Source organism: Bacillus sp. BHET2 (genome assembly GCF_005938125.1).
GTDB lineage: Bacteria > Bacillota > Bacilli > Bacillales > Bacillaceae_B > Rossellomorea.
The window spans coordinates 403,323-460,993 of the sequence record NZ_VCQN01000001.1; the positions used below are offsets into that span (position 1 = coordinate 403,323).

General features: G+C 41.4%; 57 protein-coding genes (2 of these 57 cut by a window edge). 35 read left to right on the forward strand and 22 right to left on the reverse strand.

Translation table 11 applies throughout. The features are described 5' to 3' along the window. The 3 genes from FGG79_RS02110 to FGG79_RS22245 all read left to right on the forward strand — a co-directional run. On the forward strand, window positions 1-1,276 hold the 3' portion of the coding sequence (locus tag FGG79_RS02110) for a 2-oxoglutarate dehydrogenase E1 component (RefSeq protein WP_138776102.1). 1,571 nt of this gene lie to the left of the window's left edge; only the last 1,276 of its 2,847 coding nucleotides appear in the window; its start codon lies beyond the left edge, outside the window; its stop codon occupies window positions 1,274-1,276. A 19-nt stretch (window positions 1,277-1,295) separates the two neighbouring features. Next, window positions 1,296-2,540, forward strand: a complete 1,245-nt coding sequence (odhB, locus tag FGG79_RS02115; protein ID WP_138776103.1) for a 2-oxoglutarate dehydrogenase complex dihydrolipoyllysine-residue succinyltransferase — start codon at window positions 1,296-1,298, stop codon at window positions 2,538-2,540. 173 nt (window positions 2,541-2,713) lie between these two features. After that, window positions 2,714-2,842: a hypothetical protein gene (locus FGG79_RS22245; RefSeq protein ID WP_276607949.1), complete on the forward strand. Its 129-nt coding sequence runs from the start codon at window positions 2,714-2,716 to the stop codon at window positions 2,840-2,842. A gap of 209 nt (window positions 2,843-3,051) precedes the next feature. Here FGG79_RS22245 and sda read toward each other — a convergent pair whose 3' ends face one another. Further along, window positions 3,052-3,186 (reverse strand): sporulation histidine kinase inhibitor Sda, encoded by a 135-nt coding sequence (sda, locus tag FGG79_RS02120; RefSeq protein WP_138776104.1) that lies wholly within the window; start codon window positions 3,184-3,186, stop codon window positions 3,052-3,054. A gap of 421 nt (window positions 3,187-3,607) precedes the next feature. Here sda and FGG79_RS02125 point away from each other — a divergent pair, with 421 nt between their 5' ends. From FGG79_RS02125 to FGG79_RS02135, 3 genes are all read left to right on the forward strand, one after another. Continuing rightward, window positions 3,608-5,245, forward strand: coding sequence for an AMP-binding protein (locus FGG79_RS02125; RefSeq protein WP_138777538.1), 1,638 nt, complete (start codon window positions 3,608-3,610; stop codon window positions 5,243-5,245). A 191-nt stretch (window positions 5,246-5,436) separates the two neighbouring features. Then, entirely contained in the window at window positions 5,437-6,318 is an 882-nt protein-coding gene (locus FGG79_RS02130; RefSeq protein ID WP_138776105.1) for a gamma-glutamylcyclotransferase family protein, read from the forward strand. Between the two features lie 109 nt (window positions 6,319-6,427). Beyond that, a complete protein-coding gene (locus FGG79_RS02135) occupies window positions 6,428-7,054 on the forward strand; it encodes a DedA family protein (protein ID WP_171050752.1) in 627 nt (208 codons plus the stop codon). 35 nt (window positions 7,055-7,089) lie between these two features. On the opposite strand, the gene FGG79_RS02140 is transcribed toward FGG79_RS02135, so the two are convergent. Continuing rightward, entirely contained in the window at window positions 7,090-7,422 is a 333-nt protein-coding gene (locus FGG79_RS02140) for a hypothetical protein (protein WP_171050753.1), read from the reverse strand. Between the two features lie 109 nt (window positions 7,423-7,531). Beyond that, entirely contained in the window at window positions 7,532-7,738 is a 207-nt protein-coding gene (locus FGG79_RS02145) for a zinc ribbon domain-containing protein (protein ID WP_138776108.1), read from the reverse strand. Between the two features lie 152 nt (window positions 7,739-7,890). Here FGG79_RS02145 and FGG79_RS02150 point away from each other — a divergent pair, with 152 nt between their 5' ends. The 5 genes from FGG79_RS02150 to FGG79_RS02170 all read left to right on the forward strand — a co-directional run bounded on the left by FGG79_RS02150 (window position 7,891) and on the right by FGG79_RS02170 (window position 14,187). Beyond that, window positions 7,891-8,094, forward strand: a complete 204-nt coding sequence (locus FGG79_RS02150) for a DUF6501 family protein (protein WP_138776109.1) — start codon at window positions 7,891-7,893, stop codon at window positions 8,092-8,094. 115 nt (window positions 8,095-8,209) lie between these two features. Beyond that, a complete protein-coding gene (locus tag FGG79_RS02155; RefSeq protein WP_138776110.1) occupies window positions 8,210-9,115 on the forward strand; it encodes a GNAT family N-acetyltransferase in 906 nt (301 codons plus the stop codon). A gap of 125 nt (window positions 9,116-9,240) precedes the next feature. Next, window positions 9,241-10,122, forward strand: a complete 882-nt coding sequence (locus tag FGG79_RS02160) for an ATP-binding protein (protein WP_138776111.1) — start codon at window positions 9,241-9,243, stop codon at window positions 10,120-10,122. A gap of 10 nt (window positions 10,123-10,132) precedes the next feature. Beyond that, window positions 10,133-12,052 carry a vWA domain-containing protein gene (locus tag FGG79_RS02165; RefSeq protein WP_138776112.1) on the forward strand — a complete coding sequence of 640 codons (1,920 nt, stop codon included), beginning with the start codon at window positions 10,133-10,135 and terminating at the stop codon, window positions 12,050-12,052. A 560-nt stretch (window positions 12,053-12,612) separates the two neighbouring features. Next, window positions 12,613-14,187, forward strand: coding sequence for a cation:proton antiporter (locus FGG79_RS02170; RefSeq protein ID WP_138776113.1), 1,575 nt, complete (start codon window positions 12,613-12,615; stop codon window positions 14,185-14,187). Between the two features lie 159 nt (window positions 14,188-14,346). Here FGG79_RS02170 and FGG79_RS02175 read toward each other — a convergent pair whose 3' ends face one another. From FGG79_RS02175 to FGG79_RS02185, 3 genes are all read right to left on the reverse strand, one after another. Continuing rightward, window positions 14,347-15,651, reverse strand: coding sequence for an aldehyde dehydrogenase (locus tag FGG79_RS02175; protein WP_138776114.1), 1,305 nt, complete (start codon window positions 15,649-15,651; stop codon window positions 14,347-14,349). Between the two features lie 301 nt (window positions 15,652-15,952). Then, window positions 15,953-17,092, reverse strand: a complete 1,140-nt coding sequence (locus FGG79_RS02180; protein ID WP_138776115.1) for a toxic anion resistance protein — start codon at window positions 17,090-17,092, stop codon at window positions 15,953-15,955. 17 nt (window positions 17,093-17,109) lie between these two features. Next, window positions 17,110-17,739, reverse strand: a complete 630-nt coding sequence (locus tag FGG79_RS02185) for a 5-bromo-4-chloroindolyl phosphate hydrolysis family protein (protein ID WP_138776116.1) — start codon at window positions 17,737-17,739, stop codon at window positions 17,110-17,112. A gap of 251 nt (window positions 17,740-17,990) precedes the next feature. On the opposite strand from FGG79_RS02185, the gene FGG79_RS02190 reads away from it, so the two are divergent. Next, window positions 17,991-19,169, forward strand: a complete 1,179-nt coding sequence (locus tag FGG79_RS02190) for a D-alanyl-D-alanine carboxypeptidase family protein (RefSeq protein ID WP_138776117.1) — start codon at window positions 17,991-17,993, stop codon at window positions 19,167-19,169. Window positions 19,170-19,221: 52 nt separating this feature from the next. On the opposite strand, the gene yidC is transcribed toward FGG79_RS02190, so the two are convergent. From yidC to FGG79_RS02205, 3 genes are all read right to left on the reverse strand, one after another. Next, a complete protein-coding gene (yidC, locus tag FGG79_RS02195) occupies window positions 19,222-19,983 on the reverse strand; it encodes a membrane protein insertase YidC (protein ID WP_481747250.1) in 762 nt (253 codons plus the stop codon). A gap of 33 nt (window positions 19,984-20,016) precedes the next feature. After that, on the reverse strand, window positions 20,017-20,298 hold the full coding sequence (locus tag FGG79_RS02200) for a hypothetical protein (RefSeq protein WP_138776118.1): 282 nt from the start codon (window positions 20,296-20,298) through the stop codon (window positions 20,017-20,019). A gap of 219 nt (window positions 20,299-20,517) precedes the next feature. After that, entirely contained in the window at window positions 20,518-20,973 is a 456-nt protein-coding gene (locus FGG79_RS02205) for a cupredoxin domain-containing protein (RefSeq protein ID WP_138776119.1), read from the reverse strand. Window positions 20,974-21,130: 157 nt separating this feature from the next. Here FGG79_RS02205 and FGG79_RS02210 point away from each other — a divergent pair, with 157 nt between their 5' ends. Then, on the forward strand, window positions 21,131-21,481 hold the full coding sequence (locus tag FGG79_RS02210; RefSeq protein ID WP_138776120.1) for a DUF1033 family protein: 351 nt from the start codon (window positions 21,131-21,133) through the stop codon (window positions 21,479-21,481). A 41-nt stretch (window positions 21,482-21,522) separates the two neighbouring features. Here the strand turns inward: FGG79_RS02210 and FGG79_RS02215 are convergent, their stop codons facing one another. Genes FGG79_RS02215 through FGG79_RS02225 form a run of 3 tightly spaced genes read right to left on the reverse strand, consistent with a single transcriptional unit; the run spans window position 21,523 to window position 25,297 of the window. Next, window positions 21,523-22,662, reverse strand: coding sequence for a Ger(x)C family spore germination protein (locus tag FGG79_RS02215; protein ID WP_138776121.1), 1,140 nt, complete (start codon window positions 22,660-22,662; stop codon window positions 21,523-21,525). Continuing rightward, window positions 22,659-23,771 (reverse strand): GerAB/ArcD/ProY family transporter, encoded by a 1,113-nt coding sequence (locus FGG79_RS02220; RefSeq protein ID WP_138776122.1) that lies wholly within the window; start codon window positions 23,769-23,771, stop codon window positions 22,659-22,661. The genes FGG79_RS02215 and FGG79_RS02220 overlap by 4 nt, the downstream gene beginning before the upstream one ends. Window positions 23,772-23,782: 11 nt before the next feature. Next, window positions 23,783-25,297 carry a spore germination protein gene (locus tag FGG79_RS02225; protein WP_240794179.1) on the reverse strand — a complete coding sequence of 505 codons (1,515 nt, stop codon included), beginning with the start codon at window positions 25,295-25,297 and terminating at the stop codon, window positions 23,783-23,785. A gap of 177 nt (window positions 25,298-25,474) precedes the next feature. Here FGG79_RS02225 and FGG79_RS02230 point away from each other — a divergent pair, with 177 nt between their 5' ends. From FGG79_RS02230 to recQ, 4 genes are all read left to right on the forward strand, one after another. Then, window positions 25,475-25,606, forward strand: a complete 132-nt coding sequence (locus tag FGG79_RS02230) for a YuzL family protein (RefSeq protein ID WP_138776124.1) — start codon at window positions 25,475-25,477, stop codon at window positions 25,604-25,606. A 216-nt stretch (window positions 25,607-25,822) separates the two neighbouring features. Continuing rightward, a complete protein-coding gene (locus FGG79_RS02235; protein ID WP_138776125.1) occupies window positions 25,823-26,038 on the forward strand; it encodes a cold-shock protein in 216 nt (71 codons plus the stop codon). Between the two features lie 139 nt (window positions 26,039-26,177). Beyond that, complete coding sequence (locus FGG79_RS22250; protein WP_276607950.1) at window positions 26,178-26,309, forward strand: hypothetical protein; 132 nt, start codon at window positions 26,178-26,180, stop codon at window positions 26,307-26,309. Window positions 26,310-26,502: 193 nt separating this feature from the next. Continuing rightward, on the forward strand, window positions 26,503-28,629 hold the full coding sequence (gene recQ, locus FGG79_RS02240) for a DNA helicase RecQ (RefSeq protein ID WP_138776126.1): 2,127 nt from the start codon (window positions 26,503-26,505) through the stop codon (window positions 28,627-28,629). Between the two features lie 76 nt (window positions 28,630-28,705). Here recQ and FGG79_RS02245 read toward each other — a convergent pair whose 3' ends face one another. After that, window positions 28,706-30,307, reverse strand: coding sequence for an ABC-F family ATP-binding cassette domain-containing protein (locus FGG79_RS02245; RefSeq protein WP_138776127.1), 1,602 nt, complete (start codon window positions 30,305-30,307; stop codon window positions 28,706-28,708). 449 nt (window positions 30,308-30,756) lie between these two features. Between FGG79_RS02245 and FGG79_RS02250 the strand changes: the two genes are divergently transcribed. The 4 genes from FGG79_RS02250 to FGG79_RS02265 all read left to right on the forward strand — a co-directional run bounded on the left by FGG79_RS02250 (window position 30,757) and on the right by FGG79_RS02265 (window position 34,457). Next, the gene (locus FGG79_RS02250; protein ID WP_138776128.1) at window positions 30,757-31,035 is read left to right on the forward strand and encodes a YkvA family protein; all 279 of its coding nucleotides are present in this window, start codon (window positions 30,757-30,759) and stop codon (window positions 31,033-31,035) included. A 67-nt stretch (window positions 31,036-31,102) separates the two neighbouring features. Next, a complete protein-coding gene (locus FGG79_RS02255) occupies window positions 31,103-31,543 on the forward strand; it encodes a ferritin family protein (protein WP_138776129.1) in 441 nt (146 codons plus the stop codon). 123 nt (window positions 31,544-31,666) lie between these two features. Then, window positions 31,667-32,095, forward strand: a complete 429-nt coding sequence (locus tag FGG79_RS02260) for a DUF4395 domain-containing protein (protein ID WP_138776130.1) — start codon at window positions 31,667-31,669, stop codon at window positions 32,093-32,095. Between the two features lie 424 nt (window positions 32,096-32,519). Continuing rightward, complete coding sequence (locus FGG79_RS02265) at window positions 32,520-34,457, forward strand: endonuclease MutS2 (protein ID WP_138776131.1); 1,938 nt, start codon at window positions 32,520-32,522, stop codon at window positions 34,455-34,457. 53 nt (window positions 34,458-34,510) lie between these two features. Here the strand turns inward: FGG79_RS02265 and FGG79_RS02270 are convergent, their stop codons facing one another. After that, a complete protein-coding gene (locus FGG79_RS02270) occupies window positions 34,511-35,239 on the reverse strand; it encodes a ZIP family metal transporter (protein WP_138776132.1) in 729 nt (242 codons plus the stop codon). A gap of 136 nt (window positions 35,240-35,375) precedes the next feature. On the opposite strand from FGG79_RS02270, the gene FGG79_RS02275 reads away from it, so the two are divergent. The 4 genes from FGG79_RS02275 (at window position 35,376) to FGG79_RS02290 (ending at window position 39,528) form a co-directional block, all read left to right on the forward strand. Further along, entirely contained in the window at window positions 35,376-35,891 is a 516-nt protein-coding gene (locus FGG79_RS02275; RefSeq protein WP_138776133.1) for a YhcN/YlaJ family sporulation lipoprotein, read from the forward strand. 329 nt (window positions 35,892-36,220) lie between these two features. Then, on the forward strand, window positions 36,221-37,864 hold the full coding sequence (gene abc-f, locus FGG79_RS02280) for a ribosomal protection-like ABC-F family protein (RefSeq protein ID WP_138776134.1): 1,644 nt from the start codon (window positions 36,221-36,223) through the stop codon (window positions 37,862-37,864). 211 nt (window positions 37,865-38,075) lie between these two features. Beyond that, the gene (locus FGG79_RS02285; RefSeq protein ID WP_138776135.1) at window positions 38,076-38,534 is read left to right on the forward strand and encodes a DUF4362 domain-containing protein; all 459 of its coding nucleotides are present in this window, start codon (window positions 38,076-38,078) and stop codon (window positions 38,532-38,534) included. A gap of 85 nt (window positions 38,535-38,619) precedes the next feature. Continuing rightward, window positions 38,620-39,528, forward strand: coding sequence for a helix-turn-helix domain-containing protein (locus tag FGG79_RS02290; RefSeq protein WP_138776136.1), 909 nt, complete (start codon window positions 38,620-38,622; stop codon window positions 39,526-39,528). Window positions 39,529-39,730: 202 nt separating this feature from the next. On the opposite strand, the gene FGG79_RS02295 is transcribed toward FGG79_RS02290, so the two are convergent. Next, the gene (locus FGG79_RS02295; RefSeq protein ID WP_138776137.1) at window positions 39,731-39,922 is read right to left on the reverse strand and encodes a hypothetical protein; all 192 of its coding nucleotides are present in this window, start codon (window positions 39,920-39,922) and stop codon (window positions 39,731-39,733) included. A gap of 243 nt (window positions 39,923-40,165) precedes the next feature. Here FGG79_RS02295 and FGG79_RS02300 point away from each other — a divergent pair, with 243 nt between their 5' ends. Genes FGG79_RS02300 through FGG79_RS02310 form a run of 3 tightly spaced genes read left to right on the forward strand, consistent with a single transcriptional unit; the run spans window position 40,166 to window position 42,669 of the window. Continuing rightward, complete coding sequence (locus tag FGG79_RS02300; RefSeq protein ID WP_138776138.1) at window positions 40,166-40,594, forward strand: DUF6526 family protein; 429 nt, start codon at window positions 40,166-40,168, stop codon at window positions 40,592-40,594. A gap of 60 nt (window positions 40,595-40,654) precedes the next feature. Continuing rightward, the gene (locus tag FGG79_RS02305) at window positions 40,655-41,581 is read left to right on the forward strand and encodes an ABC transporter ATP-binding protein (protein ID WP_138776139.1); all 927 of its coding nucleotides are present in this window, start codon (window positions 40,655-40,657) and stop codon (window positions 41,579-41,581) included. After that, window positions 41,578-42,669 carry an ABC transporter permease gene (locus FGG79_RS02310; protein ID WP_138776140.1) on the forward strand — a complete coding sequence of 364 codons (1,092 nt, stop codon included), beginning with the start codon at window positions 41,578-41,580 and terminating at the stop codon, window positions 42,667-42,669. Before FGG79_RS02305 ends, FGG79_RS02310 begins: the two co-directional genes overlap by 4 nt. A gap of 46 nt (window positions 42,670-42,715) precedes the next feature. Here FGG79_RS02310 and FGG79_RS02315 read toward each other — a convergent pair whose 3' ends face one another. Both FGG79_RS02315 and FGG79_RS02320 read right to left on the reverse strand, forming a co-directional pair. Beyond that, window positions 42,716-43,333: a sterol desaturase family protein gene (locus FGG79_RS02315; protein ID WP_138776141.1), complete on the reverse strand. Its 618-nt coding sequence runs from the start codon at window positions 43,331-43,333 to the stop codon at window positions 42,716-42,718. Continuing rightward, window positions 43,333-44,022 (reverse strand): GntR family transcriptional regulator, encoded by a 690-nt coding sequence (locus FGG79_RS02320; RefSeq protein ID WP_138776142.1) that lies wholly within the window; start codon window positions 44,020-44,022, stop codon window positions 43,333-43,335. The genes FGG79_RS02315 and FGG79_RS02320 overlap by 1 nt, the downstream gene beginning before the upstream one ends. 200 nt (window positions 44,023-44,222) lie before the next feature. On the opposite strand from FGG79_RS02320, the gene FGG79_RS02325 reads away from it, so the two are divergent. The 5 genes from FGG79_RS02325 (at window position 44,223) to FGG79_RS02345 (ending at window position 51,465) form a co-directional block, all read left to right on the forward strand. Then, window positions 44,223-44,675 (forward strand): MarR family winged helix-turn-helix transcriptional regulator, encoded by a 453-nt coding sequence (locus FGG79_RS02325; protein ID WP_138776143.1) that lies wholly within the window; start codon window positions 44,223-44,225, stop codon window positions 44,673-44,675. Beyond that, a complete protein-coding gene (locus FGG79_RS02330) occupies window positions 44,672-47,080 on the forward strand; it encodes an MMPL family transporter (RefSeq protein ID WP_138776144.1) in 2,409 nt (802 codons plus the stop codon). Before FGG79_RS02325 ends, FGG79_RS02330 begins: the two co-directional genes overlap by 4 nt. Window positions 47,081-47,833: 753 nt before the next feature. Continuing rightward, window positions 47,834-49,333 (forward strand): malate:quinone oxidoreductase, encoded by a 1,500-nt coding sequence (locus FGG79_RS02335; RefSeq protein ID WP_138776145.1) that lies wholly within the window; start codon window positions 47,834-47,836, stop codon window positions 49,331-49,333. A 252-nt stretch (window positions 49,334-49,585) separates the two neighbouring features. After that, a complete protein-coding gene (locus FGG79_RS02340; protein WP_240794180.1) occupies window positions 49,586-50,194 on the forward strand; it encodes a TetR/AcrR family transcriptional regulator in 609 nt (202 codons plus the stop codon). Further along, complete coding sequence (locus FGG79_RS02345; RefSeq protein WP_138776147.1) at window positions 50,191-51,465, forward strand: MFS transporter; 1,275 nt, start codon at window positions 50,191-50,193, stop codon at window positions 51,463-51,465. The genes FGG79_RS02340 and FGG79_RS02345 overlap by 4 nt, the downstream gene beginning before the upstream one ends. A 91-nt stretch (window positions 51,466-51,556) precedes the next feature. Here FGG79_RS02345 and FGG79_RS02350 read toward each other — a convergent pair whose 3' ends face one another. From FGG79_RS02350 to FGG79_RS02370, 5 genes are all read right to left on the reverse strand, one after another. Beyond that, on the reverse strand, window positions 51,557-52,021 hold the full coding sequence (locus FGG79_RS02350; protein ID WP_138776148.1) for a FixH family protein: 465 nt from the start codon (window positions 52,019-52,021) through the stop codon (window positions 51,557-51,559). 16 nt (window positions 52,022-52,037) lie between these two features. Continuing rightward, window positions 52,038-53,381: a PepSY-associated TM helix domain-containing protein gene (locus FGG79_RS02355; protein WP_138776149.1), complete on the reverse strand. Its 1,344-nt coding sequence runs from the start codon at window positions 53,379-53,381 to the stop codon at window positions 52,038-52,040. A gap of 17 nt (window positions 53,382-53,398) precedes the next feature. After that, a complete protein-coding gene (locus tag FGG79_RS02360) occupies window positions 53,399-53,968 on the reverse strand; it encodes a DeoR family transcriptional regulator (RefSeq protein ID WP_138776150.1) in 570 nt (189 codons plus the stop codon). 452 nt (window positions 53,969-54,420) lie between these two features. Then, a complete protein-coding gene (nagZ, locus tag FGG79_RS02365) occupies window positions 54,421-55,677 on the reverse strand; it encodes a beta-N-acetylhexosaminidase (protein ID WP_346764013.1) in 1,257 nt (418 codons plus the stop codon). A 204-nt stretch (window positions 55,678-55,881) separates the two neighbouring features. Beyond that, a complete protein-coding gene (locus FGG79_RS02370) occupies window positions 55,882-56,643 on the reverse strand; it encodes a DUF3891 family protein (RefSeq protein ID WP_240794181.1) in 762 nt (253 codons plus the stop codon). A gap of 240 nt (window positions 56,644-56,883) precedes the next feature. Between FGG79_RS02370 and FGG79_RS02375 the strand changes: the two genes are divergently transcribed. Both FGG79_RS02375 and FGG79_RS02380 read left to right on the forward strand, forming a co-directional pair. After that, window positions 56,884-57,117 (forward strand): hypothetical protein, encoded by a 234-nt coding sequence (locus FGG79_RS02375; protein ID WP_138776153.1) that lies wholly within the window; start codon window positions 56,884-56,886, stop codon window positions 57,115-57,117. A gap of 28 nt (window positions 57,118-57,145) precedes the next feature. Next, window positions 57,146-57,671, forward strand: partial view of a class I SAM-dependent methyltransferase gene (locus FGG79_RS02380; protein ID WP_171050754.1) — the 5' portion only. It continues 128 nt past the right edge of the window; the window shows 526 of its 654 coding nt (coding positions 1-526); its start codon is at window positions 57,146-57,148; its stop codon lies off the right edge, out of view.

Sequence of the window (57,671 nt, forward strand, 5' to 3'; positions counted from 1 at the left end):
ACTAAAAGCAGCTTACGACAAAGTCCCATCCAAGGATGAAGATCCTGATACTGTTCTTGCTCCACCTGAATATGTTGCAAACGGTTTGCCTGAAATTAATACAAGTGTAGATATTAATAAGCTTGAAGGGTTAAACAATGAACTTCTTCAATGGCCAGAAAGCTTTAATGTTTTCAAGAAATTAGAACGAATCCTTCAGAGAAGAAGCCAGGTATTTGAAGGTAAAGGGAAAATTGACTGGGCACATGCCGAGACGTTGGCGTTTGCTTCGATCTTGAAAGATGGTACGCCGATTCGCTTGGCAGGGCAGGATTCAGAACGAGGAACATTTGCTCAGCGCCACCTTGTTCTCCATGATGAGAAATCCGGAGAAGAATATATACCTTTACACAATCTGAATGATAGTCATGCTTCCTTTGTAGTCCTTAACAGTCCTCTAACAGAAACAGCTGTTGTTGGTTATGAGTATGGATATAATGTCTTCGCACCGGAAACACTGGTTCTCTGGGAAGCCCAATTTGGAGATTTCTCCAATATGGCACAGGTGATGTTTGATCAGTTCATCTCAGCTGGTCGTGCGAAATGGGGACAAAAGACTGGACTGGTTATGCTATTACCTCACGGATATGAAGGTCAAGGACCAGAACACTCAAGTGCCCGCTTAGAACGATTCCTGCAACTGGGTGGAGAGTATAACTGGACAGTTGCCAATTGTTCTACAGCCGGTCAATACTTTCATGTTTTAAGACGTCAGGCAGCAATTTTACAAAAAGAAGAAGTAAGGCCACTGGTCATCATGACGCCGAAAAGCTTGCTTCGAAATCAATTTGCAGCCGTCACAGCCGAGGAACTGGCTCATGGAGAATTCCATTCCGTTCTTGAGCAAAAAGGTCTTGGAGAAAATCCAGACACAGTTGAACGAGTTGTATTATGTAGCGGGAAGATTGCGATTGATTTAGAAGAGAAGATTCAAGGTATGGACGATAAGGATTGGTTACACATTCTTAGAGTGGAAGAAATCTACCCATTCCCTAAAGGGGACATCACAGCCATCCTGGAAAGGTACAAGAACTTGAAAGAAATGGTCTGGATTCAAGAAGAACCTAAGAATATGGGAGCGTGGACGTTTGCCGAGTCGCGCCTGCGTGATATTGCACCAGAGGGTGTCGAGGTACATTATGTAGGAAGACGGAGACGTTCAAGCCCATCAGAAGGTGATCCAACCGTACACAAAAAAGAACAATCAAGAATCATAAATGAAGCGTTAACTCGATAAGAAAGAGGAGGACATCACAGTGGCAGAAATTAAAGTTCCAGAATTAGCAGAATCAATTACAGAAGGCACGATTGCCCAGTGGCTGAAACAGCCAGGGGATTATGTGGAAAAGGGCGAATACATCGTCGAGCTTGAAACGGATAAAGTGAATGTAGAAGTCATTTCAGAAGAAGCAGGTACAATCCAGGAACTAAAAGCTGATGAAGGCGATACGGTAGAAGTTGGTCAAGTCATTGCCATCGTTGGAGCAGGGGGAGAAGCACCAGCCACTCCTGAGTCAAAGGAAGAAACAAAGGAAGAGGCAGCTCCAACACAAGAAGTGAAAGAAGAAAAGGCAGCGGAGGAAAAACCAGCGAAAGAAGACAAGAAAAATCGTCCAATCGCCTCACCTGCAGCACGGAAGTTGGCCCGTGAAAAAGGAATCGACCTTTCGGAAGTGCCAACAGATCCACTAGGCCGTGTACGTAAGCAGGATATTGAAGCTTATGGTAACAAACCAGCTGAAGCTCCTTCAAAGCCTGCTTCACAAGAGAAGAAAGCACCTGCTAAGAAAGATAATGGAAAGCCAGTGGTTCGTGAGAAAATGTCCCGCCGTCGTCAAACGATTGCGAAACGCTTAGTCGAGGTTCAACAAACGGCAGCTATGTTAACAACTTTCAATGAAATCGATATGAGTAAAGTAATGGAACTGCGAAAACGTAAAAAGGATAAATTCTTCGATGACCACGATGTAAGACTTGGGTTCATGAGCTTCTTTACGAAAGCAGTTGTAGCAGCGCTTAAGAAATTCCCGTATGTGAACGCAGAAATTGACGGAGATGAAGTTGTTCTTAAGCAGTTCTATGATGTAGGCGTAGCGGTATCGACTGAAGATGGGTTGGTTGTTCCAGTTGTACGAGATTGCGAACGCAAAAACTTCGCAGAAATTGAAGGGGAGATCATGGAACTTGCCACTAAAGCAAGAAACAACAAATTATCCCTTGGAGATCTGCAAGGAGGATCATTCACCATTACAAACGGTGGTGTGTTCGGTTCATTATTATCTACACCAATCTTAAACGGACCACAAGTCGGGATCTTAGGAATGCACAAGATTCAACTTCGTCCTGTTGCGATTGATAAGGATACAATGGAAAATCGCCCGATGATGTACATTGCATTATCATATGATCATCGGATTATTGATGGGAAAGAAGCGGTTGGATTCCTTGCAATGATCAAAGATTTACTTGAAAACCCTGAAGACCTACTACTTGAAGGTTAAGTAGTCCTGATTGAAAAGAATAGATGAATGTTTGGCTGATTCATATATCCATTAATGGAATATGAATCAGCTTTTTTTTTCACGATTCTTTACCATCAGCATAAAATATGGATAACTAAAATAAAGTTTACTACAGGAAACTTATGGACAGTAGAAGGAAAGAAGGTATAGACATGAAATCATTCAACTCAAAAAAAGTGATTCAGTATTCCTACCTATTTCATAAAATAGGAATACTTGACAGTGATCAATACAAACAAATTGAAGAATACCATGGATCTAAAGGGAAGAAAAACAGTTAATGAAGGAACACCTTCTTGGGCAGTGCCTCCTTAGCCCGAGAAGACTCCATTTACACTCTACGTTTACGGGTAACACTAGCTTTAAAATAGCAACATGTATAGAGGTAAGAGCCTAACGAAAAAAAAACAGACTCAAACATTCGAGTCTGTCAGAAAAAACGTATCTCAGGGGGTGAGATATAAGCCAAAATTCTATTTTAAAGTCATTGTCAAGATTTCCTAAAAGCTTTCAGTCCTCGGCTACGAATTTCTTTCTTAAGAAGCAAAATCCAGTCTTGATCATTCCCTTGTTTCTCAGCATCTCGATAAGCTGCCACCAACTGTTCATTACTTAAGATTTTCATAACCAACCTCCCAGGAAATGTGTAAAATATAGAATTTTCTATATTTTCTATTTATTCTACATAGAAAACCATCATTTGAAAAGAGGGTTTTTATAAAATCCTTCAAAAGTTGTATTTTTAGTTATTTTGGTGAAAATGGTTTGGTCGGCATGGATTTTGTCTATAAAAAGAAGTTATGCTCAACTGTACTCTGATGAAATTTGTCATGTTTTTACCAAGAAGGCAGGATGATGACGATTTCCCAACAGGCTTAAAATGAGAAATTTAGTTGAAGACATTTCCGATTAATTAGTTTGAATATTTTCATTTTTGTGATAATATACACGCATAAGGAACTGTGAAAATCACTTAATGGATTACGTTACAGAGAGGTTCCAGGTACAAGATGGTTCAGATTAAGGGGGAATTTCATTTGTCAGAGATCTTACACACTACAGTAGGGGAGCTTCTTGAAGAAAAAGCACGGATTCAGCCTCAGGTCGAAGCGGTAGTCTATGCAGACAGAGGTCTAAGATGGTCTTATCATGAGTTTAATCAATTGTGCAGACAAGCTGCAAAAGGATTGATCGAACTGGATATTAAAAAAGGAGATCATATCGCCATATGGGCGTCTAACACTCCTGAGTGGTTAGTTAGCCAGTTTTCAACTGGAAAAATGGGAGCCGTACTGGTGACCGTTAATACAAATTATCGAACGTCAGAATTAGAATATCTACTCAAGCAATCTGACAGTCAGACAATTATTCTCATGGAAGAATTTCGGGGAGCTTCCTATATAGACATGCTATATGAGATTTGCCCGGAATTGAAATCCTGTAAACCAGGGGAATTAAAGAGTTCAAAGCTTCCATGTTTGAAAAATGTCATTGTGCTGGGTGAGAATTCATATCCAGGTACATATAGTTGGGGAAATATCGTGGAGATGGGAAAGAATGTAGAGGACGTTAAACTGGAAGAAAGACTCTCAAGCCTGTCTCCCCATGATGTGATCAACATGCAATACACCTCCGGGACAACCGGGTTCCCGAAAGGCGTCATGCTTACTCACTCAAATATCGTAAACAATGGATACAATATTGCCGGATGTATGCGACTTACAAGTGAAGATCGTTTATGTATACCCGTTCCGTTCTTTCATTGCTTTGGTTGTGTATTGGGAGTTCTTGCGTGTGTTTCTGTAGGGGCGACGATGGTTCCATTGCAGGATTTCGACCCCAGGAAGGTCCTGCAAACGGTCCAGGATGAAAAATGCACAGGGCTTCATGGAGTACCAACCATGTTCATTTCCGAGTTGAATCTACCTGACTTTGATCAATACGACCTGTCCACATTACGCACTGGGATCATGGCGGGGAGTAATTGTCCGATCGAAGTGATGAAGGGCGTAATGGAAAAAATGGGGGCAGATGAGATTACGATTGCTTATGGTCAGACCGAATCTTCTCCTGTCATCACTCAAACACGTACACATGATCCGATCGAATTAAAGGTAGAAACAGTTGGTAAAGCCTTGCCAAATGTGGAAGTGAAGATTGTAGAGCCTGGATCAGATAGAGAAGTTCCAAGTGGCGTTCAGGGAGAATTGTGCACCAGAGGATATCATGTAATGAAAGGGTATTACAAGAATGAAGAAGCTACGAAGCTCTCCATTGACCATGAAAGCTGGCTTCACACCGGAGATCTGGCAGTCATGGATGAACACGGCTATTGCCGAATCACAGGTAGGTTAAAAGATATGATCATTCGAGGCGGTGAGAATATTTATCCTAGAGAAATTGAAGAATTTCTGTACTCCCATCCAAAGGTATTAGATGTTCAAGTCATTGGGATTCCGGATGAGGTTTATGGCGAAGAGGTAATGGCGTGGATTATTTTGAAAGAAGGGCAAACCGCTACTTCAGAAGAAATAAGGGAATACTGTACCGGGAAGATCTCCCGCCACAAAATTCCAAGGTATATTGAATTTACCGATTCATACCCTATGACGGCCTCAGGTAAAATACAAAAGTTCCGGTTACGGGAGCAGGCGAAAGAGACAGCTATTCCAAAAATGAAGTGAAAAAATTGAAAGCGTTTCCTCTAAAAAGGACGATCCCATTGCACGGGGAAAGTCCTTTTTGTGTTCATTTAATCGTATAATGGGAGGAGAGTATAACTGAAATTTCAGAGATCTTTTGATAAAATGAAAGAGAGCTACTAACTTAATTTAACAGTAATATAGTTATGTAAACAATAGGAAGGGGTTATCGTGTGTACGTATTTGTCTATGGCACGTTAAGAAGGAACGAGAATAATCATGACTTATTAAAAGAAGCAACACTGGTTCGGGAACAAGCTTGGGTAGAGGGAGTGCTGTACGATACAGGAAAGGGCTATCCGGCACTGAAAGAAGGTAATGGAATAATTTATGGAGAAGTGTATAAGATCAATTCCACGATCCTTTCGGCTTTAGACGAGCTTGAAGATTTTCTTGAGGGGCGTGAAGAGAATCAGTATATCCGTAATCTCAAAAAGATAAACACGGATTCAGGAGTCATGGATGCATTTGTGTATTATTCTGAAACCGAAGACTTCTTTCAAGCGGAAATTACTTCTGGAGACTGGAAGGTCCATCAGTTTATAAACAATCAACCGGAGAGAACCCTCTATTTCGCATATGGGTCCTGCATGGATGATGATCGCTTTAGAAGAGCTCAGGTAGACCATCATTTTAAGAGCTGTCTCGGCGCAGGTGTATTGAAAGGTTATACAATGAGGTATCTCTTTAAAGTCCATGATGGGGGTAGGGGAGATATCATTGAAGATGGAGGGAATATGGAAGGGGTCGTCTATGATATTCCGCAGCAGGCAGTAGAATACTTGTTTACGAGAGAAGGAGTGACACCTGGTTGGTATAGAGCTTCTTTCGTAGACATTTTCATTGGTGATAAGCTTTACCCGGATGTATTAACCTTTATCGTGAAGGCAAAGTATGAAGAGACCTGCCCGCCTGATCATTATGCTAAGGAAATACTCCGTGGAAGCAAGCCACATGTAAGCAAGTGCTATCATGAAAAATTGCAAAAGCAATTAGTGGATATTGGTATGACAGAAGTTCAGGTTCAGAACCTACTTTCCGAAAACAAGGTCTAGGGGATACCGTCTTGCTAACGTTGGTTTTCATTCAAATCCATATGGGTATTTTAGTATAAAATGACTTGGAGGGGCACTCGGAGTCCCTTGGTTTGAAATGGGGTGTAAGATGGATTTTCTACTGAATTTGGTCGATCAATACGGCTATATAGCCATGTTCCTTTTTAGCTGGTTGGTGTTCTTTGGATTACCGTTACCAAATGAATTGGCGGCAGCGTTAGCCGGGTATCTTTCTGAATGGAGACATTTTGACACGTATACTTCCTTTTTCTTTATGTATAGTGGATTGCTTTCATATGGGATTTTCGCGTTTTTAAATGGGAGATACCTAGGTACAAAGCTCAATTCCCGTCTGATAAAAGGGGGAAAATCAAGGAAACTCATTGAAAATGGAGAAAGGTGGATCAACAAATACGGTCCATTTGCGATTTCGTTCAGTTATTTTATACCTGGTATTCGATTATTCATGCCCTATATTGCAGGGTCATTAAAAGGGATTTCTTTCACGAAGTTTGTCCTCTATGCTTCTCCTTCTGCGTTTGTATGGGGGCTTGTTTACTTTCAAATTGGGAGATACTTCCCAAAAAGCTTCCAGCGGGTGGTGGAGGAGATAAGTGTGAAAGCAGGAATTGTCTTTGTCCTGTTATTGATAGGGGTAATCATCTACGGTCTAGTGTTCACAATGAAAAAAAATAGGTATGAAACAAAATGGAAAAAAGTGAAAGCCCCTAAATAGAAATAGACTGAAGGAAGCGTACCGCTCTCATCAGTCTATCTGTCTTGCTCATCCACAATGATTGTAAAGAATTTTCCGAACATCCCTATGGCTTTAACTGTAGTTCGGGTGCCCGTTTCATCCTCGTAGATCTTACCGATTGTGTTGAAAAGCAAATACCCATTCTTAATATTGGAACCAGTCTCAATTAAGGTCTTGTAAGAATGCCCATCCATTTCCCTCGTGCAGGTAATGGTTTCATGACATTCGATATGATATTCATCCATTAACCATGAATAAAACTGATCTTCATTTGGTCGATGAGAACTCATATAAAAGATCAATATAATTGAGCCCCACATACCGATCTTGCGTAAGCCTTTTTTCACTTGAATCGAACCTTTCCACCAATAATCTCCTATAATATACCATATAATTGAGGTGGTGTGACAAAATTCTCAATAAAAAGACATTAATTTTGTCCCGAAATACTAGTCTTTAACCTAAAAACAGGTCCAGAATATTCGAAGCAGACGAACTCTTCTTGTTGTACAATTCACAATAGCCGCAATTCTTACAGTAGACCACTGTGAATTGATTATGCTGAACGTCGAACATCTTTGATAGGCCAGTGCCCGAGGTTGAAATATCCTTTGTTCCTGCTTCAGTTCCCCCGCATTTCATACATCCTTTTTCATGATTCATGATTATTTCCACTCCTTTTCAATATCTACCTATATTTACGGCTTAAGGCGAAAAAAAGTTTCAACTATTCCCAACTCACAATAGTAGTTGAACTAATGGCTCTGTAAGAATATACTAGTAGCATAGTTTTATTCATTAAGGAGGTTATTGAGTTGATCCATCAGACTTGGACGGAAAGTAATACAGGAAAAAAAATAAAGTGTGTACATACAGATGCAAAGAAATACACCGTGGGAAATGTACTGACAATCGGTAAAGAATACGAAGTGAAGAATGAATCAGAAGATTATTACTTCGTGATTGATGAAAGTGGAAAAATGGGTGGCTTCTACAAAGAGTATTTTGAAGAAGTGTAAACCATAGACCATCCTTCCAGCTGATTTCTTCTCCGTAAGGGAAGAGATCAGCTTTTTTATTCATCCCTTTTCGCAAGGGTTGTTGCTATTGTATTGAAGAATGGGGGAGAAGTGAATGGAGCAAGTCTTCAGGATGCGAACCATTACCTTAGAGGATCTTTCTTCTATGGTTGAGCTGTTCAATCATTATGAAACAAATGTATTTGGTGAGGTACAAACCAGTGAAGAAGAAATACACGTAATGTTAACCTCCCTTTCTGAAGTAGATCGTATTGGTCTCTTTCTTGAAGGAGATCTTGTAGCCATTTCTATCCTGACTGAAAAGGATCATCGACTGCCTGCATTGATCTTGGCTGAACCAAATGAACAAATGGAACGTTATATAACTGTGCTTGCAAAAGAGTTAATTGATTCAGCTAAAAAGAAGAAAGACCAACTGGACGACCGGAAAACCATCATCTTATCAGCAAACCTTGGTGCAGAGAAGCGGGCATTTGAGAAGTGTGGATTCACTCCCACCCGTTTCTGGTATCAAATGAAAAAAAATCTTGAAAACATTTCGGATTTACCTCTTCCCTCAACTTATAAGCTTACAAGCTTTGATCCAGAATCTGAAGTAAACATCCTTCATGAGGTATTTGAGGAGGTTTTCGCTGACCACTTTGACTATCATCCTTCAAGCATAGAGGAATTCCAGAAGCGGTTTCACAAGCCATCATTTGATCCAAGCCTATGGTATTTGTTAAGGCAAGAGGACCGTGTAGTGGGGTTTGTCTTTTGTTCTGTTAATGATGAAACCAAACTGGGGGAAATCACTCACTTGGGGATTCGCAGAAACTGGCGGCGTAAAGGTCTTGCTCATTATTTGCTTAACCATGCATGTGCGGTGCTGAAAGAACATGGAATGGATACAGCAGCTCTATCAGTAGACAGTGAGAGCCATACGGATGCCGCCATCGTATACCAGAAAGCAGGGATGTATGTTTATAGAGGATTTACTCGTTATGATTTGCCCATATAGATGATGAAAACACCCAGATAAGGGTGTTTTTTTCTGAAAGGATGGATGAATCAGACAGACCCTTTGCAGTGTAAGCGCTATTACATGTAGAATGACTAGTATGTGAAATGAAAGGATGTCAAAACATGAATATTGAAAGACAATTACCACAATCGGTAACTCATATTATAAATGAAAGAAAGCAGGAATTCTCTGATACTCTTCACACTTCTTTAGTTGGCGAAGGTGGATATACAGCCAGCGAGGATTATATCATTGAAGACAGTATTATCGCTCTGTCCATCGGGAAAAACCTTCTCCTTAAGGGGCCAACAGGTTCTGGGAAAACGAAGCTATCAGATACGTTGTCATCGATTTTTTCCCAACCGATGCATAGCATCAACTGTTCAGTGGACCTGGATGCAGAAGCGTTGTTAGGGTATAAAACAATTAGCGAAAAGGACGGGAAAAATACGATCGAATTCATCGAAGGACCTGTTATTCAGGCGATGAAAAAGGGTCATTTATTATACATTGATGAAATCAACATGGCGAAGCCTGAAACATTACCGATCTTAAACGGTGTGTTGGATTACCGGAGAAGCATCACGAATCCGTTTACTGGTGAAGTGGTAAAAGCTGCGCCATCATTTGGTGTTGTAGCTGCCATAAACGAAGGATATGTAGGGACTGTACCCCTGAATGAAGCCTTGAAAAATCGTTTTGTCGTCATTGATGTCCCTTATATAGAGGGAGAGACGTTAATGAGTGTCATTGAAAGTCAGAGTAAGCTCTCTGATTCTAAGCTGATCAGTCAGTTTGTCGCCCTTTCCTCCGACTTGCTCGTCCAAGTGAAAAATGGTCAGATCTCAGAAGAAGCGGCATCCATCCGTGCCCTTCTTGATGCCTGTGATCTGACGGTTTATCTGCCTGCCAAGCGTGCAATTCAGCGTGGTATTGTCGATAAGCTCGAAGATGAACGTGAAAAAGCAGCTATTCTCAATATAGCAGAAACCTTATTTGAATGAGGGATTTGTAATGCATCGATTTATTCAATTTAATGATGAAACCATAGATTCTTTTTTAGTGATGGAAATGGCCGATTTAACGAAAACACTTTCTAAAAATGGGGACATGAATTTGAAATACGGACCATTCTCTTATCTTGATTATAAAGAGGAAGCGGTCTATGTCAGTCATTTTTGGGATCATCGAAAAAAGGAAGAAGAAGTACACGGGCTCAAAAGTGATATCTATTTAAGGACAATCGGCAATTACCACGAAACTGCGAATGAAATGGTAGTCGATTATATTAATAAAGTGAAAGGGACCACTGTTTCCAAATTCGCCAAGCAGCTATTTGTCATAGGAGAAGAAACACGTTTGGAGGAAATTTGTAAATCCAAGCGACCTGGAACGAAAAAGTCATTTGAAGTGAGAAGGAAATTATACCGACAGCACTTCGAAGCACAGCTCAAAGTAAACTTAACAAAGAGTGTGTTCACCGACTCCCTCTTCAATTCGATATTCCTTCTTCTTCATGCTCAATCGCCTTTAGAGGAACCGGTGAATATTAATGAAGAGATCGATTTAGCCATGCCGTTTATTCATAGACAAATCACCCGTCTCTTTGAGACCCGGACCACGAATGATGTTGTGGGGATTTGTTTAGAAATCGTTGAGGTGGTAGATGAAATCGTTCGCAAAGATATGTTGAATGAGTACTTTCATTTACCAGAAGACGTATATGTCACGGAGGAATTGTTCAGTGAAACATTTGATGATCTAAAAAGAAAAGATCCACTTGCCAATCAGGATGTCCTTGAAGATGAGAGTACAGGAGAAGAAGAAGTGTTCGATGAAGAATTTCGCACCTGGCATCGGGAAACGAGTGACAAAGGGGAATCCTTTCTACAGTTTGATTTAGATCAAGGGTCTCAGTCCGATCTGATGGGAGAAGGGGTCCGTGAAGGGGATGACGGGGACCAGGCAATGGCCATGGTTCAAGGCTCAGCCAAGGAAACAGATCAAGATCAATACCAAAATGTGAAGGCCGCGGAGCAAGAAAGGGAAGAACTCGGTGGAGGGGATGGGCAGTTTGGCAAGGACAATCGCTTTGCAGTTCCTCACTTTCTCACACCTTCCATCCCTACCTCTGAAGAAAAGAGTTCCTATAACCTGAACAAAGGATTGATTGCTCCCTATCAAAAAAAGCTCCAAAAGATGATCGAAAAAACATTGGAACATAAGCGAATTCAGCCTCGGAGCGATCTGCATTTCGGTAGGTTAAACAAAAAGCTGCTGCGGTTTATCACTGACGATAATCCGAGACTTTTCTATAAAAAGCAGAATCCTTCCTCAGAAATTGATGCAGTATTTTCGCTATTGGTGGATTGCTCTGGTTCCATGTTTGACAAAATGGATCAAACGAAACTCGGGATTACATTGTTTCATGAATCACTCAAATCCGTTCGAGTCCCACATGAAGTCGTCGGTTTTTGGGAAGATACCAATCGTGCGACTAAGACCAGTCAACCTAATTATATGAATCCTGTCCTTGATTTCTATTCTTCCTTGAAGCCAAACAGCGGTTCTGAAATCATGCAGTTGCAGCCTGAAGAAGATAATAGGGATGGATTTGCCATTCGTTTAATGACAGAACGAATCCTGAAGCGGAATGAAAAGCAGAAATTTCTGCTTGTTTTCTCTGATGGTGAGCCTGCAGCGATGGAATATGAGCAAAATGGGATTGTCGATACCCATGAAGCAGTATTAGACGCAAGAAAGCAGGGGATTGAAGTCATAAACGTCTTTTTAGCGAACGGCGAGATTGATGAAGGACAAAGAAAGACGATACAAAACATTTACGGGAACTACAGCATCCTCGTTTCAGATGTAGAAGAACTCCCGGATGTACTGTTTCCATTACTCAGAAAATTACTGTACAAAAGTATTTAGACGGAACCTAAGAAGCCGACTGCATCGTGACGATGCAGTCGGCTTTTTTTGACCCTTTAAATGATCATTCACTTATGGTGAATGCATGCCCTTTAGCGATAAAAAAAGTTTAAATAGTTCCAGGATGAGAATATATCAGCCTTTAGAACGAGATGAAATCATTCATCCACCTCATTCAGAGAGTCGAGTACTCGCGTAGACTAGACGTAACAAGAATAAAAGGGGATGGAGAACATGACGAATTTATCAGATTTACAAGCAGGTATACAAGAATTTCACAGAATAAATCACTTCTTAAATCAAGAAGGATGGAAGCAAACGAGTTCGTCGAAAAAACGCTATTTTTCTATTGGTTTCAAAAGACACAATAAATGATGTTATGGTTTTGTTCAGAGAGGGAAAAATTGTATACTTAAGAAGGATGACTATTTTGTAGTAAAGTAATAGTCATTCTTTTTTTTGTTGCTGGGTATAGGCGAGTCATTTTCATACAAAGGGGAAGATTAGTAAATAGAACATGAGGGAATAGAAACTAGGGTACAAGGGAGGATTCGATACATATGCATGAATTAGATATGCATCATATTTTTGAACTGGGTCTTTTTTTAGTTATGATAGCAGCTGGGATCACGGCTATCGCCAAGAAATTCAAGCAACCTTATCCGATTGCTCTCGTGATCGTTGGTGCTTTGATTGGATTATTTAACATACCTGTATTAGAACCACTTAAAGACTTCATTACAGAAGGGGAAATCTTTAATTTCGTCATTATTACATTATTTTTACCGGCACTTTTAGGAGAAGCCGCTTTGAAGCTTCCTTATTCCCATCTTCGTGCGAATAAGGAGCCAATCATCGCTTTAGCATTTGGAGGAACCTTGATATCATTCCTAATCATCGGTTTTTCAGCTTATTATTTCTTTGATTTCTCGATTCCAGCAGCGTTTGTGTTCGGAGCACTAATGAGTGCAACGGACCCTGTAAGCGTCTTAAGCATATTCAAGAGTGTCGGTGTCAAGAAACGGTTGGCGGTTGTCATAGAAGGTGAAAGCTTATTTAATGATGGGCTAGCTGTCGTCCTATTCAATATTTCAGCGTTCTACCTCGTATCATACATAGATGCTGGATGGGCGGGCCTTGGAAGTGGAATATGGGAGTTCATCCGGGTCGTATCATTAGGGGTGATCATTGGTGGTGCATTAGGCTATGCCTTTTCCATTTTAACGAAGTATTACGATGATTACCCACTTGAAATCATCTTTAGTGTCATATTATTTTACGGATCATTTCTCCTGGCAGAAAGCGTCCATGCATCAGGAGTGATTGCCGTCGTCATTGCAGCCTTGATCTTCGGGAATTTTGGCGGGAAAATCGGTATGAGCCCCACTACGAAATTGAATATTAATAGTTTTTGGGATGTGGCCGCCTTACTTGCGAATTCCCTTGTATTCTTAATGGTTGGTCTTGAAATAACGAGGATTGATTTGCTTGAGAAGTGGCCTTATATATTTGCAGCGATACTCGTAGTATTAGTAGCCAGGAGCATTGCCGTCTATACAAGCTTGTCATTGATCGGTAATTTTCCTCATTTGTGGAAGCATATCTTGAATTGGGGAGGATTGAAAGGGTCCCTGTCAATTGCCCTGGTGCTCAGTCTGCCACATGATTTCCCAGGAAGAGAAGATGTGCTGATACTGGGCTTTAGCGTTGTACTATTCAGCCTTGTGGTACAAGGACTGACCATTAAACCATTAATCAAAGTGCTGGGCATTAATCCAAAAGAGGAAGGGCACGAAGAATTTGAGAAATTGCTCAGTCAGCTTCACAGGTATGAGACAGCCATTTCGGAAATTCATCGTGTGAAACAAAAGCTCTATATCACAGACCCGGTCTCCAATGAACTCATTGATACGTACAAGAAGCGAATCGACATGCTTAAAGCGCAATTGGATGAATTATTTGAGCGCAATCCTGTACTGAAAGCAGATCAGCTTTCTACTCTGAAAAAACATGCTTTATACGCTGAGTATGACGCTATCACCAAGCTTGAAAAAGAAGAGATCATCAGTAGCTCCATTGCGGAGAAGGAATACGATGCGATTACCAATAGCATCGTTCATAATGAGGACAAATAGGAGAAGTATATTGGCTCATTTTTCTCATAAAAAAAAGAACCCTTACGCTCAATTGAATTTGAGCATAGGGTTCTTTTTCAACTGCAGACTTTTCAGTAATGCTTAAGAAGCAATGAACTATACATTAGGAATTCATTCGATAAATTAGCAGTCCATGTCTTATTTATTCGAGAGCTTCAGAATGCTCTTGGAGTGTGAGAATGTATCGAAGCTTGCTTTCCCGTGATACGCTCCCATGCCGCTATCGCCGACCCCACCGAATGGAAGGTAGTGAGAGGTCATGTGGTTTATCGTATCGTTGATGGCTCCGCCTCCGAATGAAACATTGGTTAGTACGTCTTCCTGAAGGACTTGATCGTCAGTGAACAGATAAAGTGCCAAGGGCTTAGGACGTTTCACAATTTCGTTGATTATTTCGGATGGTTCATCATACTCGATGATTGGAAGGATTGGTCCGAAAATTTCATCCTGCATGACGGGATCATCCCAGAAAATAGAATCAAGAATCGTCGGTTCTATGACCAGATTGGTACGGTCTGAATCGCCACCTGCTACCACGCGTCCATTATCAAGGAAGCTGTTCAAACGGTCAAAGTGTCTTTCGCTCACAATGTGACCAAAGTTGGGATTGTGGATAATATCCTCTCCGTAGCTTGCTTTGATGACGTCCTTCATCTTCGTTAGAAGTTCGTCCTTCACATTGCGATGGACGAGTACATAATCGGGAGCAACACACGTTTGACCAGCATTTGCGAATTTTCCCCGTGCGATGCGCTTAGCCGCTTCATCCAGGTCGGCGTCCGAGTGTACGATCGTCGGACTTTTCCCACCGAGTTCAAGTGTAACCGGTGTTAAATGCTTGGCAGCCGCTTCCGCCACGATTTTCCCAACGCCTGTACTACCTGTGAAGAAGATATAATCAAAATTTTCTTTAAGCAGTGCAGTGCTTGTATCTACTTCACCTTCTACGACATGCAAATACTCTTCAGGGAAGTGATGATTGATGAGTCCTGCAAGCAGACTTGAAGTACTTGGAGTCAATTCAGATGGTTTCAGCACAGCGGTATTACCAGCTGCAATCGTGCCTACAAGAGGGGCAACTGCAAGTTGGAAGGGATAATTCCAAGGTGCGATGACCAGTACCGAGCCATAAGGATCCTGATGAATGAAGCTGGTTGCGCCTTCGTGGGTAGCGGGTGTTTTCACCTCTGTTGGAGCTGCCCATTCAGCGAGGTTCTCCAGGGTAAAGTCGATCTCACCGAGCACAAGTCCGATCTCTGCGCGCTTCGCTTCTATTTCCGATTTATTCAAATCTTTCTTTACCGCTTTGATGATATCCTGCTCATGTAATTGAACCAGGTTTTTTAGTTGTGTCAACATTTCGATCCGGAAGGCAATATCTTTTGTTTTGCCGGAACGGAAGAATGATTGTTGTTTATTTAGAAGGTCTTGATAGTTTTCCATCGTAAAAACTCCTTTATCATTCTGATTGGTAGGTGGTTGTTTTGCTTTTCCCTGGATATAGTGGAAGTAATCATGGTATATATTTTTGCTCTGACTATTTAATTGTGTGCAATTTATTGAGGTGTCAATTATTTGCATGTAAAGACTATAATATACTCAAATCATATTTGCAAAACATCTGATTATGGGGTTTTCATTTAAGGACATTGATATACGCTATTTATTCCCGTTCACACTTCTGCAGGTAGGGGAAGGGAATAAAAAAAACTAACGACTGTTAAGGAGCCGCTAGCTTCTATTTTTATTTTCTAATTTCAATCAGTTTATGTTTCAAGTCATTTTCCATCGTGACCATTTCTTGTTCGGCCTGCTGTCGCTTTTGTCGACCTTCAGCTTGGATGGCCAACGTTTCTTCAATAGTGGAAATGAGGTTTTCCTGTGTTTTCTTCAGCGTATCAATATCAATGATTCCTCGTTCATTTTCTTTTGCCGTCTCGATGCTGTTGGTTTTAAGCATCTCTGAATTCTTAAGTAGAAGTTCATTGGTCGTACGGGAAACTTGTTTCTGAGCAGCTACTGCCTTCTGTTGATTGAGAAGGGTGAGGGCGATGGCGATTTGATTCTTCCAGAGTGGAATCGCTGTCAGGACAGAAGCCTGAATTTTCTCAGCCAGTGCCTGGTTTGTATTTTGGATCAATCGGATCTGCGGTGCCGATTGAATGGTCATTTGTCTGCTTAGCTTTAAATCATGAATCCGCTTATCCAACCGATCGAGGAACTGCATGGTGTCATTAACTTCCTGATAAATCAGTTCATCATCGGTTTCTTCTGCTTTTTTACGTAATGATGGCAGCAAGGTATGTTGAATTTCTTCCCTTTTCACTTCAGCCGCCGCAATGTACATATTAAGGGCTTGAAAATAGTCTTTGTTTTTTTCATAAAGGGTTTCCAGTAGACGATTGTCATCTAGAAGTGTCTTTTGAGAATGCTCCAGCCTGACTGAAATGCGATCGATTTGTGATCCGATCTTCTGGTATTTTGACAGGACCTCCTGAAGAGAGGAAGAGACTTTCCGGAATAGCCTTTTGAAAACACCTTTTTGCTTAGTGCTCAGCTCATCAGGATTCATTTGCTCAAGCTTTTTCATTAAATCACTTAACACATCTCCAATGGGACCGATATCCCTTTTTTGAACATGATCGAGCATGGAATGAGAGAAGGTAGAAAGCTGGGTTTGTGCAGCAGTTCCATATTTTAAAATGGCTTCATAGTCTTTATAGTCGATTTGAGCCGCTAATTGCTTTGCCTTTTCCTGCTGTTCTTTAGGTAATCGGTCGATTAGCAAAGGAGACGTTTTCTGCCCACTGACTGCAGATGTGTCATCTCCAAACGGGTTCGAAAGCAGCATATCCAATTCTGTTTGTTCATTTCGTTGCTCCATGATAAAACCTCCGAAATCTATTTTAAGTCTTTTTTATGCGAAAGGTGTTGATTAGCGAAATTCAGTTCAAATTGTAACGTATCCATATCATCGGCCAAAACCTTGTGCAGATCTTTTTCCAGAGAGTCGGTTAGATCATCAAGGGTCGTGCGGGTTTGTTGAAGAGATAAAAAGGCTTGTTTGTTCTTACCGGGTTGTGAAGCAAGGAACGTGTACTTCTCAGTGATTTCAACAACCGAATCCAAATGGTAGAAGAAGAATGATTCAGCTGAAAAAAATCGTTTCGGCTCCTTTTTGACGAGTTGATAAATCCGTCTGCTTAACCGGTTGATTTCAAGGATTTGTTTAAAGGCCCCAAGCGACCTTACCTTCAACTGTTGTCTTTGTAGTCTTTTTACCTTTTCCTTCGCTTCTTTTAAATTTACATTTATATATCGAAATTCCTGTGAGGAGAGTCCGTTTTTATTTAGCCACCATCTCTTTTGGATGGCTTTCACGATAATGAAAATGAGTAGTCCCGTTCCGACTCCTGATAAAAGTGTAAGAGGGAATCCCAGGTCCAGAAGGAGTAAGTAAGCGATAAAACTGCTCGTTCCTATACTGAATGAGATGATCGACCGTAATAAAAATTGCAGAAATGTATTCATTTCATCTACCCCTTAATAAAGATGCTTACAATACATACGATTCACTATGCAAAAGGTTTCATATCCATACTTATATTCTAGTGTATATGAGGGAGAAATGGAAACATTGTCAAACGTATTAGACCAATTATGTTAGAAACTGACATCATTCTTTCAATTTCATAACAATTGTCAAACGGATGATTAAGAGAAATGATTTTTTGGTAGAATGGGTTAGTAAGTTGACATTGACAAGACAGGTGTGTGGATAAATGAAAAAAGTACTCATCGTGCTGATATTATTATGCGTTCCGACTTCTATCGTATCAGCTCAAGAAACGTATACACAAAAGCCTAAGAATATTTATAGCGATTCAGCTATCATCATAGATTCGAAAACAGGGAGTGTTCTGTACTCTAAAAATGCTGAGGAGAGAATGAACCCTGCTAGCATCACGAAAATTGCAACGGCGATTTATGCGATTGAGCATAGTGACTTAAATGATCAGGTGACAATCAGTGAGAAGGCAAGTAATACCGAAGGATCTACTGTTTACCTGACTGCCGGTGAGACGTTACCGCTAGAGCAACTTCTTGAGGGATTGATGGTGAACTCCGGAAACGACGCTGCTGTGGCTATTGCTGAACATACAGAGGGATCGGTGAAACAGTTTGTCGACAAGCTAAACGTCTTTCTTGAAGAGGAAGTGGGAGTAAAGGATACCCACTTCGAGAATCCTCATGGGCTTTATGGGGAAAACCATTATACAACTGCCTATGATATGGGTAAGATTACAAGCTACGCCTTAAAGAATAAACAATTTCAGAAGTTATTCGACATTGAATCAATGAATTGGAAGACGGAAGGATGGGATACAACCCTTTATAATCACCATAAAATGGTGAAAGGAGAAATTCCCTATCCTGAGGTGACAGGTGGTAAGAATGGATTTATAAACGAATCCAGACATACGCTGGTGACTTCCGCTGAAAATGATCAATTATCCCTTGTGGTTGTGACGATGAAAGCTCAATCGAAGCAAGCCATCTATTCTGATACAACGAAACTGCTTGATTTTGGTTTGAATGGTTTTAAACGGAGTATGATTTCGAAGGGAACGGTTTTCCAAAAGGATGGAAATTCCTATGAACTTCACGAAGACTTGCCATATACACAACCAATTAATGGACAGATTCTTGAAGATATAGGTGATGACGGAGTATTAACTTTGTCGAGTGAAGACCATGAGAAGCTGATTTCAACTACCCTTATCCCAGAGAAGGTATCACCAGCAGATCATACAGAAGCGGTTGCTTCCAGTAAGCATTCAAGGTTATTATTTGGGAATGACTTGCATCAGCAAATACTCTTATATCCCTTCATAATTTACATGGTTCTGTTAGGTATTGCAGGAATGTCGATATTTCGGAGGGGATCATTCAATAGGTAGTGGGGGGAATTTGTCACCCATGTAGAAAAGGGAGCCCGCGGGCTCCCTTTTCTTATTGACTTTCCTGTTTGCCCAAAGCGGGCTGCTGCTGATAAAGTGTCTTACCGATCAAGGTTTGTAGGATGAGAAACGCTCCTCCCACTGTCCAGTATAGGGGTAAGGCCGCAGGTGCATTTAATGAAAAGATGAAGATCATAACCGGCGAAAGAAGACTCATGATTTTCATCTGGGCCTGCTGTTCTGCAGGGATATTCAATAATGATACACGTGCTTGAGCTAGATACACGATTCCAGCAATGATTGCCATGATTTGGTCAGGCTGTCCAAGGTTGAACCAAAGGAATGAATGACTGGCGATTTCAGAAGATGATCTAATCGCATAGTACAACCCGATCAGGATGGGCGTTTGGATCAGTAATGGCAAACATCCCATGTTTAAAGGGTTCACTCCATGCTTTTGGTACAGCATCATCATTTCTTGCTGAAGCTTCTTTTGCTCTTCTTTGTCTTTCGTTTCTTTAATCTTTTTCTGAATCACTGTCATTTCGGGTTTGACCATAGCCATTTTCCCTTTCATATCCTGCTGGTTTTTATACGTTTTCAGCATAAAAGGAAGCAGAACGAGACGGATAAGGAGTGTGATAATGATAATGGCCACACCAAAGTTTCCGCCAAGGAATGTACCGATTTCATGGATCAGAAATGAAAAGGGATTTACGAGATAATCATGAAAGAATGCGCCTTCTGTGGTTGCACTCTGGCATCCAGTCATGGTGAACAATATGAACAAAATAATGAACGAAATTTTTTTCAATGTTTTTTCCTCCTCTGTATCAATGCTTCTTTGTTAGAAACGTACAGAAGAGGATTCTTCATCGTTATCCGTATGATAATATTGGAATTTCATACACGTTGTAAACCAGACCCTGATTGGAGGAATCTGGTTACCTGATACGCGCTTAACCAAGAGAGTGGTTCCTTCAATTCTCTTATCATAGGATTGTGTATAAAGACGAAATGGGGCAGGAAACTGGTCCCAAATCAATGCCAGTATAAATAATAGGACAATGCTGAAATGCAATGGACTTAAGTAAAGATCCAATAAGTCTTGTACAATCATGAATGACAATGGAGATAACTCCTTTTATAATTCTAGTTGCATCTATGAAGATGATTATTCATTTTATCACATTTAAAGTATACTGCTAAACGAAAATAGAATCTATGGTAATTGTTTATACGAATTTGTGAACAAAAGGTTTCAAATCTTTTTCCTGTGGAGTTGTTTAAATTTGTCCAACAAAATGGCCTCTATGTGGGGAAAAGACCACTTAGAGACCAAAATTTCCTAATCTACAACGATATACGCAATCATAGGACCGTTATTCTCAATAGTTTCATGCATTTCACAGATGAGTCTATAGGTTCCCTCTTTTGGAAATGTTACATTGACAACCGTTTCTTTGCCCTTTTTCACGATTCCTTTTACATCCGTTCCTTCAATGTAGAAAGGGTGCTCATTCCCATTCACTCCATAGATACGGAGTTCAACCTCTTTCCCTTTCTCCACAACGATTGTCCCGGGATCCCATCGATAGGCTTCAATTTCTCTCCCTGAGGGGGTTTTCGACTTAATCTCCCCGGTTACAAGCTGAATCACTTGCTTCTTAGCCGGTTTATCCGATAAGGAAACAGTAGGGTAGGAGTTCTTTGTTGAGTAGGACCAAACCGTACCGATGCTAATAATCAAAACAGCAACCAATATGGCGATGATGGAACCTTTCCTTAAAACAATGAAATTCATGAGTATTACCTCCTAAATAATAATTCAAACTTTTTATTATGCCTATGCTTGTACGAGCGGGAACTTGTCAATCATTTAGATAGAGGAGAATTTAAATATTTTTCTTTCGTTCGGTTTTTATGTACAATTTGGTCATGGAAGTTAGGAGGGTGAAGCATTGAAACAAACATGGAGAGTACTAACGACAAAAAGTGATGCAGAGCCATGGTGGTTTTTTGAAGGATGGGAGAGGGAAATCGTTGAGGATTGGGCTTTTGAGAGCAGGGAAGCAGCCGTTGACGCTTTTCTAGTAGAAATGAGACGACTACGTAGTCAATATCCGAACTCCAAGAGTAAGAAGTTTCATTCCATTGCTTTTTGGGACCCGGATGAAATCGTCTTTTGCGAGGCGTGTGATGATGATCTTCAACTCTATTACGGACTGGTTATTTTTGAAAATGACAAGCCGATGGAAATCAGGGATGAAGCGGTCATCCAAGAGATGAAAGAGACTATTGGGCAGATATAAGGCAACAGGTCTGTCCCGACGGGACAGACCTGTTGCCTTCATTAATCGATTACTCCGGTACGAATGATCTTATTATTCACCTTAACGTGAAAGGTAGCCTCTTTGTAAAGTTTATCCCATTCTTTTCTGGTCAAATTCTGGTGACCTCTGATGCTTTTATATTTCATTCCGAAACCGATTGGATCCGTTCCTTCTTCTTTAAGCATAAGAACCATCTCCTTGATGTTCTTTTCAATAAATGTGCCAATTTCTTTCTGAAGAAAGTGTAACGTATTGGGCTCAGATAACTTCATTTCCTCTGACATTTCAAGCAATCGTGACTCTATGTTCAATTCTATCCAGAATTCTGGTGTTTCCTGTTTTTTTGCAGTAATTGTATGGGATGATTTAATGCTATCGACCATTAGATAGACTTTATCATTTTCCTCCCTTAGATGAGAACTTGATAAGTTAGATTTGAATTTATCTAATGGTAATTCAACCTCGACGCTTCCAGCGTTGTAATCTTCGATAAGTGATCGAATGAAGAAAATCTTGTCCTTTCGGATTTCTTTAATGAATTTATCCCTTTTAAAAAGAGCGAAGCCATTGACTCCAACTTTTCCGTCTGATGCTTTTAACATTGGGAGGATCGGGTCTTTCCCGACACTCCCATAATCAGTTATGAATTCCTGTAAAGTTGGCGAAACCAGCATTTCAGATTCTACATTTTGTCGTACTAAATTGTATAAATAGGTCCCCCTGTTTGAAGGAGTCTCGGCCATTTGATACGAGAGGACTTCGTGTGCGGTCGTATCAGCTATGCATAAGTACACCATATTTCCTATGGAAGAATCCCGTTCTAGCGTATCAACTAAATGAGAAATCCCTTCCATAGCCAATTCCCTTCCATAAATCGCTATCCTAAGCTGACCGGATACAAGTTTATGATCTGTTTCTAAATTTTGGGATAATCGTATGCCTTTGCTTGTCTTTGATTCACTTGTCAGAATCTGTTCCACATCTTCCATGGCAGGGTTAAACTGATAAAGTACCATGGTACCCTTGATTTTTTTTTCTTCACCTTGATCATATCCAACCGCTGTAATGAGTCCGAGTTTTTCCATGTATTTTGTCTCGACACAGCTGCTTAAAAGAAAAGCGGAGAAACATACCAAAAAGAGCATAGAGATTCTTTTCATAGGTCTACTCCTTTTTTCTTAAAGATAAGGTATTTTAATTTAACAAGGGCAAATAAAAAGCAGGGATAAATGAAAGAAAGAATAAAACTGATCGATCCAACCTTATCTGTAATGGTGTTCATAGTAAGGCGATCTTTTACCAATAAAGATAAGGTCCACAGTACGACTGCGAAGAAGTAAATGGCTTTTTTCTGAGAAAATTGAAAGACCCTTTTCATTCCCCGAGTAGCTACCCAGAAATACATACATATATTCGGAAGGATGACTAGCATCCAAAAAGAAACGGCTATAAATTCAAATCTCTCAAGGTTAGGGATCCTAATGATTTTAAACATGGATAGGACCGGCCAGATTGTCTTAATCAGAGCATCCTCCGAGAAGAACCCGATACATACAACCGTCACAAGCATAAAGAGGAACGTGGAATAACCTGAACCGATAATAGCGTATTTCAATGCTTTCTTTTTTTCTTTAACGTAAGGGTAGATAAATAACAAGAGCTCGAATCCTACAATTGTAAAGCTCGATTTATACACACCCATCATGAGTTCTTTCGGTGAGGCGGTCAAGACCGGTAGAAGGTGATTAAAGTTCATAAATTTAATAGGCGTATAGATCATGAATAATAACCAGAATGCAAGAATCAGACCGAGAAACGCGATTCCGACCACTACCCGGATCCCACCCAATACACAATAGATTATCAAGAACAACAGCAACCCCATCAAAAGCCATGAGGGCAGCTTTGGGAATATCCAGGCTTGAACCATCTCGATGTAGTTCATCAGTATCACGTAGGTCACACTTAAGTAATAGATGATATAAAGTAGGTTAAAAACTTTACTGATCCATTTCCCATATATATCCATATGGATTCCATATAAGTCGGCACTAGAGTATGTTTCAAGCATCTTAATCATGAGCACAAGGACAAACGAAACCAGAACTCCAGATAATATGACTGAAATCCATGCGTCCCGATTCGCTTCCAAGTAAATGATGCGGGGAAGGCCAGCAATTCCAACTCCTACTTGTGCTGTATGAACGATAAACATGATCAAAAAAGCGTTAAACATTAATCGTTCCTGTGGATTCACATTAATATTCATACACTCACCCTTTACTCATCTACGTCTTTTTTCGTTCGTGCTTTCTTCTCTGGAATACGGCCCTGGTCAATAGGGTGATTACTTACGGGACGCTTGTCTAAATATTGATACGGTAAACGGAATATGCTGTATTTCAAATCTGAAAATCGAAATGGGTATAAAGGGGACAAATAAGGTCTCCCCAATGTGGTGATTTTTAATAAATGAATCAATAAGAAGCAGAAGCAAAACATAATCCCGATGCCACCATATAATCCTGCCATAATAATAATCGGAAAACGCAAAATCCTAACGGCAGTACCCATAGCATAACTCGGTGCTGTGAACGACCCAAGAGCAGAAATGGCAATAATAATGATTAGGATGTTACTTGTAAACCCTGCTTGAACAGATGCTTGGCCGATGACGATACCACCAACGATCCCCATTGTCTGCCCAACCTTGGTGGGTAATCTCGCTCCTGCTTCACGTAACAATTCAATAATGAATTCTAATAGAAGTGCCTCAAATACAGGCGGGAATGGAACATTGGATCGGGACTGTCCCAGGGAAACAAGGAGTGCTGATGGAATGACTTCATAATGGTACGTTAACACCGCCACGTATGCAGGGGTTAACAGAATGGAAAAGAAGATCGCCACAAATCGTACCAACCGAAGAAATGTTCCCATGTTCCATCGCATATAGATATCTTCTGTTGATTCGAAGAAATTCATAAATGTCGATGGACCGATGATGGCTGTTGGACTTCTGTCGACCAATAACGCAATCTTCCCGTGAAGGAGAGATATGGTGCAACGGTCAGGGAGTTCTGTCGTAATGAATTGCGGGAAAATGGTAAATGAATTATCTTCAATCATTTGTGCCAATACAGTAGAATCTACAATGCTATCCACTTCTATTTCTGTGATGCGCTGCCTGAACGTATTTACGTTCTCTTCTTCTGCAATATCTTTTATGTAAATCATCTGTACTTTTTTCTTGGTTCTCGACCCGATCATAAAGGTTTCAACGCAAAGTTTCGGATCATTGATATTAGAGCGGATTAAATTCAAGTTTTTCGTGATGGATTCAGTAAATGAAATTTTCGGACCAAACACAAGAGATTCCGTTTCTGCTTTTTCCAAGGCACGTGTGCCCTTGTCCGCAACATCGGCAAGTATCCCGTGTGTATCGTCTTCTTTAAAGATATAAGCAGTTCCGTTAACCAAATTATTCACAACATCAGTAATGGAATCCGTTGTCGTCAATTTTGCAATATTAATGGTATTCTTGATGACGATATAGTCTATTTCACCGGTGCATTCTTCAAGTGGCCTTACAATACTATCTTGCATGGACGATGGATTGACCATGTCTTCAAAATAAGCAATGGCCAAGTTTTGTTCATTGACCGTAATGGTACGGAACACCAAATCCTCACTATTGCTCACGAGAGAAAGCAGTTCTTTATGGAACGACTCGATGTTAAAGCTGTGAGGGGACTCCTGGTCAACATCTTTTTCTACTTTTCTCCGTTTAAACACAGTATTCAACACCCTAAACCTCAATTTATTGATTAGACTCCCCATGAAATCGTTTCTTAATCATAGCTGTGGTGATTTTTTTAACCACTTTTCTAAGAGAGCCATGTGAAATGATCCAATAGGAAAGATACATAAAATTATATTAAATTGGGAAAGGTAGGCAAGGAGGTGATTTAGATGAACAAAAAGAAGAAAGATCCGTCAAAGGCTGTGTTAGGTTCCTCAGAGGTGGAAGGACAAGGGACGGCAAATCATGAATTATCAGGTGGTTTGAAAACCCCATCTTCAAGAAAGCAAATGAAAAAATAAAAAAACAAGTCTTCACGTACATATTGACCATTACTTTGGTGTTCATATATTAAAATGGAGTAAAGTGTGGTATAATGGAAATAATCGAAGCAATTGATCCGATTTTATTAGCGAAATTTTGACCACATACTATCTGCAGCATACATTACCACAACATTATTTTCCTGTTAGAAAGCATAGCAAGGAAATCCTACTTACCTTAAAGGAGGACGTTCAATGGCTTTTGGTCGTAGAAATCAAGTTGAGGAAGAAATTAAAACAGAGGATACTAAGATTTGGGCTTGTTCCGCTGAAGATTGCAAAGGCTGGATGAGAGACAATTTCAAAAGTGAAGAGGCACCTAAGTGTCCGCTCTGTAAAGAAGAGATGGTGACTTCCACTAAAGTATTACAAGTGGTAGATAACCCGCACCCTACAATGAAATCATCCTAATGGATTGTAAAGAACCAATCATCTGATTGGTTCTTTTTTCATTTTCAAGATATTTAGGTATGTTTTCAAAAAATAATTAAACTCTTTTTTTATAATTGAATAGTATGTAGTGTATGAATGTATTAAAGGAGGGAGCACCATGTCCAACAAGAAAGAGAAAGAAGTAAAAAGTCCGACTTCCGATGAAAAAGAAACTGTATGGGATAGCTTTTGGAAGCTGTCAAAGCCCGATGAAGTGAATACAGAAGAAAAAACGGTTAAATGGTTTTAGTGAAGTGGCTGTGCATGCTGGGTGTGAATCCACATGCACAGCCTTTTTCGTTTATTTCTTATTTATAGAGATAATAAAGAAACGAAAGATGAGGGGACTCTTTTCTTATGGAAAATCGGTCATGCCTATTGGCACGTTCTTCATTCTGGAATACAATAAAGGAATACAAATAATTATATATGGAGGGAAGACTGTGATTCAAGAAGCGCAACAGGCTTTAAAGCAATACTTCGGGTATGACGAATTCAGAGAAGGACAAGCAAACATTATTGAATACATATTGGATGGTAAAAACACTGTCGGGATCATGCCGACAGGAGGCGGGAAGTCGATCTGCTACCAAATTCCTGCCCTCATGCTGGATGGTGTGACACTCGTGATTTCCCCACTTATCTCTCTGATGAAGGACCAGGTGGATTCATTGATTCATCAGGGGATTAAAGCTACCTATATCAATAGCACTCTATCGAACAGTGAGGTAGAGACAAGAATGGAAGAGATTTCATTAGGCGAGTACAAGCTCGTTTATATCGCTCCGGAAAGATTAGAGTCATATGGATTCCTCCGTTTCCTCAATACTTTGCCCATCCCCCTTGTAGCTGTTGATGAAGCACACTGTTTATCCCAGTGGGGTCATGATTTCAGACCGAGCTATCTAGGGATCTCTAAAGCAGTGGATCAACTTCAATCCAAACCGACCATACTTGCTCTAACAGCAACCGCTACTCCCGAAGTCCAAGCGGATATTCTTCATCACTTACATATTCCAGAACAATATAAAGTATTAACTGGGTTTCAACGAACGAATTTATTTTTCCAAGTGGTAAAGGGTGAAGACCGTAAACGGTGGGTAGCAAAGTATGTACAAAAAAATGAGCAGCATTCCGGCATCATTTATTGCGCTACACGTAAAGAAGTGGAAAATCTGTATGTATATCTCGAGAAAAAGGGATATTCGGTCGGGAAATATCATGGGGGACTGTCTGACACATTAAGGCAAGAGCAACAAGAGGAATTCTTGAATGATTCGATCACCATCATGATTGCGACTAATGCATTTGGTATGGGGATCAATAAATCGAACGTCCGATATGTGATTCATTATCAAATCCCTAAGAATATGGAAGGGTATTATCAGGAAGCAGGAAGAGCAGGTCGTGACGGTGTAGACAGTGAATGTATCTTGTTGTTTTCACCTCAGGATATCCAAACGCAGCGGTACATCATTGACCAAAATATTGTGAATCAGGAATTGCATGAGAATGAAATGCAAAAGCTCCGGGACATGATTGACTTTGTGCATACAGAAGCATGTTTACAAAACTATATTTTAGCGTATTTTGGGGAACATGTAGATGCGGCATGTGGTCACTGCAGCAATTGCCTGGATGAGCGGGAATCTGAAGATGTAACGAAAGAAGCACAAATGGTATTATCCTGCATGATGAGGATGAATGAACGATTCGGTACCTCACTCATAAGCGGCGTGCTCACCGGTTCAAAAGGGAAAAAAATTCTCGAATGGGGATTTGACCGTCTTACTACTTACGGGTTAATGAAGGACCAGTCTCAAAAAGAAGTTGGTTTATTCATCGACTACCTGATTTCGGAAGGGGTTATACAAGTGGAAGGGGGAAGCTTTCCGGTTCTTAAGGTTTCAAGCAAAGGGAAAGAGGTGTTAATGGGGGACCGAACCGTGGCCAGAAAAGTACAGCCGACGGTTTCTGCCATTATCCCTCAGGAAGATGAGTTGTTCCAGGCTCTTCGTACCCTGCGGAAATCGATCGCAGATTCAGAAGGGGTCCCACCCTTTGTTATTTTCTCCGATAAGGCGTTGCAGGATATGTGTGTGAAGAGACCGAAAACATCCCAGGAATTTCTTCATGTCAGCGGAGTGGGGGAAAGTAAGTTGAATCGATACGGAGAAATTTTCATTAAAGAAATCTCAGCTTTTTTAAATGAGTTTCCAGATCACCAAGTAGAGATTCAAAAGCCTGCTTCAATCCAGAAAGCAAATCACTCAGACACACCTTCTTATTTGATCAGCTACGCACTATTCAAGGATCAAAAAGGGATTAAAGAGATTTCGAAAGAGCGGGGCATGAGCACGGCAACGATTGAAAATCATATCATCCGTACCTATCAGGAAGGAATCTTGGATGATTGGAGCATTTTGTTTACAGAAGCAGAAGAAACCCTGATTGAAGAAGCCGTTTCGAAAGTAGGACCAGCCCCTTTGAAACCGATTAAAGAAGAATTACCGAAAGAAATAAGTTATTTCCAAATAAAAGGGTACCTGGTTAAAAACGGACAAGGGTAAGTTGTCCAGGTTTACTGACCCTATATCAAAAAAAGCAGATGCCAACGGGGGCATCTGCTTTTTTACTAGTATTCAATTACGCTTTCATTGCAGCTTTCATTTCCAAAAATTCATCATACGTTGTTTCCTTATCGATTAAACCGTCTTCTGTGAGCTCGATTATGCGATTGGAGATGGTGTGAATGAACTGATGGTCATGGGAAGCGAAGATCATCGCACCTTTGAAGTTAATCAATCCATTATTCAATGCCGTGATGGACTCCAAATCTAAGTGATTCGTAGGTTCATCGAGTAGCAAAACATTTGATCCGCTAAGCATCATCTTCGATAACATGCAGCGAACCTTTTCTCCTCCGGAAAGGACACTTGGCTTTTTCAGTACTTCTTCACCGGAGAATAACATACGACCAAGGAATCCGCGAAGGAATGTTTCGCTTTCATCAGCTGGTGAGTATTGACGTAGCCAATCCACAAGTGACGGTTCGTTTCCTTCAAAATACTTGGAGTTATCATTCGGGAAGTACGCTTGAGTCGTTGTCACTCCCCATCTGACTGAACCGCTGTCAGGCTCCATTTCTCCAGCCAAGATCTTGAATAGAGTCGTTTTCGCAATTTCATTGGCACCGACCAATGCGATTTTATCATCTTTGTTCAGGATGAAGCTTACATCGTTTAGTACTTTGACGCCATCGATTGTCTTTGTCAGACCTTCTACACGGAGTACATCATTTCCGATTTCCCGTTCAGGTTTGAATTGAACATATGGGTAACGACGAGAGCTAGGCTTGATATCGTCCAATGAGATTTTCTCAAGCGATTTTTTACGAGAAGTAGCTTGTTTGGATTTAGATGCGTTGGCACTAAATCGGGCAACGAATGCCTGAAGCTCTTTGATTTTTTCTTCTTTTTTCTTGTTTTGGTCCTGAGCCATTTTAAGTGCTAACTGACTGGACTCATACCAGAAATCGTAGTTCCCTACATACACTTGAATTTTACCGAAATCAAGATCAGCAATGTGCGTACATACTTTGTTTAAGAAGTGACGGTCATGTGATACGACGATTACGGTATTTTCAAAATTGATTAGAAAATCTTCTAACCATTGGATCGCTTGGATGTCCAAGTGGTTGGTAGGCTCATCCAGTAAAAGAACATCTGGTTTGCCGAATAGTGCTTGTGCCAATAAGATCTTCACTTTGTCTCCACCGGTTAGTTCGGACATTTGTTTCGTGTGAAGGTCCTCGTTGATGCCTAAGCCTTTTAGTAGGATTGCAGCTTCTGATTCAGCTTCCCAACCGTTTAGCTCAGCGAATTCGCCTTCTAATTCTGCCGCTCTCATGCCGTCTTCATCTGAGAAGTCTTCCTTCATGTAGATGGCGTCTTTTTCTTGCATTACTTCATATAAACGGGTATGCCCCATAATGACCACTTTTAGTGCTTCATACTCTTCATATTCGAAGTGATCCTGCTTTAAGACCGCAAGACGCTCTCCTGAACCCATTGCTACGTGTCCAGTTTGCGCTTCGATTTCTCCAGAGAGAATTTTTAGAAATGTTGATTTACCTGCCCCGTTTGCTCCGATAAGGCCATAGCAATTCCCTGGATTAAACTTTATATTCACGTCTTCGAATAGTTTTCTATCACCAAAACGTAGACTTACATCTGAAACTTGAATCATGTGTGATATACCTCCTAATACTCAATCTAAAAGATTATAACATGCAAGTATGTGAAAAAGATAGAGTGTTAGCAGGAAGTGTGTTAAATTTACCGGCTGGTTACATCAGTGGATAGCGGAAATTTGGTGGGATGGAGGGGACCTTTGAGGAGGGGGATTGATCGCACTTTTAATAGGAAAGAGGGAGGGTGGTTCTGGATGGGGTGATTTTTGGCTCATTTCTGCCATGTGTTAAAGAAGCTAGGGGAAAATGCATTTTCCCCTAGCTTCTTTAACACATGGCGACCTTTCAGCTTTGCTGAAAGGCGAGTGAAACCTTGGTTTCACTCGAATGAGCCAAAAATCGATGCTTGGATATGCACAGATTCTATTATTCGGATGAAGGCCTTCTTATTATTTGGTGTGCTATGATAAATAAATAAAAAAAACAGACAGGTGTTGAGTATCGGATGATGAGGTTTGTGAAGCGTGTGAGGTTTGTTTTGAATGTTCGTCGGTCGGTTCCGTTTTTGGTTCATTTTTTCCGTTCTCGTGATGTTGCGGTGTGGAAGAAGGTATTGTCAGTTGGGCTGGTTGGGTTTTATTTCTGGCTTCCGTTGGATTTGATTCCTGATGTGTTTCTTATATTCGGAATTGTGGATGATCTCGCCGTGTATGCATTTATGCTGCAGCTTATTGTGAAGATGGCTCCCTTGGAGTTGCAGAATCGATACGAATTAAAGAAGTAAGTACAGCACCAACATTGGGCTCCTGTCATAGCTTATAAGAAGGCTATTGCTTAGGAGGAGATACTTGATGCAAGACCAGCACCCGTATTATTTCGATAATGGTGATGACCGTGAAATCGATCAACAGCTGAGAAGGAATATACAAAAAGCCATTAATTATCAGTTCAAAGCTATATCCTATTACACACAATTGGCTGAACTTGCCCCGAATGAGACAGCGAAACAAGCCATCCTCGGAATACGCCAGGATGAAATTCGTCACTTTAATGCCTTTAGCCAGACCTATCTTCAGCTGAACAACCTATATCCATCCCTTCAGTTAGTGAGTTCTCTTGACCTCCCATCCAATTATCGTCAAGCGATTCGGGAAAGCATAAAAGATGAAAGTGAATCAGTTACTTTCTATGTATCGATTTCCAATCAATTGACTGAACCAAGATCACAGCGAAGATTTATGAGAGCCGCATATGATGAACAGCGACATGCCGACATCCTACGAAACCTATAAAGGAAGAAAACCGAAATCCGCCAAAAAAATGGGAAGCTGATTCCGGTTTTTTCTTTTGATTTTATCCAAGTAATTCGATACACTATAAATACATAAATTCCAATAAGAAAGGTATGAATTAAAATGAGTGCCATTTCACCCAATTCGATACCGAAACCGTTAGTTCAAGTAAATCAGTGGTTCATAGTTATAAGCGTAGTCATTTCTTGGCTGTTTCAAATAGAATTCTTCTTATTGCTTCCATTCATCGCTGGATTGTCTGCATTGATCTTTAAATTCAATCCTGTCATAAAGATAGGGAAGCGTTTCTTAAAGAAAGACCCATCCCAGTATACACCTGAGGACGCCGATCAGCAGCAGTTTAATAACATCATTGCTGTAAGCTGTTTAGGTGCAGCAATGATTAGTGCTCTTATTGGATGGAGCACAGGATTCTACATCTTCTCAGGTATGGTATTTCTAGCGGCATCCATTGCACTTGCCGGATTCTGTATTGGTTGCTTTATCCGTTTTCAGTGGAAGAGATTACAGTATAAGCGATCTCTGCAGTAGTCTATTGACTTGGAATGAGATTCATCGTACACTAGTCATGAAATCCAATATTGTATACAAAGGGAGTATGTTTTATGTTAGGTGTCGTTCTTAACTAACCGTGAAATGAATACGGACATTTTGCAATCAATCGTCTTTAATTAGCCGATTGTATAAGCTTATTTAGTTGTGCTTGCAAAATGTAGTTAAGAACAATGGTCATAGCATACTCATTTCCTTTATCAGGAGAGCTGTGTCTTTGTGCACAGCTCTTTTTTTGTGCACAATTCCGCAAATCGCTAAAGTGAGCTCATCCCACTTTGAATGAACGATTGATTTGCGTCACACGTCCTTGATGATGAAGGTTGGATGGAATATGAGTAAAGGAAGACCACAATGGACATTGTTCGTTGTGGTCTATTTTTGTCTAAATGGAGGAGATAACATGAACGAAAAGACGTTTCAAACACTAGAATTTCATTCGGTTAAAGATGAATTGACCCGCTTTGCCCTCACAGAAGAAGGCAAGAAGGAACTGTTAAGTTTAATTCCATCAACAAACAAACGGCAAATAGACATGCGTCTTGAAGAGGTAACGGAAGCAGTAAGAATCATTGAGAAAAGTGCCAGTGTCCCGATTCATGCGTTAGACGGGGTACAAAGCATGATGGGGAATCTGACGAAAGGGGTCCCCTTGCGCCCGGACCAGCTTACGGGTCTTTATTATTTTCTTGATGCATGTAAGAAACTCAAGAAATTCATGGACGATAAACAGTGGGTGGCACCGAGGGTTTCATCGTATGTATATTCAATAGAAGAGATTCCAGACCTGGGAGAGGAAATCAATCGATGCATCCGAAATGGAAGAGTGGATGACTATGCGAGTAAAGAACTGTTACGGATCAGAAAACAAGTTAGCATTCAAGAAGATCGCTTAAAGGATAAAATTCAGTCGATCGTAAAATCGGCAAAATATAAATCTTTTCTTCAAGAAGCAATTGTGAGTCAGAGGAATGGCCGGTATGTTCTCCCAATTAAGAAAGAATTCAGGGGGAAATTGAAAGGAGCCGTCTTGGATTCGTCTGCTTCCGGATCGACCTTGTATATTGAACCGGAGGAATTAAGTACTCAGCAAGACCAGCTCCTGTTGTATAAACTAGAGGAAGATCGTGAAGTAGAGAATATTCTTTGGACGCTGACCGGGTTGGTTCAGGCATTCGAACCACAATTAAATCTCGCAATCGAAACTATGATTCATTATGATGTATTGTTCGCCAAAGCGAAATATAGTCGTTCTTATGGTGGCGTTAGCGCAGTTGTAAATGAAGATCATCGAATTCATTTGAAAAATGCCGTCCATCCATTGCTTGGAACACAGGCGGTTCCACTATCTATACAAATGGGGGAAGAGTTTCATGCTTTGGTCATAACCGGTCCGAATACAGGGGGGAAAACCGTTACCATCAAGACAGTTGGTCTTCTTACCCTCATGACGCAATGCGGGTTGCATATCCCAGCAGATGAGGGCAGTGAAATTAGCATTTATCAGCAGATTCTATTAGACATCGGGGATGGACAAAGTCTTCAACAAAATTTAAGCACCTTCAGCTCTCACGTCAAAAATATTATTGATATCTTGAAGGATACGAATGACCGTACTCTCATCTTATTGGATGAGCTTGGTTCCGGTACAGATCCCATGGAAGGTATGGGACTCGCAACAGCGATCCTCGATCAATTATTTGAGAAGGGGGCGACAATCCTTGCCACTACCCATTATAGTGAAATCAAAAATTTCGCGAAAGAACACGAAGGCTTTACCAATGGCAGCATGGAATTTAACATCGACACCTTGCAGCCAACGTATAAGCTCATCGTAGGGAAAGGGGGAGAAAGCCAAGCGTTTTCCATTGCGTTGAAGCTTGGGATGCACCCTGATATCATCGAACGAGCACACGAAATTACCTATAAGGAAAAAAGAACCTACAGCCTCGGGGACGTCGATTTTCATATGAAGAAGGAAATGGAGAAGCAGGTGATTGTAAATAAGCACAAGAAAAGATCTCATAGTAAACCAGCCTTACGACCAGGAAACAGTGCAGTTGAATATTATGGAAAAGGCGATAATGTGAAGGTTTCTCCTGAAGGGGAATTTGCTATTGTATATGAAGGACCCAATGATAAAGGGGACTATATAATCCAAATCAAAGGGGAAAAGAAAACGGTAAATCACAAAAGGTTAAGTCTCTATGTCTCTGCCAAGGAATTATATCCAGACGAATATGACTTTGATATTATCTTTAATAGTAAAGGTAATCGGAAGAAAGATAAGATCATGGGGAAGCGTTTTGTAGAAGGACTGACGATCGATCACGAAGAGTAAAAAAACGTACGGGAGCAACTGCTCTCGTGCGTTTTTTTATATCACTCCCAAAACTATTGAATGCTGGTGAAAATGAAAGACAGGATGATTCCTAAGGAACAAAGGAATCCGACGATGGGTCCGCCGTCCTCAAAGGCCTCGGGCATCATAGTGGACGAAACCATAGCGAGTAATCCGCCTGCTCCGAAAGCTCCGATTAAGTAAGAAGTGCTTTCAGGTGCATTTTCCAAAAACACATAGCCCAGCAATGAGCTGACGGAAGAAAGAATGACCACACTTCCCCATAGAAATAGAATTTTTCTCGTACTATATTGATCCATCTTTAACCCGATACTGCTGGATAATGATTCGGGTAAATTACTAATGAAGATCGCGGTAATAAATACCCATCCCATGGATTCGCTTTCTAGAAAGCTTACCCCGATAATGATGGATTCAGGGATCGCGTCCATGAGTGTCCCTACATAAATCGCTAATCCTGAATGACCTTGGGGATTTTGCTTTGAACGTTTCCGGTCACTTCCGCCTTTTTTAGAAATAAAGAGTTCAAATAATGTAAAGATAAGAGCACCCAGCAGAAACATGGATATAAGATAGTACAGATTTGCTTTTCCTTCTGCTTCACTTAAGAGATCGAAGGTGGCGGATCCAATGATCAATCCTGTACCTAATGCCATGATATATGCGACTACACGCTTAGGGATATGGAGAAAAATACCCATAAATGCCCCAATCAAGAGAGATAAACTGGCAATCCCTCCCCATAAAGCTGCCTGAAACATCCTTCCACCTCCCGAAATCAGTCTACCATTCGAGTTTTCCCTTTTTATGTAATGAATTAAACACGTTTAAAGCTATTGAATAATTTTATTTCTCTCCGGGGATAGTAAGGGTGAATAAAATTCAGGAGGTATTCTAATGAAAAAATATTTATTGATTTCAGTTACAGGCTTTATGTTGATGTTCATCGCAGCTGGTTGCGGTACAAACAAAAACATGAATGAAGAAGGACAACAAATGAACAACCGGAATCTCGAAAAGGTGAACTACAAAAATGATCAAGCAAATCGGGATTACGTAAATGACGGTATGATGAAAGAGAATTACTCACTAGCGAAGCAAGAAGCCGATAGGGTAGCTGATCTTAAAGAAGTGAAAAGTGCGTATGTTTTGACGACAGATCAAAATGCATATGTTGCAGCGTCCCTAGAAGGGAACATGAATGGAAAGGTAACGAAGGATCTCGAGAAAAAAATCTCCGATCAGGTGAAAAAACAAAACGGAAGCATCAATCACGTATATGTGTCTACAAATCCTGAGTTCGTAGGCAGTATGAAAGATTACGCCAATAAAGCGGAAAATGGTAAACCGATCGAAGGATTTGGTGAGGAAATAGCAGATATGGTAAAGCGGGTATTCCCAAACAAAGGATGATATATCCATGAAAAGTCGAACATGTTTCGGCTTTTTTTCTTTATCCTGATCCCATTTTCCTTTTGCACTACTTTCGTTCTTCATGGTATAGTTAATTTACTAAATATGACAGGAGTGATGGGTGGACAATGAAGAACTAATCTTATTTTCGACGATTGAAATTCCATATTTCAAATCAACCTAAATAGGATTAGTCTGCCCATTTTTATAAACTGCTTAGCTATTAAGTGTATATAGCTTTCTTTGCGTACGTTACAGGTCCGGCTAATCCTTCCAGAAATATTGGGAGGATTTTTTTGTTCTCCCTTTTTAAGAAAGGGGAAAATGTTTTGAGAGAAATATTGAAATTATCAAATGTGAGTTATGAAGTTATGAATGGAATGATAGTTGAACAAATGAATGCCGGTGTGCAGGAAGGGGAAATCATCGGCATCATCGGAAATAATGGGGCCGGGAAGTCCACGCTCCTGCAATTGATAAGTGGTGACAGAATACCGTCTGAAGGTCAGGTCCAATGGTTGCAACCGGATATAACGATCACCATGGTGGAACAGGAAACCGAAACCCATTCCTCCGAAGGAATGACCCCATCTGAAGTCAAGTTACTGAATAAATGGCACGTTCCAGCACATGGATTCCAGCAGTTAAGCGGTGGAGAAAAGCTGAAGGCGAGACTCGCAAAAGGATTTTCGGGAAATGCCGACCTGCTTCTATTGGATGAGCCGACCAATCACCTTGATCAGTATAGCCTCAAGCTTCTGACCAAACAAATTAAGGAGTATAAAGGCACCATCCTTCTCGTGTCCCACGATCGATATTTTCTCGATGAGGCCGTGACGAAAATCTGGTCGATAGAAGGGAAGAAGCTGATCGAGCATAAAGGGAATTATTCTAGCTATATAGAGGCGCGCAAGCAGCGAAGGCTCACCCAGCAACGTGAGTACGAGAAACAGCAGAAAATGGTGGAACGAATTGAAAAGCAGATGCGGGAGCTCTCTTCCTGGTCTGAAAAGGCCCATGCCCAGTCCACAAAGCAGGAAGGATATAAAGAGTACTACCGTGTAAAGGCGAAACGTACCGACAGTCAAGTGAAGTCCAAGCAAAAACGTCTGCAAAAACAGCTGGAAACAGCAAAGGTGGAAGAGGTCGAGGAGGAGCAAATAGTGCGATTCTCCGTCCAATCGGCTCACAAAAAAGGAAGACGTTTCCTAGAAGTGAAAGGTCTCAAGAAATCCTTTGAGGGACGGACCTTATTCGAAAACGTCCATTTCACGATCCAACACGGTGAAAAGGTATCGATCCTTGGACCGAATGGAAGCGGCAAGACGACACTTCTGAAGATCATCATGGGTATGGAATCGTCAGAAGGAGAAGTGTGGCTTTCACCATCTGCCCACGTCGGCTACCTGACCCAGGAAGTGTTTGATCTTCCATTTGATAAGACTCCGGAAGAGCTTTTTCATAAAGAAACATACGAAGAGAGGGGGAAGGTCCAGACGTTAATGGATCAAATGGGTTTCCAGACGTCCCATTGGCGTGAGCCCATCCGAAATTTGAGCATGGGGGAACGGGTGAAGTGCAAGTTGATGAAGTATATGTTAGAAGAAAGAGACGTCTTAATCTTGGATGAACCCACGAACCATCTCGACTTACCATCCAGGGAACAACTGGAAGAAACGCTCTCAGAGTACAATGGAACATTGATCGTCGTGTCCCACGACCGATATTTTCTGGAAAAGACGACGGAGATCAAGCTCGTGATTGAGAAAAGCACCATCCAAAAGCAGTTGGATGGACCCACAGTAGAACGGGATGACAAAAAGGAACTCCTGTTAAAATTGGAAACAGAGAGACAGGAAGTGTTGGGAAGGTTGAGTTTTATTTCTCCGCTTGATCCGGAATATGAAGATCTCGATCGGAAGTTCAGGGAGCTGACCGTGAGAATCAACAAATTGAACTGGTGTGAATCTTAAGGAGATAAACATGTGCAATCACCTGTTCTTCTGTCAGGTGATTGCACTTATTACTATCTTCATAATTTGGAATGAAAAAGAAGGGAAGTAGGTCTTTATTCTTGAATATAAAACGATAGCCAGAGAATATGAATCATTCGCATTCTACTTCAATGAATTATACTCGTATTAAACGTATGGAACTAACGGTTACTAAAAAAGGGGGCTAATAATGAAAATATTATCTGCGTGTATGATGATAGGGATACTGTTCATGGCAGGGTGTTCTATTCAAGAAAAGGTAGACCAATACACGATGAAGGAATCAGCTGAAAACGGAGACACATTGGTGAATGAAGAAGGGAAGGTTGAAAATCTCGAAAAACTTCTGCGTTTTATTAACCAGGTAGAGGAGAAGGAGAAGTCAGATTTGGTCGTTTCTAACTTTTCGAACGATCAAATAAGTATGAATGAATTGACCTATGATGGCCAGTCGATATTTTATGTATTAAAGAGTGGATCAGGAGAAGAAAAAAGTAAGTCTACATGCGGTGCCATAGAAGAAAAAAGTGGCTTTATTTCTTTACAGGCATGTGAAGGCGAAGAATCTGCAATCGGTCTGGTTCAAGTTTCGGAATATGAAATCAACAAAGTCAAGGCTTCCATGAAGAATGAAAAGCATCCTGAATAATAGGTGCTTTTTATTTTGTCATTTAGAAGGAATTTCTTCAATTTTAACGAATGATGTTATGTAGTCATAGGTCTAGGAGGTTTTTATGGATGCAAAGGAAGGAAGGATAGGAGAGCAAATCAAGGAACTTAGAAAGCATTTCGGAATCTCACAACAGGAGCTCTGCAGGGATATCTGCAGTCAATCATTTATAAGCAGGATTGAAAGTGGTGACCTTTCTCCGTCGGCACACCTTCTGTATCGAATATCCATGAGACTGGGAATCGACATGAATTTCTTTCTTGAAAGTGTCTATGTAACCAGAATGGATTATGTTCAGGAGGTTTTGTTGCAATTAAGCGAGGCCTTAAAGAAGAAAAAGTTTCTGCAGATTAAAGAGTTAGTTGATTATGAGAGAGATAATCCCCTTTTTAAACACGGTCGACATAAGCAGACTCTGTTGTGGTACGAAGCAATCTATTTATATAAAGTCCAAGAGGATTTTGATCAAGCCCTTATGCACTTGGATGAGGCTCTCTCTATGAAACAAACCACGTTGAAAAGCTATTCTGAGAGAGACATCGAAATATGCTTGACCAAGGCCAATATTTATACTGAATTAAGAGATTTTGATTATGCCATTCCCTTATTTAAAGATATCTTGACGTGTTTAAATCAGTTGCCTGTTATGCGCGATAAAGTGCTATTAATCAAGCTGTATTACAATTATTCCCGTGCATTGTACTTAAATGGAAATCTTGGGGAATCTATACGCTATGCGAAAAAGGGGATCCAACAGTGTAATGAGTATAGAATTCTTTATGGCATGGGGGAGTTATATTTTCAAATCGGGATGGTGCATCGAGATCGATCAGAACACGATCTTTCACTTAACGCTTATGAAAAAGTGAAGATGGTTTCGCAACTGGTGGAGGATGAATCGCTCATAATGATGACAGCAGCACAAATGGAAACCGTGGAACAAAGCCTTAAAGCTAAATGTTCAAATAATTAAGCTTGACACTCTTTATTGTAGTTAGTGGGTGATGATCAAGAAAAAGAGCAGGGAGTGGTGAAGAAATTAAATGCGACCTATAAAAGGTGCTATTTCTAACAAAGTGGTGTTTCTACTCATATTCGGCACCGTTCAGAAAGTATTCAAACAGGTGGATAGAAAAAGGCATTGCGCTCAGCAATGCCTTTAAAAAACAATTCTTTCACCTTCCACCTGTCCAGAACTTCAATTGATTGGATTGACCTCGACAGTATGCGTCATACCCCTCGCTCTTATGGGTGTCGTAGCAATCTCCCTTGAGAAACCCTTGGGAGAAATACGTCTCTTTAATGCTCCCCACAATGACAACGCCCAGCATAAACGAGAAGGGAATCAGAACGAATAACCAAACCAATGACAAAACCTCCTTTATGGCTTTATGAAACAAAAGTAGGTGTAGATTCAGCTGCAGAAGCTTCTCTAACCATTTTACCACCTTTAAATGGAAAAATATACATATATTGTATAGGGAGGGGTCGGTCATACCGTCCCCTGCATAACCCTGAGAACTCAAGAATATAATCTTAAAGTGTGTTCATAAAACACTATCCAGTGCTTATCTGGTATATAATGAATCTATTAACCTATGGAGGTACATATGAAACAACAAAACTATGAAAATCACAGTAAGATCGATCCGGCATTTCATGTTGGGATTGCCCTATTATCACTCATCACACTCATTTTAACGATTACGTTTTTTGTGAAAAATGTGGGTGAGGAGACGTTAATCAGCTTTTTGGTGTTATTCATTGTGTTAACGATGATTCTGATAGGGGTGAAGCTTAGAACGTATGCCCTTCAGGTTCAGGACCGGGTCATCCGGACGGAGGAAAATTTCCGTTATTATCGTTTAACAGGTGATTCATTGGCTTCTGCATTATCCCTAAAGCAAATCATCGCATTACGATTTGCTCCGGATGAAGAATTTCCGGCGTTGGTGGAACGCACATTATCAGAGAACTTAAGCCCGACTGATATTAAAAAAGCAGTGCAAAATTGGCGTGCAGATCATCATCGCGTATAAACATCAGAGAACGGACCGCTCGCTCATGGGCGGTCACATTTTTGTTAAAGGAGGCTCTTTATGCCAAACGAAGTCATGGTCGATGTTAAGGATCTTGTGAAAAAATACGGTTCCTTTACGGCAGTGAAGGGTGTCCGCTTCCAGGTGGAGAAGGGTGAGATCTTCGGGCTACTTGGTCCGAACGGTGCAGGTAAAACGACGACGATCGAAATGCTTGTCGGTCTCAGAAAGCCAGATGAAGGGACGGCAAGTCTAGCAGGCTTTGATGTCCGGAAACAAGTGAATAAGGTGAAAGAGGTGATTGGAGTTCAGCTTCAGTCGACCTCGTTATTTGAACTTTTGAAAGTGGAGGAGATTCTCCATTTGTATGCGAGTTTTTATCCGAGTCATGTGAATATTGATCAATTGATCGAGGATATGCTCCTCACCGAGAAGCGTAAGGACCGGGTCAAGGGACTGTCTGGTGGTCAAAAGCAGAGGTTAGCGATTGCCCTTGCACTGATCCATGATCCGAATATTGTGTTTCTCGATGAACCAACAACGGGTTTGGATCCACAGGCAAGACGAACGCTTTGGGATATTGTCCTTCGATTGAAGGAGCGGGGGAAGACAGTGATTCTTTCCACCCACTACATGGATGAAGCTCATGTACTCTGTGACCGCATCGGCATCATGGACCAAGGGGAGCTGATCGCACTCGATACCCCGGCGAATCTCGTGAAAACCCTCCAGTCGACGAGCACGATCGAATTTCATCTCACCAATCCTCCAGAGCAGGATTGGTTTATGAGAATGGAAGGAGTCGAGGAAGTGGCCATCAAGGATACATTTGTCCAACTGTATACGGATGAGCTTCAGCTGGCTCTTACTTCCTTGATCCAGTTGTCGACGGAGCACAATTTAAAAATAGAGGATTTACAGACCCGTCAAGCAACACTAGAGGATGTGTTCATTCATATGACAGGAAGGAGGCTCCGGGAATCATGAGAGCTTATTGGCAGTTAACACTGGCACAATTACGGATTTTTGGACGGAACAAGCAAGTCCTTTTCTTCACATTACTATTTCCGGTTATTCTGATGGTGGCGCTGGGGTCATTTGCTGGAGGGGGGAATTCACTCTCTCTGACAGTGGGGATGATAGACAGTGATCAAACTGATGCTTCGAAGGAATTAAAGGAGCTATTCTTTCAAAATGAAGGGATCGATGCCTCGAAATATGTGAACGTTAAAGCTGGAAAAGAAGCTGTTGAAAATGGGGATATCCAGCTTCTTATTAACATTCCTAAAGGATATGAAGACAATCTGAAAGATCGAAATCAGGCTTTTTCCTTGCCTGTATACTTTAATGAGAAAAATCTGACCACGTCAGAACTTGGACTGACGGTCGTGAATGGAATCATCGATCAATACAGTAAAGAGCTGGTTGACTACAAGCCCCTTGTGACGGTGGAGAAAATAGGGATCGAAGCACTTAACCTTCGATATGTGGATTTTCTCGTTCCAGGGATTGTAGCCATGATGATCATGAGTAATAACATGAACGGGGTGGCCGGACAAATATCCGCATGGCGTGAACGGGGGATCCTTCGCAGAATGCAGGGGACGAGGTTGAAGGCTTCTACTTTTATCGCGGCTCAAATCACGGCCCGCTTGATGCTGAACGGAACTCAGGCGTTGCTCGTCGTTCTGATTGCCAATCTAATTTTTGACATAAATGTAGCCGGTTCCTGGCTTGCGATGATCTTCTTCATCATCCTTGGGACCTTAGCATTCATGTCTCTCGGATTTATCATTGCCGGACTCGCGAAGAACCCTGAAAGTGCGGGACCTATTGCGGGATTCGTGACGTTTCCGATGTTATTTCTCGGGGGAGTATTTTTCCCGATCAACAATATGCCGGACATCATTCAGCCGATTGTGAAGGTGCTTCCCATCGCTCATCTGAGTTCGGCGTTGCGGGAGACGATGAATCTCGGAACACCTTTCTTGGAATTGGGGACGGAGACGCTCATCTTAAGTGCTTGGCTGGTTGGCGGATTTGCTCTGGCCAGTTATGTGTTTAAGTGGGAATAATTTAAAAAGAGTCCAATCGAGTCAGTTTAGACCCGATTGGACTTTTTTATGCTCGCTTCTCTAAATCCTTTGCCGTTTGACTTGTTTCCACTTCTTTTTCGTCCTTCAGAGTTCCAAATAATATATCGATAAAAGGGGTGGATACACCGTACCAGTAATTTTCGTTCTTGTAATGATGTAAGGTATGCGTTTTTTTTAGCCACTTCCCGAATCGTGTTTTCGGTTTGAAAGGTCTATGAGCGACATAGTGCTTCCATTCGTAAACAAAGAACATGAAAAGGACTCCAGTTGCAAAGGCAAGGGTGAATGTAATTGAGCCGGTCATAAAATAAAACAGGAGACACAGGACGAACAGGTTTGGAGCACTGTACCAGATCGGAAGAAAAAGCAGCTTCAGATCGTTTGGTTTTTTATGATGGTCATAGTGTAAGCGCTTAATTAAATTCAGTAAAAAAGGATTCTTTGGTGTCTTAATATGAAAGAGAAAGCGGTGGGTGAGGTATTCGCTGAACATGTAAGCAACGATTCCCACCGCGAAAAATAAGACGCTGAATAGCGATAGTTTCATTGTCATCAAAAAGCCCAGTACGCCAAGGAAAATGACCATCATAACCAATATGTCAAAGTGCAAAAAGAAATCCCGATACAATCGATTTTCTTTCATCATTCATTGCCCCCATTCATTTTTTGTTTCCAAAGACGTAAGCTGGTTTCCATCATGTCCCGGATGGTTTGTTCTGCTTTAGGTATATCCCCGTCTAAAATCCATTTCAGAAGCCTGTCGTAATAGTCACGTAAAGCTGCTCGGTGCGAGGGAGTGGTGAAATATTTTTCCGCCATTCTGATGTATATATCTTTAAAGCTGTTCAAGATCAACAGATAGATGGGATTTGCTGACAGCATGGCAACTTGTTGCTGAATATGCCAGTCGAAGTCTGCATACCAATAAGCATCGTCCGTTACGTCTTCAAACGGGACGAAGAGGGAAATGACCTTAAGTCTGTTGTTCAGAAGGGCATCCCTGAAATAGGTGGGCGTAATCGAGACGCGCAGTTCGAGCATGTGAATGATGAATTCGTCTGGAATCTCATCCTCATGCTGAAGGATCGTCACGATTGTCATTAAATTCCCATCCCTCCAGTAATCGTTCACTATAGGGGGCATTCCTTTCCGGCTTGTGATCCAGCCATCACGTTCGAGGCGCTGCAGAGCTTCACGAATGGTGGGGCGTCCCACTTTGTAATAGGCGGCTAATTCCCTTTCCGATTGCAGAGATGCCTGATTCTTCAGGCCACCCCCTAATATGGCACGGGAGATGTCGCGGGAGATGATGTCGGATGAACGTTCTTTCATTACAAGTACCTCCTGATTGGTAATACCAATTTTATATATGGTAATACCATTATATGATTCTATTAAGTATATTTGTCAATAAATTCTGAAAATATTTATCTTCGCTTTATTAATTACACTTATCAATACCTTTCCCTTGACTCTAGTTAGTTGACCCCCTAAACTATAAAATAGAATATATAGTTTAGGGGGTCAACTAATTGGATGAGCGGTTAATTGAAGCTGTCGAGCTGTTTGAGGACGTGATGGTGTTTGGGACAGAGCGGGTGTTGAAGAATGTGAAGGCAGATGTGTGGCAGGAATATTCACCTGAACAGATTCAGATGCTGAAGCTTGTGAATAAGAACGGTCCGCTTCCAGCCGGAATGATAGCGGAGCTTCAGTGCGTTCATAAGAGTGCTATCTCCAACCGGCTGAAGAAGCTTGAGGAGAAAAGATTGATAGAAATCGTAAAATCTGAGGGTGATCAGCGTTCTAAGCTGGTCGTTTTGACTGAGGAAGGGCGAGGTGTCGTGATGGAGTCGGATCAAGCGGTGTATACCTATATCGAAGCCTTATTCGCTGATCAAATGAAAGATGAGGAGCTGGATCAATTTCTGTCGATGTTCCGGAAGATTAAATCAATCTTGAAGTTGGAGGGGGAAAGAAAATGAAATCGATAATAAAGTTTAAGTGGCCGATAACGATTGCCTTGCTCATTGTGACGGCCCTGTTGTTTGTCATAGCGCCGAACCTGACGAAGCAGGCAGAGGAGGCAGGAACGTTCCAGCTGCCGGATAACGCTGCTTCCCAGAAGGCGATGGATTTGCTGAACGATGCCGGGGCAGGGGAAGAAACAATCTCCTTAGTCTATTCCCTGGATAAGAAAATGACGGATTCAGATAAGAAAGACATTGCATCAAATGTGGAAAAATTGATAGATCTTGGAGAACCGGTCAGTTCGGTTCTAGATCCATTCGGAAGCAAGGAACTGGAAGATCAGCTCGTATCAAAAGACGGGAAGACTGTCCTTGTTCCGATCACAATCGACGGAACGCAGGAACAAGTGGTGGAGCTTGCTGACTCTATAAAATCAGACATTCTCAAAGGGCAGTCATCCGTTTACCTAACTGGAGAAGCCATCATCAATAATGATGTGAACCTGAGCGCACAGGAAGGATTGAAGCGAACGGAAATTATTACGGTCGTGCTGATCTTTGCCTTGCTATTGGCTGTGTTCCGTTCTATCGTCACACCGCTGATTCCCCTTGTGTCAGTGGGGATCACGTATTTACTGAGTCAATCCATTGTGGCGTTCTTTATTGATTGGTTTGGGTTTCCAGTATCGAACTACACACAAATCTTCCTTGTTGCCATCCTTTTCGGAATCGGGACGGATTATTGCATCCTATTACTGAGCCGGTTCAAAGAGGAACTGGGGGCGGGGCAGTCCATTAATGAAGCGATCATCCGTACGTATAAGACAGCGGGACGCACGCTTTACATAAGCGGACTCGCCGTGTTCATTGGATTCTTCGCCATCGGATTTGCTGATTTTCCAATCTTTAAATCAGGCGTGGCCGTGGCTGTCGGGATTGCCGTCCTGCTGCTTGTGCTGAGCACAGTTATGCCATTTTTCATGGCGACGCTAAAGGAAAAGTTGTTCTGGCCATCAAAGAAGTCCGTTTCCCATAATGACAGCAAGTTGTGGGCGTGGATGGGGAAGCTTTCCGTCAATCGTCCACTCATGTCCATGGCAGTGGTGGCGATCATCACAGTGCCATTGTTGTTCACGTATGATGATGCCCTTTCATTTAACACAGTGGATGAAATCGGGAACAGTTATGATTCCGTAAAAGGTCTTCAAGCCATTGAAGAAGGATTCGGTCAGGGAGATTCCCTGCCGGTTCAGGTTCTGTTATCAAGTGATGATTCGCTTGTGACGGAGGATGTTGTACCATACGTTGAAAAGCTGAGCCGTGAGCTTGCTAAAGTCGAAGGGGTAAAGAGTGTCCGGTCTATCACACGTCCTGCAGGAGATGTCATCGAGGAATTTAATGCGGACTACCAGCTTGGTAAGATTGCTGAAGGCGTAAATCAAGCCGCTGATGGTCTCAAACAGGCTGTGCAAGGACTAAGTCAACAGGCTTCCATGACACCTCAATCCTCTTCACCTCAAGCAGGGACACCGAACCCATTGGAAGGATTGAATCAAATCACTGGTGGGTTAAATCAAGCAGGTGAACAGCTTCAGGGGATGAGTGATAGTGAAACCATTCGTGATACGGGTTTGTATTTACCGCCAGGATCGTTAGAGAATAAAGACTTTGCTCAAGTGATTGACCGATATGCCTTCGGGGATGGAACTGGGATGAAGCTAGAGGTTATCTTGTCCGATAATCCGTACTCACCGGAAGCGATCGATACCGTCGATCGAATTAATGAAACGACCGAGCGTGTGATCAAGGATACACCTCTTGAGGGTAGTGAGGTTGCTATCGGTGGGGTATCAAGCATCAACCGGGACCTGAGTGGTATCTCGACGAGTGATTTCACCCAGACGGTGACCATCATGCTTATCAGCCTGTTCGTGGTACTCGCTATTTTATTCAGATCGTTCATCATGCCTCTGTACATGATCGGATCTCTGCTTCTGACGTACTTTACATCTGTGGCAGTCGCAGAATGGATCTTTGTAAATGGTTTGGGTTATGACGGCATCAGTTGGGCCGTGCCGTTTTTCGGCTTTGTTATGCTCGTTGCCCTTGGAGTGGACTACTCGATCTTCCTAATGGACCGGTTCCGTGAAGAGTCGGCAGGAGGGATGACCGTGGTGGACGCCATGAAAGCATCAATGGCCAAGATGGGGACCGTTATCATCACAGCGGCGATCATCCTGGCGGGAACGTTTGGGGCTATGGTTCCATCAGGTGTTCTCAGTCTAGTACAAATCGCCACAATCGTCATCACCGGATTGCTTCTATATGGATTGATAGTGCTACCATTATTGATTCCGGCCATGACCGTTTCATTCGGAAATGGGGTATGGTGGCCGTTCCGATCTAAGAGAAATAAGTAGAGTAGTAGAAGCCCGCTTTAAATGGAGCGGGCTGTATTTTAGAAAAATGGGATTGCTCTATTGGCTTGATAACCTACACTTTTCGACATAAGGCACATAAAATGAAATAGTGGCTCATATATGAGATTTCTGGCTCATAAGTGAAAGAAACAGGCTCATATAGTTAAAATGGGGCTCGAAAATAGTGAGAACCGGCTCATAAAATCAATTGTAGAATATAATGGAAAATAAGGGTCTTCCATTGACCAAGAGTAAGGTCGTAAATAGTCGTCATTAAGCTAAAAAAGGAAGAATTTCATGCATATATCATCAAAATTCAGTCGGAAATATACATTATCCAAAGCTCTCTCACCTATCGGGTCTAATTACGAGAACGGTACCGGTATGTTTCTTTAATGAGAGACTGGGGGTTCATTCCTTTGCTTACTATTATCGTTTTTATAGAAATCTTTTTCAGAAAATATTTTTCTAAAAAAACGAATAAGTAAATCTAGTGAAGTAGTTGGATTTTACGTTGCGATGCCTGGTTTTTATCCTGAAACATATGCATACAAACCTTTATTTTTAAGTGTTCATGAGCCCATAAGAATACTTTTTACACTTTTGTTTTTTCTTAAATTAGTTTATAATAATCAGATAATACTAGATAATTTACACTATAAATCAGTATAATAGAATATAGTATGTTTTTTGTGAACAAATGAAGGTGCTCGAAGTTCGCGCCTGCAAATATAGTGGATGAGGAAGGTTATAATGAGCAGCTTACAGAAGAAAACAGATGTTATTTTAATTGGTGCCGGAGTAATGAGTGCGACACTAGGGTCGATGCTGAAAGAATTGGCACCGGAATGGGAAATCAAAGTCTTTGAAAAACTTGCAAATTCAGGCGAAGAGAGCTCGAACGAATGGAATAATGCTGGAACCGGCCATTCTGCACTGTGTGAGCTCAATTATACATCCGAAAAGCCTGATGGATCGATAGACATAGCGAAAGCGATTAAAGTGAATGAACAGTTTCAACTATCAAGACAGTTTTGGTCTTATCTGGTAAACCGCAATCTTATTGGTAATCCACAGGAATTCATCATGCCGATTCCTCATATGAGTATGGTTCAAGGGGAAGAAAATGTAGAATTTTTGAAAAAACGATTGGAAGCGCTGTCAGCGAGTCCTCTGTTTGAAGGCATGGAATTTTCCGATGATCCAGAGAAATTGAAGCAATGGATCCCTTTAATCATGGAAGGTCGTACATCAGACGAACCAATTGCAGCAACGAAAATTGATTCTGGTACGGATGTCAATTTCGGAGCCTTGACCCGCATGCTGTTCGACCATTTAAAGAATGAAAATGTCGAACTTAACTACAAGCATAGTGTGGAGGATATCAAACGGACCTCAGACGGCTCATGGGAAGTAAAAGTCCATGATTTAGAAGGGGGTAAAATCGAATACCACACGGCAAAATTCGTCTTTATCGGTGGAGGGGGCGGAAGTCTTCCTTTACTGCAAAAAACCGGAATTCCAGAGTCTAAACAAATTGGCGGATTCCCCGTAAGTGGGCTATTCCTGGTATGTAATAATCCCGAAGTGATTGCACAGCATCACGGAAAGGTATATGGGAAGGCCAAAGTCGGAGCTCCCCCGATGTCGGTACCGCATCTTGATACACGCTACATCGATAACAAGAAATCATTGCTATTCGGGCCATTTGCCGGGTTTTCACCGAAATTCTTAAAAACCGGTTCCAATATGGATTTAATCAGCTCGGTGAAACCAAACAATCTCTTCACGATGTTGGCGGCAGGTATGAAAGAAATGGGATTAACCAAATATTTGATTCAGCAAGTGCTGCTGTCAAATGAAAAACGCATGGATGAATTACGGGATTTCATCCCGAACGCTAAAAGTGAGGACTGGGATATTGTCGTAGCCGGCCAGCGGGTTCAGGTCATAAAGGATACAGACGCCGGTAAAGGTACGCTTCAATTCGGTACGGAAGTGGTCAGTGCTTCAGACGGTTCCATCGCAGCGTTGCTAGGAGCATCTCCAGGTGCCTCTACGGCCGTTCACGTCATGCTAGAAGTAATGGATAAATGTTTCCCGCAGCATAAAAATGAGTGGGAGCCGAAGATAAAAGAAATGATTCCGTCTTATGGCGTGGCATTGGCAGAAAATGCGGAGCTCTTCAGAGAGATTCATACATCTACTGCAAAGGCACTTGGATTAAGAGATAAAGAGGTTTCTTATAGTTAATCCTTCCTTAACACATGTCTGACATAAATAAATTCAGAAATGCCCTGTGGATTCTCACGGGGCATTTTAGCATCATTGAAAGTGCAGAGATTGTTTACATTGATTCCGTTTAAAGCGGCTGTTGCTTATGTTGAAAAACATCAAGCAACAGCCGCTTTTTTTTGTCGAAAAAAACTCATTGACCATGGAATAAAATGACAGTAAAATAAAGATTGATTAATCAATCAATTTTGAAACAGAGGAGGAATCAATTTGACATTAGAAGATAAAAAGAAAAAAAAGCGGGCGGCCATCCTTCAAGCTGCTGTCAAAACATACAGTGAAAACGGGTTTGCTGAAACGAGAATCGCTGCGATTGCCAAGGAGGCAGGAGTCAGCTTTGGGTCGGTGTTTACCTATTTTGCCACTAAGGAAGTACTCTATGAGGCTGCAATTCTGGAACCCCTTGAGGAGATTAAGCCACACTTTATGGATATCGGGGAGCGGTATAGCGGGACGCCGATGGAGATGGTAAAAGAAATGATCGGTTGCCAGTTGGACGTATTTTCAAAGAAAAAGGATTTCCTGAGACTGTCTCAACAGGTGTTGGCGAGGCCGGAGCGCTATCCTGTGCTGTTTCGTGAACTAAGTGACTTTGTCGATGTCTTTGTTGAGTGTATTACCCCCATCATAAAGAAAGGACAGGAGCGGGGGGATTTCTATGAAGGTTCGCCAGTGTTGATGGCCCAATCGTATATATCCCTTTTGAATGGGTTGAGACTGACCTTTATTGATGATCACACCAATCTAATCTGGGACAATATGAAAATACAGGCGCTGAGATTATTCGGACCTGTAACGGAAGGGTGGGAGTGCTCATGAGAATACGAGATATCCATCCGAACCTTAAATTACGACTTGTCATGCAGTTCCTTGGTGGACTTGTATCCATGGCCGTCATCCCTTTCATGGCGATCTATTTCGCCCGAAAAATCGGGGCAACCCAAACAGGCATCATCCTGATCTTGATTGTCATCAGCGGCATCATCGGTGGGTTTATCGGAGGGCATGTTTCGGATAAAATCGGGCGCCGCAAGATCATGATTTACGCAGAACTGGGGATCATGGTGACCTTCTTCTTCATTGCCCTGTGCAATTCACCTTGGTTTGACTTACCATATGTATCGGCGGCGTTCTTTGTATTAAATATGTTTGCAGGAGGGATGTTTCAACCTGCTGCCCAGGCGATGATTATTGATGTGACCGATACGGATTCAAGGAAGCTCATTTTCACAATCAGCTACTGGTTAGGGAACCTGGCCACTGCAATCGGGGGCATCATCGGAGCTTTTCTATTTAAATCTTATTTGTATGAATTATTCCTTGGGATATCAGGGATCTCACTCCTGTCCGTCCTTGTAACCTACTACTTCATCTCAGAAACCTACACACCTGAACCTTCCACCACTCAAAGCAAATCTTCATCTTCAGCGATGGTTCAAAGTTATACAACTGTATTGAAAGACAAGTTATTTATGTTTTACATCATCGGAGCCGTCTTCATTTTCACTTTGGAACAGTCCTTAACCAATTATGTCGGAATTCGACTTGAGAGGGATATACCCGAGCAATCTGCTTCCCTGTTTGGCATTGACTTCATGCTGGATGGGACAAGGATGCTTGGTTTCCTGAGAACAGAAAATACATTATTGGTCGTGCTATTATCCGCCGTGGTCTTATTCTTATTCAAGAAGTGGAAAGATCGCTGGACTCTTATAACGGGGATGTTCATCTTCTCTGTTTGTTTCAGTGCCTTTGCCTTTACAAACAATATTCTGTTTCTCTTGATTCTTAGTTTTGTTGGGACATTCGGGGAGCTGATGTATGTTCCCATCAAGCAGGCGATGATTGGAGACCTTGCACCATCAAATGCTCGTAGTACATACATGGCGTTTTACAGCTTGACCTTTTATGGAGCGATGATCATTGCATCACTACTGATCATCGTGGGAGAATGGATCAGTCCTGTAGCAATGGGAGGAATCCTGTTGATACTTGGTCTCACGGGGACTGGCCTTTACTATGTGATAACGAAATCATTGGAAGGGAAAGAAAAGGTGATAAAGGAAGTGAAGACTTCCATTCCATCATAAATCAAACAATCGATGAAATAAAACGGAAAAAGACCGACAGCGATGAGAGATCTGCTGTCGGTCTTTTTGTCTCTTTGTAGGACACACGTAATTAATGGTGCTGACTGTGGTCTCCGCTGTCATCAGGTGCTTGATCATTCAAGGCTTCGACATCGGCTTTGGACAACTCACCGACAGCGAAAGGGAGAGTCGGCATGATCGTTGAGCCTTTATTTCCAGCGTGAACCTTGATGTAATAAAGGCCATCTTCTGTCAGTTTTTTGTTGAAGGTATAGAATCCATCTCCTGCATTTATTGTTTCTTTCATTTCATCATGAAAAGAGCCGTCGCCTTTCCATATTTCTACATGGACAAAATCGGCATCATCAACAGTATGTCCGTCCTGGGTCAGTGAAATCTTGATCGGTTCACTCCCGGTAAAGTCTTCAGGTATGGTGATATCTGTCTGAAGGGGGGATTCCTGAGGATATAGATTTGCTGCATCCTCTTTCGGTTGACAGGCTACGAGGACCATACAGAATAAGATGATGCTAAGGTATTTCCAATTGTTTTTCATGAAGATTTGTCCTTTCTTATTCCGAACCAAGGAATTTGTTTAGTGTAGGAATCCGTTTGATCACCAGCCAGTCAAGAAGCAGCACAACAATCAAGGAAAGCCCGACCAGTGGGAACAAAATGCTTAAGATGATCATAAGTAGCAGGAAGGATTTCATCTTTAAGATGCTTGGCCCTTTCGGTGCACCCATTTCTTTTTTTGGTTTCCGCTTTAACCATAAATAAAAACCGCTCACAACAACCAGGATGATTCCGAGGCAAATGAAGAGACTGATCAATTGGTTAATCAAGCCGAATTGCTTACCTGTGTGCAAGGTAATGCCCATGGCGACGACTTTTGCGACAGTACCGTAATTGGCAAATCGATAATCAGCGAGTACGGCGCCTGTATATTGATCGAGATGCATGGTGACTTCATCCTGAGCTTTATCAGGGAATGCAGATAAGGTGTAGATTCCCTTTTCATCCTGAGGGATGTAAACCGTATAACCTGGGTCGATCCCTTCTCTTTCTGCTATGTTCACCACGTCGATCATGGATAGAGGAGTAAACCCCTCCAGGGCTGATACGGGTACATCCAGATTTTCAGCGGCCCATGGAACTTCGGCAATTTCACTCGTTTTCAGGACCGATTCAGGAGCATCCCCTGACCAGATGGATGGAGGGTATCCTGCACCGGAATTGGTCATGATGTTCTGGAAGTTCGTTCCCCAGAAGCCGGACCATGGTAAGCCTGTCATAATCAGGAAGAGCATACCGGAAGTAATCCAGAAAGCTGGTACAGCGTGAAGATCCCTGAGAAGGATGCTCTTTCCTTTTCGGAAACGAGGGAAGAATACCCCAGAAAACTTGTCTTTCTTTCGTGGAAACCAAAGGAATAAACCGGTAACAATGAGTACAATGGCCCAACAGGCAGCAAGCTCTACAATTCGGTCCCCTGTCGTTCCTGCCATCAATTCTCCATGAATTTCCTCGATTTTATTCATGAATTTATCTTCAGGCTTTAACTCGCCTAATGATTTTCCCGTGTAGGGATCAAGGTAAACCGTGGCAGATCCATCAGAGGTACTTATGCCGATTTCACTCGAGCGGTCAGGGGTTTCTCCTTGACGGTATTTGGTGATTTGGGCATCGGGATGAATCCGTTTTACTTCTTGGATTTGCATAGACGGAGAGAGTTTTTCCCCTTGTGCAGTTACTTCATAATAGTCTTTGTAAAGGTTCTGTTCGATCTGGGGTTTGAATAGATAAATGGACCCCGTAACAGCGAGGATGAGTAAGAATGGAGAAATAATGATACCCGCATAGAAATGCCACCTCCAAATGGTTTGATAGGGAGATACCTTCGATTGTTTTCGCATATATGATTCCTCTTTTCTTAGTCTTTGCAGCAGTCTGGCCCCTGCATTTCGTTCGAGATAACCGAGATCGCCTGTTGAAAGTTGTGTATTTGGCCTCCAAATCCAGTTTGGAATTGACGGGCTAGTTTGTTCGATTCGAATGCAATCACCTGAGGGTGACAGCAATTCAGGTTCAAGTCGGCATCCACAAGGTAAGTGGCCGTCTTCCCGCTTATGGTCACATCTGTTAAGAAATCATGACAGAGAATCTGCACTACTTCTTCCTTGATATCGCCATAACGAAGCAATCCACAATGAGGGCAGCAGGCATGTTCGATTGTATGATCTTTCTTCACCAATTGAACCGATCTTCTGGAAGTAGCCGGTTTCAAGCAATAGATGCAGTTACTAGACGGAATGGCATGATTCGTGATGGTCGAAATACCGTTGGAAGTCTTTTGAATCTTATTTTTATCCATAAGAGGTTTGAGGTCTCGGTATACGGTCATCTCAGAAACACCGAGGCGGGTGCTGATGTCTGATACTCGGAGGGTTCCTTCCTTTTCAAGCCATACTAGAATCTGTTCTTGTCTATCAACGGGCAGCATTGTCAACGTCCTTTCGTAGTTTGATAGTTTAAATGATAGATAAGAATCACTGATGAAACAATAGATTGGATGTGAATAAAAGTGAAAAAATGATGATATGTAACAGAACGGACAAATGAATTTTCTTTTTAGCACACATTTGGATACCTCTGTATGAATCGGTATGTGTTATTTTTTGATGAGAATGTGTGATTTTTTGTGAAGCTGCTAAGTAAACGTAGATTTTATAAAGTTGGATCATCGAAATGTGTATTTAAAGAAAATAATTAGTATGGGGGTAATTGAATGGCTCTGTTCTGGAATTTGGAATTTGATCACTAAGATCAAACCTTATGTGCATTTTTAATAAGGTAAAGAAGGTTCTGGTTCGACAACTGAAAGCAGCGATAAATATACACTTCCTAAACTCAAAAAAGAGACTCCTTCTTTCTATAGGGAGTCTGCGATTTCAGCTAATATGACATCTTCTTTTTGAGGGACTGAATGGATTGGTTAAGATGGTTTACATCAGCGGTTCCTGTTTGAGTATCGGATAGTTTGTATTTCTGCTTTAGTTCAATGATTCTTCTAACACTTAAATCCAACCTGTTCTCTGAAATTTCCCCGCTCCGAACCGCATTTCTTAGAGAGTCGATTGCTTCGACGATCATTTCATAGTCATGGGCAATCAACAGAATATCACTTCCTGCAATCACTGATTGAACCGCAGCCTGACCAATTCCGTAGTTGTTCGTGATAGCTTTCATGGTCAAGTCATCAGTGATGACTGCACCATCGAAATGCAGCTTATTCCTCAGGAGGTCTATCACGTTTTTTGACAAAGAAGCAGGGTTGTCTCTGTCTAGTTTAGGCAGTAAAATATGGGCAACCATCACAAGGTCGGCTCCACTGTTTATGGCCTGCTTAAATGGATCGAGTTCAAGTTCTTCCAGTTCTTGAACGCTCTTATTTACGATCGGAAGTTCTAAATGCGAATCTACGGCAGTGTCCCCGTGGCCTGGAAAGTGCTTAATGGAGGATATGACGCCCTGAGATTGAATTCCCTTCATTGTTTGAATACCGAGTTCACTAACAATAGGTGCGTTATCTCCAAATGAGCGATCCCCGATAACCGGATTTGAGGGATTGCTGTTGATGTCAAGAACAGGTGCGAAGTCGAGGTTGAATCCATATTCCTTTAACTCTTTCCCTAGAATGGATCCAACCTCATACGACAAGTCTGGGTCATTCATCGCTCCTATCTTTTCATTTGTTGGGAAGTTTATGAGCCCGCCAGGCAGTCTGGTCACTTGACCGCCTTCTTGGTCGACACTTAAGAAGAGTGGTAAAGGGTTGTTTTCATTGTCTTTCTTCAAGTTATTAAGAAGCTGTACGGTTTGTTGTGGTCCATCTAAATTAGTGGAGAAGAAGATAAATCCTCCAACACTGTACTGTTGGATTAGTTTTTTTGTTCGTGCATCTTCTTGTGTACCACTGAATCCTGCTATGATTAGTTGACCTATTTTCTCATCTAAGCTCATGTTGGAAAGGATGGTCGTGATCTTTGTTTCTTCATTTCCATCCGTTCCTTCCTGGGGAATATCCCCTGTTTTTTGCCTTTGGCTGAGGGTCGTATTGTCAAGAACAAGGTTTAATATGAAGAGAAGGATAACTAGAAATAGAAGGGAATAACTTATCTTTTTTAAACGGATCTTTATGGTTTTGGACATATGGTTTCTCTCTCCTGAACATGATCGGTAATAAGATATTATCCATAACATTCGCTATTTCTAGTTAAATATTCGAAATGGCCACAAACTTATAGAAGCATTCAACAAAAAAAGACACGTTTTTCACATGTCTTTTCGTAGAATTTGAAAATCAGAGGCACTAGCAGAATTGTGGAGTATAGCAAGAGGTGCAGTTTCCTTTTCTCATTTCTTCAGTACAATATTCTGTTTCTCCAAATCACTGTTCTCATAAGCCTCGGCAATACCTGAATCATCGATCTCTTGTTTGGATACCAATTTATACGGTAATGTCACTTGGAAATCATCGATAAACGGAAATGAATCGAGAGAGACGTGTTCAGCATCCAGCCATTGAGCTTTGAGTGGTTGGTTGCCGGGGTGAAACATCTCTGTATGCTTGAATCCATTAGTAAACCAGGGATGTTCGTTGGCAATACCTGCTCCTGGCTCATTTAAACACAGGTATAAAGACAGGTCATCAGAAAATTGAAGTAATCTGAAATGCTGTAAGAGTAGTTGGTCTTGGATCTCAGGCAGCCTCTTTTTAATATGCCATTGCCGATCGGCTTCTTCTTTTAAGAATGAAAGGCAATCCTGATTTGTCGATTGGGAAAAGAAGGAGCAGAAATGCAGGCTGCAGAGAAGACACGAGTAAGGATTCATGTTCTCAATCTCGTTCAGGCCGATTTTGTACAGTGCCATTTTTGGCAGAAGGGGATAGTCTGAAAAGGTGAAAGGTTTCTTCTCACGATCATTCCATATTGGGGTTGAATCCAGTTTGGTCCAGCTCCGGTCGTGTTGATAGGCTGCAAGAATGAGATCATCAAAAAATTTGTCCGATTCCAGAAGAGTGGGTTTTACATGCTTCATGATGTCACCTGATAAAAAGGCGTGGTCATGCTGTTTAATCATGATAAATGAATCTATTGTTTCTCGAATGATCATGATGGACAGTCTCCCTTCAATCATTTTACGTCTACATTCATTATAGCAAATTCTTACTGTATGAATCTTGTGTGGAAGGATTATCCAACTTTTGGTATAATCAGAATAAAAGGTCATGCTGCATAAAGAACTGCATAGTGATTGGAATGTGTTCTTTTTATTTTACTGGAACTATATTTGAAAAGGCAGTTTTCGTAATGGTATTGAAAGTATTGATTGAAAAATTGATAGGGTAATAGAATGGAAAAAATTATTGTGAAAACGGGTATTTACTCTTTTATGCTATCGTTTCTATTGTTATTAATTGGTATGAAAAGAGTATTTAAGGCATCAAATGGAGACGGAATGTACACATTTTCAACCACTCCTTATCCAGAGTTTTTCTTTATGATTACACGATATTCAGCCATCATAACGGTCATATCAATCGTATTGGCAGTTACTATCCTAATATTGATGAAGAAACAAAGGTGAGCTTTCTATGTTTCAAATGGAGGTCAAAATGAAAGAAGCACAGGTTTTCTGGAATGAAAAGTACAAAGAAGAGAGAAACCTATGGGGGTTTCAACCGAAAGAAATGTTGCTCCACTATGAAAAAGTAATACCAAGTAAAGGGAAGATTCTTGATTTGGGAGTGGGAGAAGGGAAAAACGCTCTCTATTTTGCAAGTAGAGGATACGTCGTAGAAGGAGTTGATATTTCTGATACGGCAATTGACCGATGTAGGCATTACGCTTCGGAAGCAGGATTGGACATGAAAACGACCGTTGCCGATCTAGCCGAATATTCCATAGCTCCGGGATCGTGCTCACTAATAATCCTATCGAATGTACTTAATTTCTTTCATGACGATACAATCAAAAGAATCGTTCAGAAAGTGAAGGAAGGATTAGTGGATGGCGGTATGGTTTATATTCATGCTTTTGACGTCCATGATCCAAGTTTAGATAAGAGACGTCATTTAGTCGTAGACGAGTTTACGAATACGGTCTTTAATCCAAAAACAAAGGGTTATACACATTATTTTA

Bases quoted from the DNA above. Each gene is read 5' to 3' on its own strand.
- FGG79_RS02135 (WP_171050752.1), top strand. From the start codon at position 6,428: ATGGATTTTCTACTGAATTTGGTCGATCAATACGGCTATATAGCCATG.
- FGG79_RS02145 (WP_138776108.1), bottom strand. From the start codon at position 7,738: ATGAATCATGAAAAAGGATGTATGAAATGCGGGGGAACTGAAGCAGGA.
- FGG79_RS02285 (WP_138776135.1), top strand. From the start codon at position 38,076: ATGAAAATATTATCTGCGTGTATGATGATAGGGATACTGTTCATGGCA.
- FGG79_RS02250 (WP_138776128.1), top strand. From the start codon at position 30,757: ATGATGAGGTTTGTGAAGCGTGTGAGGTTTGTTTTGAATGTTCGTCGG.
- FGG79_RS02205 (WP_138776119.1), bottom strand. From the start codon at position 20,973: ATGAATTTCATTGTTTTAAGGAAAGGTTCCATCATCGCCATATTGGTT.
- FGG79_RS22250 (WP_276607950.1), top strand. From the start codon at position 26,178: ATGTCCAACAAGAAAGAGAAAGAAGTAAAAAGTCCGACTTCCGATGAA.
- FGG79_RS02305 (WP_138776139.1), top strand. From the start codon at position 40,655: ATGCCAAACGAAGTCATGGTCGATGTTAAGGATCTTGTGAAAAAATAC.
- FGG79_RS22245 (WP_276607949.1), top strand. From the start codon at position 2,714: ATGAAATCATTCAACTCAAAAAAAGTGATTCAGTATTCCTACCTATTT.
- FGG79_RS02265 (WP_138776131.1), top strand. From the start codon at position 32,520: ATGAACGAAAAGACGTTTCAAACACTAGAATTTCATTCGGTTAAAGAT.
- FGG79_RS02290 (WP_138776136.1), top strand. From the start codon at position 38,620: ATGGATGCAAAGGAAGGAAGGATAGGAGAGCAAATCAAGGAACTTAGA.
- FGG79_RS02330 (WP_138776144.1), top strand. From the start codon at position 44,672: ATGAAATCGATAATAAAGTTTAAGTGGCCGATAACGATTGCCTTGCTC.
- FGG79_RS02215 (WP_138776121.1), bottom strand. From the start codon at position 22,662: ATGAAAAGAATCTCTATGCTCTTTTTGGTATGTTTCTCCGCTTTTCTT.
- FGG79_RS02260 (WP_138776130.1), top strand. From the start codon at position 31,667: ATGAGTGCCATTTCACCCAATTCGATACCGAAACCGTTAGTTCAAGTA.
- FGG79_RS02175 (WP_138776114.1), bottom strand. From the start codon at position 15,651: ATGGAAAACTATCAAGACCTTCTAAATAAACAACAATCATTCTTCCGT.
- FGG79_RS02350 (WP_138776148.1), bottom strand. From the start codon at position 52,021: ATGAAAAACAATTGGAAATACCTTAGCATCATCTTATTCTGTATGGTC.
- FGG79_RS02220 (WP_138776122.1), bottom strand. From the start codon at position 23,771: ATGAATATTAATGTGAATCCACAGGAACGATTAATGTTTAACGCTTTT.
- FGG79_RS02275 (WP_138776133.1), top strand. From the start codon at position 35,376: ATGAAAAAATATTTATTGATTTCAGTTACAGGCTTTATGTTGATGTTC.
- FGG79_RS02315 (WP_138776141.1), bottom strand. From the start codon at position 43,333: ATGAAAGAAAATCGATTGTATCGGGATTTCTTTTTGCACTTTGACATA.
- FGG79_RS02270 (WP_138776132.1), bottom strand. From the start codon at position 35,239: ATGTTTCAGGCAGCTTTATGGGGAGGGATTGCCAGTTTATCTCTCTTG.
- nagZ (WP_346764013.1), bottom strand. From the start codon at position 55,677: ATGTCCAAAACCATAAAGATCCGTTTAAAAAAGATAAGTTATTCCCTT.
- FGG79_RS02230 (WP_138776124.1), top strand. From the start codon at position 25,475: ATGAACAAAAAGAAGAAAGATCCGTCAAAGGCTGTGTTAGGTTCCTCA.
- FGG79_RS02335 (WP_138776145.1), top strand. From the start codon at position 47,834: ATGAGCAGCTTACAGAAGAAAACAGATGTTATTTTAATTGGTGCCGGA.
- FGG79_RS02370 (WP_240794181.1), bottom strand. From the start codon at position 56,643: ATGATCATTCGAGAAACAATAGATTCATTTATCATGATTAAACAGCAT.
- FGG79_RS02160 (WP_138776111.1), top strand. From the start codon at position 9,241: ATGAATATTGAAAGACAATTACCACAATCGGTAACTCATATTATAAAT.
- FGG79_RS02170 (WP_138776113.1), top strand. From the start codon at position 12,613: ATGCATGAATTAGATATGCATCATATTTTTGAACTGGGTCTTTTTTTA.
- FGG79_RS02255 (WP_138776129.1), top strand. From the start codon at position 31,103: ATGCAAGACCAGCACCCGTATTATTTCGATAATGGTGATGACCGTGAA.
- FGG79_RS02360 (WP_138776150.1), bottom strand. From the start codon at position 53,968: ATGCTGCCCGTTGATAGACAAGAACAGATTCTAGTATGGCTTGAAAAG.
- FGG79_RS02185 (WP_138776116.1), bottom strand. From the start codon at position 17,739: ATGAATACATTTCTGCAATTTTTATTACGGTCGATCATCTCATTCAGT.
- FGG79_RS02245 (WP_138776127.1), bottom strand. From the start codon at position 30,307: ATGATTCAAGTTTCAGATGTAAGTCTACGTTTTGGTGATAGAAAACTA.
- FGG79_RS02155 (WP_138776110.1), top strand. From the start codon at position 8,210: ATGGAGCAAGTCTTCAGGATGCGAACCATTACCTTAGAGGATCTTTCT.
- FGG79_RS02355 (WP_138776149.1), bottom strand. From the start codon at position 53,381: ATGCGAAAACAATCGAAGGTATCTCCCTATCAAACCATTTGGAGGTGG.
- FGG79_RS02300 (WP_138776138.1), top strand. From the start codon at position 40,166: ATGAAACAACAAAACTATGAAAATCACAGTAAGATCGATCCGGCATTT.
- FGG79_RS02190 (WP_138776117.1), top strand. From the start codon at position 17,991: ATGAAAAAAGTACTCATCGTGCTGATATTATTATGCGTTCCGACTTCT.
- FGG79_RS02165 (WP_138776112.1), top strand. From the start codon at position 10,133: ATGCATCGATTTATTCAATTTAATGATGAAACCATAGATTCTTTTTTA.
- FGG79_RS02180 (WP_138776115.1), bottom strand. From the start codon at position 17,092: ATGGAGCAACGAAATGAACAAACAGAATTGGATATGCTGCTTTCGAAC.
- FGG79_RS02345 (WP_138776147.1), top strand. From the start codon at position 50,191: ATGAGAATACGAGATATCCATCCGAACCTTAAATTACGACTTGTCATG.
- FGG79_RS02375 (WP_138776153.1), top strand. From the start codon at position 56,884: ATGGAAAAAATTATTGTGAAAACGGGTATTTACTCTTTTATGCTATCG.
- FGG79_RS02320 (WP_138776142.1), bottom strand. From the start codon at position 44,022: ATGAAAGAACGTTCATCCGACATCATCTCCCGCGACATCTCCCGTGCC.
- FGG79_RS02235 (WP_138776125.1), top strand. From the start codon at position 25,823: ATGGCTTTTGGTCGTAGAAATCAAGTTGAGGAAGAAATTAAAACAGAG.
- FGG79_RS02310 (WP_138776140.1), top strand. From the start codon at position 41,578: ATGAGAGCTTATTGGCAGTTAACACTGGCACAATTACGGATTTTTGGA.
- sda (WP_138776104.1), bottom strand. From the start codon at position 3,186: ATGAAAATCTTAAGTAATGAACAGTTGGTGGCAGCTTATCGAGATGCT.